Genomic DNA, 57001 nt, shown 5'->3' on the forward strand with positions numbered 1-57001 from the left:
GGGCTGCCTCAAGGCCTGCCCGGCGCCCGGCGCCATCGTGCAATATTCCAACGGCATCGTGGATTTCATCCACGAGAACTGCATCGGCTGCGGCTATTGCGTGAAGGGGTGCCCGTTCAACATCCCGCGCATTTCGAAGGTCGATAACAAGGCCTACAAATGCACCTTGTGCTCCGACCGCGTGGCGGTGGGACAGTGGCCGGCCTGCGCCAAGGCCTGCCCCACCCAGGCCATCGCGTTCGGCACCAAGGACGAGATGAAGAAGTGGGCGGACGGGCGCATCAAGGACCTGAAGTCCCGCGGCTATGCCAATGCAGGGCTTTATGATCCCCCCGGCGTGGGCGGCACCCACGTCATGTATGTGCTCCAGCATGCCGACCAGCCGCAAATCTATGCGGGCCTGCCCAAGGACCCGCATATCAGCCCGCTGGTGGAAGCCTGGAAGGGTGTCACCAAATATGTGGGCCTCGCCGCCATCGGCCTCGCCGCGGCGGTGGGCTTCGTCCACCACGTGGTGGCCGGTCCCAACAGGGTCTCCGAGGAGGACGAGGCGAATGCCGAGAAGCTCACGGGGAGTGACCGCACATGAGCGCCTATGACCTGGAAAAGGGCGACGGCGTCCACAAGGGCCATCCGGTCACCGTGGACCGCTACACGCTGGGCGCCCGGATCAATCATTGGGTGACAGCCATCAGCCTGATCCTGCTGGCCTTGTCCGGCATGGCCCTGTTCACGCCCAAGCTCTATTTCCTGACCGCCCTCTTCGGGGGCGGTCAGTGGACCCGCGCCATCCATCCCTGGATCGGCGTGGTGCTGTTCTTCTCCTTCGCCGGTCTCTTCCTGCGCTTCTGGAAGGCGAACCTGTGGAAGCGGGAGGACGGCACCTGGCTCGCGCGCATCCGCGACGTGATCGCCGGCCATGAGGAGCGCCTCCCGGAAGTCGGCAAGTATAATGCCGGCCAGAAGGGCGTCTTCTGGGGCATGTCGCTGCTCATCATCGTGCTGATTACCAGCGGCTTCGTGGTATGGGACCAGTATTTCTACGCCTTCACCACCATCGAGCAGAAGCGCATCGCCATCCTCGTCCATGCGCTGGCGGCGGTGGCCATCATCTGCGTGTGGATCGTGCACGTTTATGCGGCCATCTGGGTGCGCGGCACCATCTCCGCCATGACCAAGGGACAGGTCACCGGCGGCTGGGCCTGGCGCCACCACCGCAAATGGCTGCGCGAGCTGGTCTCCACCCGCCGCGCCGGCAAGCCGCCCTCGCCGGCGGAATGAGCCTTCACGGACGAGGGGCATCGCGTCGCCTCGTCCGTGCACTCACCAAGAGTCCCTGACCAAGCGTCATAGAATTGCCGGCCCACGGACCGAATGTGGCGCATGGCCCGTTCGCTCTTGGCGATCGTCCCGTTTCCAGCCACGTGACCCGTGAGGTTCGTGAGGTCCCCATGTCCGATTTTCCGAGCGCCGTCCTGCCTGATCCGACCGTCATCGGCGGCGTGCCGCAACCACCCTTCGCGCGGCTGCCCGCCCCCCTCTCGCTGTTCGAGATCCGCGCCCGCCGCCTCGCGGCCTTGACGGAAGACAACGCGCTCGCCGCCTATCTGAACTTCCTGGCCGGCATCGCCAGCGCCCAGCACGCCATCCAGCACGATGAGAGCGCGCCCCTCCCCGCCCCCGAAGGGCCGGACGCGGAAACCCTGGAGCGCGCGCGCGCCTATGGCATGCCGCCCCTCGACCGCACCCGCTTCACCCAGGACCCCGCCTTCGAGGCGACGCTGGACCGCCTGCTGGCGAAGCTGGAAGGCCTCGACAAGCCCGCCGCCGCCGCCGCCGCGCTCGCCCGCGTGCAGGCGGCCGACCCCGCTGGCCGCGACGCTTTGGTGCGCAATGTGCTGGCCGATTCCATCCCCATGGAGGCGCTGGCCGAGCATGTCTATGTGGCCGCCGCCCTCCAGGTGCATTTCGCCCGCCTCGCCGCGCGGCTCGACGAGGCCGGCCTTGTGGACGTGGGTCAGGGCGTGTGCCCCACCTGCGGCGGCCCGCCGGCCGCCAGCGTGGTGGTGGACTGGCCGCAACTGGCCGGCGCCCGCTATTGCGCCTGTTCGCTCTGCGGCACCTGGTGGAACCATGTGCGCGTGCGCTGCGTGCTGTGCGGCTCCACCAAGGGCATCGGCCTCCAGGAAGTGGAGGGCGGGTCCGGCGCCGTCAAGGCCGAGACGTGCGATAGCTGCCATGGCTATGTGAAGGTGCTCTACCAATCCAAGGACCCGTTGGTGGAGCCCCTGGCGGATGATGTGGCGAGCCTCGCCCTCGATTTGTTGATGAAGAACGGCCCCTATCGGCGCGGCGCTTTCAATCCGTTCCTGCTCGGCTATTGAGGCGGCCATGACCGAGCAGAAACCCGCTCTCGCGGGCGCCTTGCGCGCCTTGCCCTCCGTGGACCAATTGCTCTCCGCCGCGCCCGAGGCGGTCAACCGCCATGGCCGCGCGCCCGTGGTGGCCGCCGCCCGCGCGGCCCTGGACGCGGCCCGCGCGGCCCTGCGCGCCGGCACCCTCCCCTTCCCCGAAGGCGAGGCCCTCGCCGCCCTCACCAAGGCCATTGAGGCGCAGCTTGCCGCACAGGCGCAACCCAGCCTGCGGCCTGTCTTCAACCTCACCGGCACGGTGCTGCACACCAATCTCGGCCGCGCCTTGCTGGCGGAGGAGGCGGTGGAAGCCGCCACCCGCGCCATGCGGCACGCGGTGACGCTGGAATTCGCCCTCGATGGCGGCAAGCGCGGCGAGCGGGACGACCATGTGCGCGGCCTGTTGTGCGACCTCGCGGGCGCCGAGGATGCCACCGTCGTCAACAACAATGCCGCCGCCGTGCTGCTGGTGCTGAACACCCTCGCGCACGGCAAGGACAGCATCGTCTCCCGCGGCGAGCTGATCGAGATCGGCGGCGCCTTCCGCATGCCGGACATCATGGCCCGCGCCGGCACGCGCCTTGTGGAAGTGGGCACCACCAACCGCACCCATGCCCGCGACTATGAGGGCGCGCTTGGCGCCGAAACCGGCTTGGTGGTGAAGGTGCACACCTCCAACTACCGCATCCAGGGCTTCACCAAGGAAGTCCCCGCCCGGGAACTCTCCGCCATCGCCCACAAAGCGGGCGTGCCGCTGTTCAATGACCTCGGTTCCGGCACGCTCATTGATTTGGCCGACCACGGCTTGCTGCACGAGCCCACCGTGCGCGAATGCGTGGCGGAGGGAGCGGACATCGTCACCTTCTCCGGCGACAAGCTGCTGGGCGGGCCGCAGACCGGCTTCATTGTCGGCCGGCGCGATCTGATCGCGCGCATCAACAAGAATCCCATGAAGCGGGCGCTGCGGGTGGACAAGATTCGCCTCGCCGCCCTGGAGGCGACGCTGAAACTCTATCAGGACCCCGACCGGCTGGCCGCGCGCCTGCCGACGCTCCGTCTTCTGGCCCGCACCCCCGCCGAAATGGCGCCTTTGGCCGAGCGCCTCGTGCCCGCTTTGGCCGAGCGGCTGGGGCCGGCCTTCACCGTCACCATCAAGCCCTGCCGCAGCCAGATCGGCTCGGGCGCGCTGCCGCTGGAAACCCTGGACAGCCTCGCGCTCGCGCTGGCGCCGGCGGATGGCTCCGGCCGCAAGCTCGACGCCCTCGCCACCCGCCTGCGCGCCCTTCCGGTGCCCGTCATCGGCCGCATGGAGGAGGGCGCCCTCCTCCTCGATTTGCGGTGCCTGGAGGACGAGGCCGGCTTCCTTGCCACCTTCGCCGCCTGGGAGGATCGCCATGGGCTGGCTTGATCGCCTCCTCGGTCGCAAATCCGCCGACACCAAGCCGGACGACAAGCCGGTCGACCTCACCGACCAGGACGCGGCCATGGCCCGCGCGCTGGAAGCCGCGCGCACCGGCGACTATGACGCCGCGCTCGACCTGTGGGAAAAGCTCGCCCGCATGGGCAATGCCCGCGCCGCCAACAATATCGGTGCCTGCTTCTCGGAAGGCTATGGCATCGAGAAGGACATGGAGCTGGCCCGCCGCTGGCTCGCCGCCTCCGCCCAGGCGGGCGACCCCGTGGGCCAGCGCAACCTCGCCACCCTCTATTTCAAGGGCGAGGGCGTGCCGCAGGACTATGCCCACGCCGCGGAACTTTATCGCTCCGCCGCCGTGCAGGGCGATGGGCCGGCGCAGGACATGCTGAGCTGGATGCTGCTGGAAGGCGAGGTGATGCCCACCGATCCGCGCGAGGCGCGCCGCTGGGCGCTGGCCGCCGCCGAGCAGGGCATCGCCACCGCCATGACCCGCCTGGGCATGATGGCCCACAATGCGCTCGCCACCACCCGCGACCCGGTGGAAGCCGCCCGCTGGTGGCGCATGGGCGCCGAGCGCGGCGATGCGGATGGGCAGGCCATGCTGGGCGCCGCCTATCATCTGGGGGCCGGCGTGCCGCGCGATCCGGTGGCCGCCTACGAATGGCTCTTGCGGGCGGAAGCCGCCGGCAGCGGCCTCGCCGCCCCCTTCCTGGAGCCGGTGCGCGGCGCGCTCACCACCGAGGGCGCCGCCGAGGCGGTGCGCCGCGCCAAGCAGCCCCTCCCCGTCCCGCAGGTGGAGACCGCCGGCGCATGATCATCGGGACGGCCGGCCATATCGACCACGGTAAGAGCGCGCTGGTGCGCGCGCTCACCGGCGTCGAGACCGACCGCCTGAAGGAGGAGAAGGCCCGGGGCATCTCCATCGACCTCGGCTTTGCCTATCTGCCGGTGGAGGGGGTGGGCACGCTCGGCTTCATCGACGTGCCCGGCCATGAGCGCTTCGTCCACACCATGCTGGCGGGCGCCACCGGCATTGATTTCGTGCTGCTGGTGGTGGCCGCCGATGACGGCCTGATGCCGCAGACTCGCGAGCATCTGGCCATTTTGGACCTGCTCGGCCTCGACCGGGGCCTTGTCGCCCTCACCAAGTCTGACCTGGTGGACGAGGAGCGGCTGGGTCACGTCACAGCCGAGATTGAAGGCGCGCTCGCCGGCACCAGCCTGGAGGGCGCGCCCATTCTCCCCGTCTCGGCGGTGACCGGCGCGGGGGTGGAGGCGGTGCGCGCCCATCTGGTGGAAGCCGCCCGGCACGCGCCGGACCGCGCCGCCGACGGGCGGTTCCGCCTCGCCGTGGACCGCTCCTTCACTTTGGCGGGCGCCGGCACGGTGGTGACCGGCACGGTGCTCTCCGGCACGGTGAAGTTGGGCGACCGAGTGGTGGTGAGCCCGACCGGCCTTGAAGCCCGCGTGCGCTCCATCCGCGCCCAGGACACTCCGGCGCAGGAAGGCCGGGCCGGCGACCGCTGCGGCCTCAACCTTGCCGGCGAAGCCATCGCCAAGGAGGCCATCGCACGCGGCGACGTGATTGTTGATGCCACCCTCCACGCCCCTGCCGACCATCTGGACGCCACGCTGAAAGTGCTGCCCGGCGAGGCAAAGCCCGTGGGCCAGTGGTTTCCCGTGCGCCTCCACACCGCCTCCGTGGACGTGGCCGCCCGCGTGGTGCTCCTGGGCGATCCCATCGCCCCCGGGGCCAGCGGCCTCGTGCAATTGGTCACCGAGCGCCCCATCGCCGCCGCCGCGGGCGACCGCTTCGTGATCCGCGACACCTCGGCCCAGCGCACCTTGGGCGGGGGGCGGTTCCTGGATCTGCGCGGTCCCGCCCGCAAGCGCCGCACGCCCGAGCGCCTCACCCAGCTCGCCGCCCATGCCCTAACCGACCCCTCCGCGGCGGTCAGCGCCCTCCTTGCCCGCCCGCCTTATCTCCTGGACCTTGCCGCCTTCACCCGCGACCGGGCGCTCGCCGCCGGCGCCGCCGATGCCCTCGTCGCGACCCTCGGCCTCGTGCCCCTCACCGCCGACGGCCTGGTGGTGGCCCCCGCCACCTGGACCGCCCTCCGTGAGGCGACGCTGGCCGCCCTCGACGCCTTCCACCTCGCCCATCCCGATTTGCCGGGCCTTGGCCAGGAGAAGCTCCGCCTCCAGATCGAGCCCCGCCTGCCCGCCGCCGCCTTCGGCGCGGCGCTCCGCCGGCTCATGGCCGACCATCTGGTGAGCCTGGACGGCGCCTGGGTGCGCCGCGCCGGCTTCGAGGTGCGCCTCACCCCGAAGGACGAAGCCCTCTGGGCGGCGGTCGCCCCCCTCATCGGCGGCACCGAGCGCTTCCGCCCGCCCCGCGTCCGCGACCTCGCCACCCTGCTCGAGGAGGGCGAGGCGGACATGCGGCGGATGCTGCGTCTGCTCGGCCGGATGGGCCGTGTGGACGAGATCGCGCACGACCATTTCTTCCTCCGCGGAACAACGGCGGAAATGGTCGACATTCTGGCCCGCCTAAGCCGAGATCACACCGAGTTCACCGCCGCCCAGTTTCGCGATGAGGTGGAAAACGGCCGCAAGGTGGCGATCCAGATCCTGGAATTCTTCGACCGCCACGGCGTCACCCTGCGCCGTGGAGATCTGCGCCGAATCAACCGCCACCGGCTGGACCTCTTCCGCGCGCCGGTGGATGATGGGCCGGCGAAGGACCTGTCCGGCGCGCCGGATACCTCGCCCCAAGCCATTGCGGCGGAACATGTTTCGGCCCGTGCCGATGGAAGAGAAGCGTCCCTGGTGGGGCGTCCGGACTTCAAATCCGGGAGGGGCCGCGAGCCGGTCCTTGGTGGGTTCGACTCCCACTCTCTTCCGCCACCCCCTGCCCCCGCGAAGCCTCGCTGATCTCCAGACAAGTCCTTGACCGGAAAGGCCGAAATGACCCGCGCCACAGACTTCCTGGCCGAGCTTGCCGCCCGCGCCGAAGAGGCCGGAGCCGCCGAGAACGCCTTCCGGGCGGAAGCGGAAGCCCGCGCCGCCGCCCTCGGCCGCGCCCGGGCCGAGGCCCACCGCCGGTCCAATTTCCTGCGGCTGGTCGCCACCTCGGCCGCCTCTGCGGAAAGCCCGGAAGCCGCTGAAATCGCAGCCCTTTCCCTCATCCGCAGCCGCTTCGGCTGGGACCAGGAGACCCCCGCCCGCGCCGAGGTCCTCACCCATTTCGCCCCTCTCGCCCGCGCCTTGCACGCGGCCGCCCGGCCGGAGGAGGAAGTGGGCGACGAGTTGGTCGCCGATCCCGCTAACGCTTTGTCCGCGTTTGAGAATTGGTACGCCGAAACGCGCGAGAGCAGCTTCTGGGACCTGTTCGAGCACTATATGCCGGAGACGCCCCGTGTCGATTTCTAAGGGCCGTTCCAGCCGCCGCAAGCGGGCGAGCGACAGCGATTTCGAGGACTGGCTGCAGGCCACCTTCGCCGCGAAAGGCTCCTTTACCGCCTTGATCCTGCTGGTGAAAATTTCCGAGCCGGAGATCACTCCGCTCGCCTCCACCTTCCTCAACGTGCTCGGCGACGACGTCACCTGGCCCCAGATGGCCGCCCTTCTGGCCGGCTCCGGCCACCCCTGGGACGGCGCCGCCTTCATCCCCGTAAATGGGCCCCTCCCCAACCCCGAAGCCCGCAGCCAGCTGCGCGCGCTGGAGGCCCGGGTGCGGGAAGACCGGCTCGTGCTGAACGAGGGCCAGCTGTTCGACCTGTGGGGCCGCCGGCTAAAGGTGGAGGAAGCGCCGATCCATTGACCTCAAGTGTTTGTCGCGAAAGGGTTTTTTAGACGCATGGTCAGCGGATGGGGAAGTCGAAATAGGTGTCCGGGAAGGGCTCGCCGCGCAAGGTGAAGTGCCACCATTCCATATGGAAGGGATCAAACCCGTGCCGCCCCATGATGTCGGCGAGGAAATCGCGATTCGCCTTCTGTTCCGGGGTGACATCGCTGGAACCCGGCCATGATCTGGTGGAGAACAGGTCAAAGGGGGTGCCCATGTCCAGCGGCGTGCCGCTGAGGTCTGCCAGGGTGAGGTCCAAGGTCGATCCGCGGGAATGGCCCGACCGGGCTGCGATATAGCCCAGGGAAAAAAGCTCTGTCTTTTCAAGCTCCGGGTAATATTCCGCCCGCGTCCTCAGGTCCGCCGTATCCGCCGCCCAGCGGGCGAAATGGGCCACTGCCCGCGCCGGCCGATAGCAATCATAGATGAGGAGCGAGAGCCCCTCACGCTCCACCGCCCGCGCCACATCGGCCAGCGCCTCGCAGGCAGGGCGGGTGAGAAAGCAGCGGGCCGCCTCATAGCCATCCACGCGGGTGCCAACAAAATTGTTGGTGCCATGGTAGCGCACATCGAATCGGGCTTTGGCCAGCACTTCGCCCAGGTCGCGGAAATCGGCCGGAGGCGTTTCCAAAACGAGTGCGGGCGCAAGGGCTTGGCTCGCCGCGGTCCCACTGTTCTCGCCCCTCATGCTCATGCCTCCGGCTGGATTGTCCCAGCCTAGGGGGCAAGGGCGACCGCGCGCAATCAGCCCCGGCCGATCCGCAGGTCCGATTGGAAGGCGCGCAGATGGACGCCGCGCAACGGATCGTCGGGGCGCGGCTGGGGATCGTGCAGCGGATGGGGATTGGGAAAAGGCTCGCGCCGGGGCTCGCGCGAGGGATCGCCCTCGGGCAGAGGTGGAAGGCCGGGCGTATTGGGCTCCGGCGGCAGTGGCGGATCTTCCAAGGGTGCGGGCGGCGGGATCGGCACTTCGGGCGGGCGGATGGGGTCGGTGCCCGGCGTGGCGGCGAAGGAGCGAAGGTGCGCGACGGGGATCATGGCGGTCCCTCCAGGCTTATGGGTGGGCCCTTGGGTACGAAACGCCCCCAAGGACCGGGTCTCCACCAACGCCGGACCGTGCCGCGGGTTCCCGCAGCAAGTGTTGCGGCAGCACTCTTCTTTCGGACCGCTAGGATCGGCGCCGAAAATCTTACCCATTTGCAGGAGAAGCGCTTGGGCGCACCGGGCGCCAAAAAGAAAAGTGCCGGACCTCTTGCGAGGCCCGGCAAGTATCGCCGCAGAGCGGCGAACCTTCCAGAGGGGAACAGCTGCTGCACCGCACAAGGTGCAAGCAGCGCATCAACACAATGCCCTCACCTTAGGCATAATGCAATGCGGAATGACCGCATGTCAGGCATGAGCCTGACGCTTAGCTTTTTGCAGGGCAAAAGGGCCACACCGCCCGCCCCTGACACAAATCAGTAATTCCAGCGCTGCGCCTTGGAAATGAGGAAGTCTCGGAAGACCTGGATACGGGCCACCGAGCGCATTTCCTGAGCATAAGTGAAATATGCCTCCAACTTGGGCGTCTCCCGATCGGTGAATAGCTGCACCAGGGAGGAGGCATCGTCAGTGAGGTAGTCCGGCAGCGTACCGATGCCGACGCCGCGCTCCACCGCCCGGCGCAGGCCCAGCACGGAATTCACCTCGAACGCCGGCACGCGCGGCGCCCCGCCGTCGCGCCCGGCATGCTCCAGCCAGTTCAGGCCCTGGAAATAGCTCGGGATCGGGCCACCCAGCAGCAGGATGCGATGTTTGTCCAGCTCGTCCACGCCCCGAGGATGGCCATGGCGCTTGATATAGTCAGCCGAGGCATAGGCATGGAAATGCACCGTGAACAGCTTGCGCTGCACCAGGTCCGGCTGCACCGGCTGGCGCATGCGAATGGCCACATCCGCCTCGCGCATGGCCAGATCCAGCTCCTCGTCGGTCAGGATGAGCTGGATGCGAATGTCGGGATAAAGCTCCACGAATTCGCCCACCCGCGCGGTGAGCCAATGGGTGCCGAGGCCCACCGTGGTGGTTACCCTGAGCTCGCCATTGGGCTTTTCCCGGCTGTCGGTGAGCTGGGCGCGCGCCGACTCGAGCTTGAGGAAGACCTCGTGCGCCGTGCGATAGAGCAGTTCGCCCTGCTCGGTGAGAATGAGGCCGCGGGCATGGCGGTGAAAGAGTGGAACCTTCAGTTCCTGCTCCAAGGCGGACACCTGCCGGCTCACTGCCGATTGGGAGAGCCCCAGCGTCTCACCCGCATGGGTGAAGGAGCCCGCCTCGGCCGCGACATGGAAAACCTTAAGCTTGTCCCAATCCATCCTGGCGTGCCCCCTGGCCCGGGACAGCCCACCAATGTGCGGCGCCCGGATCTGTCTTATCGAATACGGAAATCAGCCCTGCGCCGCCGCTAAGCCGCGGCGCGGACCCACACTCATTCGGCGGCGGCCTGCACCTCGTGCGCGGCGAGGAAGCGCTCGGCCTCCAGTGCCGCCATGCAGCCGCGCCCGGCCGCGGTGACCGCCTGCCGGAACACGTCGTCCGCCACGTCGCCGGCCGCGAACAGGCCAGGCACCGAGGTGGCGGTGGAATCGGGCGCGGTCCACACATAGCCGTTGGGCTTGAGCTTCACCTGACCGTCCACCAGAGCCGTGGCCGGCGCATGTCCTATGGCCACGAAGACGCCGTCCGTGGGCAGCTCGCTGAGCGCCCCGGTCCGCACGTCCCGCAGCCGCACGCCCCGCACGCGGGCCGGCTCGTCGTCGCCCAGGATCTCATCCACCTCGGCGTGCCAGACCACATTCACCTTGGGATTGGCGAACAGCCGATCCTGCAGGATGCGCTCGGACCGCAGCTTGTCGCGGCGATGCACCAGGGTCACGCGGGCGGCAAAATTGGTGAGGAAGAGCGCCTCTTCCACGGCGGTATTGCCGCCGCCCACCACCACCACATGCTTGCCGCGGTAGAAGAAGCCGTCGCACGTGGCGCAGGCCGAAACCCCACCGCCCCGGAAGGTCTCCTCCGAGGGCAGGCCGAGCCAGCGCGCCTGGGCGCCGGTGCACAGGATCACCGTCTCGGCCACATAGACCTGGCCCGAATCGGTGGTCAGGCGGAACGGACGCTGGGTCAGGTCCAGGGCATTCACATGATCGGAGACGATGCGCGTGCCCACATGCTCCGCCTGGGCGCGCATCTGGTCCATGAGCCAGGGACCCTGGATCACATCCGCGAAACCGGGAAAGTTTTCCACATCTGTGGTGATGGTGAGCTGGCCACCGGGCTGGATGCCCTCGATCAGAACCGGCTCGAGCATCGCTCGCGCCGCATAGATGGCAGCCGTATAGCCGGCCGGTCCTGAGCCGATGATGACGACCTTTACATGTTGGGCAGGCATGAAAACCTCGAAACGCCAAGCATCGCGCCGGGGCGGATCCCGTGCGTCGGAATGTCCGACGCCGCCGCGCCAGACCGGCAGCGAGCCATGCATCAATGTAGGGGCTGACACGCACCATCACAAGGCAAGAGGTTCACGCAAGGGCGCGGGGGCGATCACGAAATATTATTTCGTTGCACTGCCACAAGCCTGCACTAAGGTGCCGACGCTTTCCGCGGGAGGAACCCACCTTGACCATTCATCTCGACGCCGTGGACTGGAAGATCCTGTCCGAGCTCCAGCTGGACGGCCGGATGACGAATGTGGAACTGTCGCGCCGGGTGGGCATCTCCGCGCCACCGTGTCTGCGCCGTGTGCGTGCGCTTGAAGAAGAAGGCATCATCCAGGGCTATCGCGCGCTGCTGGACGAGAAGCGGCTGGGCTACGACCTCATGTCGTTCGCCATGGTCCACCTGATCAGCCAGGCGGAAGCCGATCTGACCGCCTTTCAGGCGCGCATCGATGCCTGGCCGCTGGTGCGCAGCGCCTGGATGCTCTCAGGGGATGTGGATTTCCTGATGCTGTGCGTGGCGCCCGACCTGCGCACCTTCCAGAACTTCGTCCTGGAAATCACCGCCGCGCCCAATGTGCGCAACGTCAAGACGGCGCTGTCGCTGGGGCAATCCAAGAACGCGCCCATCGTGCCCCTGGTGCCAGAGACGGCCAAGGCGACGCCCGCCCGCTAAGGTCCTGCCGGCGGGTGCGACCCGCCGGCGGCTCTCAAATGGACCCGGTTCAGATCCAGCGGACCGAAACGATCTCGAACGAGCGCGGCCCCTTGGGCGTGACCACCTCGACACTGGCGCCCTTGCTCTTGCCGATGAGGGCGCGCGCCACGGGCGAGGAAATGGAGATGCGGCCCGCCTTGGCATCGGCCTCGCTATCGCCGACGATCTGCCAGACCTTCTCCTCCTCGGTGTCTTCATCCACCAAGGTCACGGTGGCACCGAACTTCACGGTATCACCGGACAGCTTGCTGACGTCGATCACCTCGGCGCGTGAAAGCTTGTCTTCCAGGTCGGCGATGCGTCCCTCGTTCAGGGATTGCTGCTCTTTCGCCGCATGATATTCCGCGTTCTCGGACAGGTCGCCGTGCGCCCGCGCCTCGGAGATGGCGTTGATGATACGCGGACGCTCCACCTGCTGGCGATGCCGCAATTCGTTCTCCAGGGCGACGTAGCCGTGCCCCGTCATGGGAATCTTCTCCATGGGTCCTGCTCGAGACCTCCTCACACCGCCGCCCACGCGGGGCGGCGTTGAATGATGGCGGCGGGGCGCACAGCGCCCAGATCGCCGACCGCATTTCAAACGGAACAAAGCGGTCCCGCACCTCCCGCCAGATCCGCCACCTTTCGGCGGCAGGTGACGGGCGGCGCGACACCGCTCGATCGTCCCATGCTACCGGCCACGTTCTGCGGCCGCCCTGCGCCGACCTTGTGCCAAACGGACAGCGCCGTTCAGCATGTAGCCGGCAACCTTCATAAAGACATGACACCCGCGCGCATTTCGCCCGGGGGAGTCTCCACCCGAGCGAAACGAACGCCGGCCGGAAACGCATGTTCCCTTGGCCGCCCCCCGGGCGTCAACTCGCCCGGCTTACGCCCGGCGCCTGGCTGCCATCAAAATAGCTCTGCAAGGCGCGAACCTTCATGTCGCCGCCCACATAGGCCTTGATGCCCTGCGTAGCCGCGATGGCGCCTGACAGCGTGGTGTAATACGGCACTTTGTGCAAGAGGGCCGCGCGGCGGAGCGAACGGCTGTCGGACAGCGCCTGCGACCCCTCGGTGGTGTTGAACACCAGTTGCACATCACCATTCTTGATGGCGTCCACAATGTGCGGACGGCCTTCCAGCACCTTGTTGATCTTGCCCGCCTCGACCCCGTTCTCCGCCAGGAAGCGCTGGGTGCCGGAGGTGGCAATCACCTTGAAGCCGAGCTCGATCAGGAGCTTGACGGACGGCAGGATGCGCGCCTTGTCGCTCTCCTTGACGGAGACGAACACCGTTCCAGACTTCGGAACCTTGGTTCCCCCGCCCAGTTGGCTCTTGGCGAAGGCGACTCCATAATCGGTGTCGAGGCCCATCACCTCGCCGGTGGAGCGCATCTCCGGTCCGAGCACGGTGTCGACGCCCGGGAAGCGGGCGAAGGGGAAGACCGCCTCCTTCACCGCGATATGGCTGACACTGGCCCGCTCCAGGTTGAAGCCAGACAGGCGCTCGCCGGCCATGACACGGGCCGCGATCTTCGCGATCGGCGTGCCGATCACCTTGGCGACGAAGGGCACCGTACGCGAGGCGCGCGGATTGACTTCGAGCACGTAAATCTCGTCGTCCTTCAGCGCGTACTGCACGTTCATGAGGCCGACCACGCCGAGCGCCAGCGCCAGCGCGCGGGTTTCCTCGCCCAGGCGGTCGATGGTGTCGCGGGAGAGCGAGTGCGGGGGCAGCGAGCAGGCGCTGTCGCCCGAATGGATGCCCGCCTCCTCAATGTGCTCCATGATGCCGGCGATGAAGACGTCCTTGCCATCGCACAGGGCGTCCACATCCACTTCGATGGCGTCCGACAGATAGCGGTCGAAGAGGAGCGGGTTCTCACCCAGCACCGCGTCGATCTGGCCGGTCTTGTCGTTGGGGAACCGCGCACGGATCTCGTGCGGCACGAGGCCCGGCAAGGTGTCCATGAGATAGTCGCCGAGCTGGTGCTCCTCGCGCAGGATCTGCATGGCCCGGCCGCCCAGCACGTAGGACGGGCGCACCACCAGCGGGAAGCCGAGGGCGGCAGAGGCGTCGCGGGCCTGCTGCACCGAATAGGCGATACCGTTGGCCGGCTGGCGCAGCTTCAGCTCCTCCAGGAGCGTCTTGAAGCGGTCGCGGTCCTCGGCGAGGTCGATGGCGTCCGGCGAGGTGCCGAGAATCGGCACGTTTGCGGCCTCAAGGGCCCGCGCCAGCTTCAGCGGCGTCTGGCCGCCGAACTGCACGATCACGCCATGCAGCGTGCCGGCGGTGCGCTCGCGATCGATCAGCTCAAGGACGTCCTCGGCGGTCAGCGGCTCGAAATAGAGCCGGTCCGACGTGTCATAGTCGGTAGAGACCGTCTCCGGATTGCAATTGACCATGATGGCTTCATAGCCCGCATCCTTGAGGGCGAAGGCCGCATGGCAGCAGCAATAGTCGAACTCGATGCCCTGGCCGATCCGGTTCGGACCGCCGCCGAGAATCACGACCTTCTTGGCGCTGGATGGCTGGGACTCGTCCGCCAAGGCACCGCCGAAGGGCGCCTCATAGGTGGAATACATATAGGCGGTGGGCGAGGCGAACTCGGCCGCGCAGGTGTCGATGCGCTTATAGACCGGGCGCACGTTGAGCGCGTGGCGATGGGCGCGAACTTCCGCCTGGGTGAGGCCGGCCAGGGCGGCAAGCCGAGCATCCGAGAAACCCTGGCTCTTCAGGCCGCGCAGCAGACCGGCGGTCTTGGGCAGGCCGAACTTGCGCACCTTGTCCTCGGCATCGACGATGCCGCGGATCTGGGCCAGGAACCAGGGATCGATCTTGCAGGCCGCGTGGATCTGCTCGTCGCTCATGCCATGGCGCATGGCCTGCGCCACATAGAGCAGGCGGTCCGGCGTGGGGGTGCCCAGGGCGGCGCGGATGGCGTTCTTGTCGTCGCCGGCGCCCAGGCCGCCAATCTCGATCTCGTCGAGGCCGGTGAGCCCGGTCTCCAGCGAGCGCAGCGCCTTCTGGAGGCTTTCCTGGAAGGTCCGGCCGATGGCCATGGCCTCGCCCACGGACTTCATGGACGTGGTCAGGGTCGGCTCGGCGCCCGGGAACTTCTCGAAGGCAAAGCGCGGGATCTTGGTGACCACATAGTCGATGGTCGGCTCGAACGAGGCCGGGGTGGCGCCGCCGGTGATGTCGTTCTCGATCTCGTCCAGCGTGTAGCCGACCGCAAGGCGCGCGGCGACCTTGGCGATGGGGAAGCCGGTGGCCTTGGAGGCCAGCGCGGAAGAACGCGACACGCGCGGGTTCATCTCGATCACGATCATCCGACCGTCCTCGGGATTGATCGCGAACTGCACGTTGGAGCCGCCGGTCTCCACGCCGATCTCGCGCAGCACCGCAAGCGATGCGTCGCGCATGATCTGGTATTCCTTGTCGGTGAGCGTCAGCGCCGGCGCGACCGTGATCGAATCGCCGGTGTGGACGCCCATCGGATCGAGATTCTCGATGGAGCAGATGATGATGCAGTTGTCCGCCTTGTCGCGGACCACTTCCATCTCATACTCCTTCCAGCCGAGGACGCTTTCCTCGATCAGGACCTCATTGGTGGGGGAGGCATCGATGCCCCGCTCCACGATCTCGATGAACTCGGCCTTGTTGTAGGCAATGCCGCCTCCCGTGCCGCCCATGGTGAAGGACGGACGGATGATGGCCGGCAGGCCCACTTCGTCCAGCGCTTCCAGCGCCTGGGCGAGATTCTTGATCTGGCGGGACTTGGGCGTCAGGAGGCCGATCTTGGTCATGGCCTCGCGGAACAGCTCGCGATCCTCGGCCTTGTCGATGGCTTCCGCGGTGGCGCCGATCATCTCCACATCGAAGCGATCGAGCACGCCGTCCTTCTTGAGCGACAGGGCGCAATTCAGCGCCGTCTGGCCACCCATGGTGGGAAGCAGGGCAAACCCCTTGGAGCGGTCACCGCGCTCCTTCTCGATGATCTTGGCGACGATCTCGGAGGTAATGGGCTCAATATAGGTCGCATCCGCCATGTCCGGATCGGTCATGATGGTGGCCGGATTCGAGTTCACCAGGACCACCCGGTAACCCTCCTCCTTCAGCGCCTTGCACGCCTGGGTTCCGGAATAATCGAACTCACAGGCCTGCCCGATCACGATGGGGCCGGCGCCGATGATGAGGATGGTTTCGAGGTCAGTGCGTTTCGGCATGTCTCGCTGGCGCTCGACGGGCGCAAAAAAAGGGCCGCGGGTCACGCGCCCCTGTGGATTGATTTTCCGCCGTTCGACGGTAGAGGTGGCGTCGCAGCGTTGAATTCTCTTCGCCCGGCGCGCTATCTGGCTTCCTTAGACCATAATTCAACGCGACGGAAGACCATCGGTCCCGTTGTGCGGAGCCTCCGGCCTCATGTCCCTGTTGAAGCGCCTCCTTTTGGAGAATCGCCACCTCATCACCCAGTTCGCCATCTTCGTCGCCGTGGGCGCCACCGCCTTCGTGGCGCACTTCCTGGTGCTGGGCGGGCTGGTGGAATGGGAGATTCTCGGGCCCGTGGCCGCCTCCATGGTGGGATTCGTGGTGGGCACGCTGGTGACCTACACCCTGAACAGCACCTTCACCTTCCAGTCGAGCCGCTCCCATGCGGGCGCCCTGCCCCGCTATTTCGCGGTGGCCGGGGTCGCCTTCGTGCTGAACGGAGTGTTCATGGACCTGTTCACGCACCGGCTCGGCATCTTCTACCTGCTGGCCCAGGCGCTCACGAGCGGCCTGGTGCTGTGCTGGACCTTCTCCGGTTACCGCCTGTGGGCCTTCGCCGACAAGAGCGCGCGCGGCCCCGCCCGGTGAGACTCACGCCTTGCGTGTGGCGATGAAGGCCATGCGCTCCTGATTGTGCCCCACATTGGGCTTCACCCGCCGCGCGGCGAAACCCGCCTTGGCCAGGACATCGAGCATCTGCGGTTCGCTATATTGGGAAAGGCCGAGATCCGCCCGCAGCTTGCGATAGGGCGAGAAGACGGTGCGCACCAGCCCCAGCACGGCCGAACCGAGAAAGCCCTCCGCCGCCCCGAAGCGCAGCAGGGCCGCCGCGTCCCGCACGGCGCTGACATGGGGCGGGATGACATCGGCGATGAGCAGCGCTCCGTCCGCCGCCAACAGCCGCCGCCAGACGGCCATCAGCTCGTCACGCACCTGCGCGGAGAGATATTGCAGCAGGGAATTGGCGACGATGAGGTCGAAGCTGCCCTCCGGCAGGGCCGCCACTTCCTCGGGAGAGAGCACCTCGATGCGCGCATTGCCGGCAAAGCGCGCCTTCAGGCCCTGGCGGACGCCAGGGGCCGCATCGCTCAAGGTCAGGCTGCCGCAGGACGGGGCAAGGTCCGCCGCGCCAAGCGCTTCACCGCAGCCATAATCCAGGACGCGCGCCCGGGCGTGAGGCACGAAGCGGGCAATGTCGGCGGCGATGCGGGCGTAATGGACCTGCTTGTGCCGCTCGCTCGTATAAATGGCGTGGCTGCCGTCCCAGAATGAGATCCAGTCCATTGCGTTCCTCGTCCGGCCCCCGCGCGCGGTTCAGGCAAACAGTGATGCGATGGAATGGAATGGGCTGTCCAGAGCGCCGGGGGGCTTCCCCACCGGCGGCCTCCTCCCGCCCCACGCGCGTGGCCTGGCTCAAAAGCTGCCGACCATAAACGACGAAAGCCGAAAGGGGCGTGCCCTTCCGGCTCTCTCCATACCAATAGCACGCCACGCCTGGCGGCATGGGCTTCACCTCAGCGGGCGGCCGCGTAGGCGATGCCTTCCTTCACCTGGACTATGGCCTGATCCACAAGGCCGATGGCGGCATCGCGGTGCCCGCCCTTGTTGGGGATCGCCCGCTCAAGGCTGGCCCGGGCTCCGCGGAGCTGTTCGAGAGCGGCTTCCATGTCACCCTGATAGGCGACCGCCGTGGTGACGACCGCACCGCCGGTCAAGGCGACGCCCATGCCGAGGGCGAAGGCGACCACCGTCGCGCGAGAAAATACTTTGGCCATGGCTTCCCTCCAGTGAGGCCACGAACCCTAAGCCCAATTGTGGCAAACTTGCAGCGAAATTTGGACCTTACAGTAATTTAACACGCCACACTTCATATTTGCACTTGGTTCCGGCTCACCACAATTGAAATGATGGCTGCGACCGCGCGAGCGACGGAACGATAGACGTTGCAGGGAAAGCTTTCGGCGGCGGATTTTTAGCGACTGGCGACGGTACCCAAACGCCAACGGCAGGTACCACGCCGCCCCAAGCGCATCGTCACAGGTAAGCTCCCGGAGCGATTCCCCGGGTGCAGGAACGGACGGGTCACAGGCAAAAAAAGAGCCGGACAGAGGGGATCCCCATGCCGGCTCTCACTTGCAAGATGCTGCCCCCTCAGACCACCGACCTGGTGTCAGCGGGCGAAGGCAATGCCTTCCCGCACCTGGGCGATGGCCTGATCCACGAGGCCGATCGCGGCGTCACGATGGCCGCCCTTATCGGGGGTCGCACGCTCCAGATTGCCGCGCGCGCCACGGAGCTGCTCGAGAGCGGCTTCCATGTCAGGCTGGTTGGCGACCGCCGCCGTCACGGCAACGCCACCCGCAAGGGCGAGGCCCATGCCGACAGCAAACCCGAGAACCGCGCCACGAGAAAAACCCTTAGCCATGCTGTACCTCCAGTGAGGCCACACTTCACGCGCCCAATTGTGGCGGCTTTGCAGCGATTTTCCAACCTTACAGTAATTTAAGGCTCAGCCTTCACCACTTATAGTTGATCCAGAACTGCCCCACAGTGGGGTTGAGGGCACGGATGGCCGGGTCGGTGGATGCATAAACCCTCGGCCCCGACGCCTTGGCCTGAGCGGAATCGGAGGCGGTGGCGGAAATGGCGAACTGCACGCCCACGCGGCATGGCCCGGGAATGCTGGCCAAGCGTCCGCCCTGCCAGTCTGCCACGACGCCGCCATTGTCGCCGCCGAAGCCCACCAAGCGGAACGGACGCCCATTGGCCTTCTGAACGTCGGCAAGGGACGTCCCGATGGAGATGCCCGCCACGCTCCAGGCGGTCTCGTCCGTGAAGGCGACGCGCGTGGGAATGTTGTAGCCGATGGCGTCCGCCCAGGCGACGTCCACCCGCAGCTTGGGATCGTTGGCAAGCAGCACCGAGCCGGGGGCCATGCCGCCGCCGGGCTGCTGCACATCGGCGCGGCTGATGGACTGGGCCCCGAAGTCGGCGATCAGATTGACTTCGGTGGTGGTGGGCGCCCAAGGCCCCGAGCATTGGAAGACCCGAGGGCCGGCGGTGGGAGCGGGGACATTCACCACCGTCTCATAGGCGCCCCACGGGTCGGTTTCCACGACCGTGGCGGTGCCCCAGCTCGGACCCGGGGTGGATGTGCAACCCGCCAGAAGACCGGCCAGGCTCGCGGCCAAAGCCAGATGCCTCCCTGCCCCGCCAACCTGCCAAGCGTGAATGGACATGCCTTCTCTCCCTCCGGCTCCCCGTCAGTCTTAGCCGAACAGAGCAAGGCGGGCCAGACACTTGACCTCATGGACCGACGAAGTGCGGTTCAGATGCCGTCGAACCAGGCATCGATCTCCTCGGGCGCCATTCCCCCGAACCGGGCCAGCGGGCCAGAGAACGCCGCCCAGGCGGCGGCAACGGTGGGGGACACCGAGGTGAGGATGGGCAGATCCGCCAGGACAGCCGCATGGAAGGCGTCGGTCAGGCCGCGCCCCTCGGCCTCTTGCCGCCCGAACTTGCTGAGGACCACCAAGGCTCTCACCGCGCCCCCGTCAAGACGGGCGATGGACGCCTCCACGGCCGCGCAGGCGGCGGCCAGCCCCTCGGGATCGAGGCTGCATCCGGCGGCGCCTGGCCCGAGCTTCTGGTTGAGGGGGTATTGGGCATCACTCGCCAGATCCAGGAGATGCACATCCTCCGGGTCATTGGGGTTCGGCAAGGTCTCCACCGCCCCCAATACAAGAAGCCCACGGGCACGAAAGCGCTGCACCGCTTCGTCCAGGGCCCGGCGAACGCCCACGCGGTCGGCTCCCTGGAGGGCGAGAATGCGCGCTTGGCTCGTCATGGCCGGCCCCTCCGTCACCCCGCCGCCGAGGTCTTCCTGGCCACATCTATACCAGCGTTGGCTTGGCCTGACATCGGCGCAGAGGTGAGACATGGATGCAGGGGCAGCGGGAAACCCTCTGCCCCCCTATTGTCCCGCCTACGGCAGCGCCTCGGCTGTTGCCGGACCAGGGTTAGCCCCCGCCGCCGTGCCAGCCCTCTTGTCGGTCCATTCCGGCGGCAGGCCCACGGCACTGCTGAAAAGCCCACCCACACCCTGCTCGCGCCCGAATGCCTCACATGCCGCATATTTGGGAGCGCCCCCCGCCCAGGCCTGAACGCGCTCCGCGGAGGGAGGGCCCGAGATCTTTTGGAACGGGCTCTCGCCGGTGACCACCAGCTTGCTGAAATCATCTCCGAAGGTTGCGGCGAGGTCATAGGCGTCGCCCACCTGGGAGATGCGCGCCGCCCCGGACAGGGCATTGGCGCCCTGGCCCCACACCATCGCCGCCTCCTGTGTCCCGCGCGATGTCAGAGCCTCTGCCTCGATGGAGAGGCTGCCGAGGCCGATGGGCAGACGGGGCGTGGGAACAGGAACTCCGGGCAGCAGAATCGACTTCGCCACTGATGCCGCCTTGGTCGCAGCGACCGCATTGGGATCGGTGGCCGTCATGTTGGTGACCACAGCATGAACCGTGAGGTCCGCCGGTTCGGAGCCGGACACCACCTTCAGGCGCTCGCTGAGGCCGGCGCACAGAGAGCGATCCACCGCATTGGCCACCAGCTTGCGCTGTTCATCCGAAATGCCCTCCGGCTTCACCGTCGGCGCAAAAACCGTGGGCACCAGCCGGACGGTCTTGGCCGCGAGGACCCCCTCCTTGTCCACACGCAGCTTGGACTTGGCGAGGATGCCATCGGCCTGGGACAGGCCGGAATACGAAGAGAGGGTCCCGGCCTCGTCCAGCGGTGCCGTGGCACAACCGGCAACCAAAAGGGGGGCAATGGCGAAGCGCAAGGCTCCGCGAACCGTCAGGGGCGCCGGCATGCAACCGTCCTATGCATCATCATCAGCCAGAACGCGCGCAAGCCGACCCCAAGCGCGAGCAATGCCATAGGCCTTACGGATTGGGGCGGAAGTACGACCCGATCTCAAGCACCCGAGACGAGGAAAGATCGCGGTGAAATGCCCATCTCCCTCCGCCGGGGGCCATCGGGCGTTTTAATGCTGCCACCCCGCTCGGGACGCCAGACGAGGAAGGACCGGCCCAGCTTAAAGGCTGGCCTTCAGTTCTTTCGCCGCCCGCCCTTCCGGTACCCCTTCGTGCCGGGATCCGGCCGGGGGCCGGGCCGGAAGTCAGACGCCTTGAGCGGTTCCGCCCGATCCGTCCCCGGGCCCATGTCGTCCAGCGACGGCTTGGCGACACGGGAGGATGGCGCGGGGGCGTAAAGGGGCATCTCGCCCATTTCGCGCGGCCCTCCGGCCGGCGTATAGCGCGCCTGCCCCTCCTCCGCGCCGGACTTTGGCGCGCCGGACTTGCCGCGGCCCCTCCCCGCCGGCTTGCCGGCCGCCTTGGGTGGCTCGTTGGCGGCATTGCCGTACTTGCGCGCGCCGCGATAGCCGCCGGTGCGGTCGTCCACCGCCTCCTGCCGCGCCATGGGGTCGTCGGCCACTGCCAGCTCGGTGGCCTGGAGGCGCTTGATCTCGTCGCGCAGGCGCGCCGCCTGCTCGAAGTCGAGATCGGCCGCCGCTGCGCGCATGCGCTTTTCCAGGTCCGCCATCACCGCCTTGAGGTTATGGCCAAAGGCCGCCCCCTCCTCGGAGAAGCCCGCGTCCACCTGGACATGATCGCGCTCATAAACGGAATTGAGGATGTCGCCGATGGCCTTCTTCACGCTCTCGGGCGTGATGCCGTGTTCTTCGTTATAGGCCATCTGCTTTTCGCGGCGGCGTTGGGTCTCGGCCATGGCGCGCTGCATGGAGCCGGTCTCGTGGTCGGCATAGAGGATGACGCGCCCATCCACGTTTCGCGCCGCGCGGCCGATGGTCTGGATGAGGGAGGTTTCCGAGCGCAGGAAGCCTTCCTTGTCGGCGTCGAGGATCGCCACCAGCCCGCACTCGGGAATGTCGAGGCCCTCGCGCAGCAGGTTGATGCCGATGAGGACATCGAAGGCGCCCAGCCTGAGGTCGCGGATGATCTCGATGCGCTCGATGGTGTCAATGTCCGAATGCATGTAGCGCACGCGGATGCCGTTCTCGTGGAGATATTCGGTGAGGTCCTCGGCCATGCGCTTGGTGAGCACGGTGACGAGGGTGCGATAGCCCTTGGCGGCCACCGCGCGCACTTCGCCCAAGAGGTCGTCCACCTGGGTGCGGGCGGGGCGGATGTCCACGGGGGGATCGATGAGGCCGGTGGGGCGGATCACCTGCTCCACGAAGACGCCGCCGGTCTGGTCCATTTCCCAGCCCCCCGGCGTGGCCGAGACGTGGACCGTCTGGGGTCTCATGGCCTCCCATTCCTCGAACCGCAGCGGCCGGTTGTCCATGCAGGAGGGCAGGCGGAAGCCATATTCCGCCAGCGTCGCCTTGCGGCGAAAGTCGCCGCGATACATGGCGCCGATCTGCGGCACGGTCACATGGCTTTCGTCGATGAAGACGAGTGCATTGTCCGGCACATACTCGAACAAAGTGGGCGGCGGCTCGCCCGGCTTCCGGCCGGTGAGCCAGCGGGAATAATTCTCGATGCCGGCGCAGGCGCCGGTGGCTTCCATCATTTCCAGGTCATAACGGGTGCGCTGCTCCAGCCGCTGCGCCTCCAGCAGCCGCCCCATGCGATTGAGCTCGTCGAGCCGCATGCGCAGCTCGTTCTTGATGCCGGAAATGGCTTGGATCAGGGTCGGGCGCGGCGTCACATAGTGGGACGAGGCGTAGACCTTGATCGACTTCATGTCCCCGCTCTTGTGGCCAGTGAGCGGGTCGAACTCGGCAATGCTCTCCACCTCGTCGCCGAACAGTGAGACGCGCCACGCACGATCCTCATAGTGGGCGGGGAAGATCTCGATATTGTCGCCGCGCACCCGGAAGGTGCCGCGGGCGAAATCGGACTGGATGCGCTTGTATTGCAACGCCACCAGGTCCGCGATCAATTGGCGCTGGTCGATGCGCTCCCCCACCTCCAGCTTGAAGGTCATGGAGGAATAGGTTTCCACCGAGCCGATACCATAGATGCAGGACACCGAGGCGACGATGATGACATCGTCCCGCTCCAGCAAGGCGCGGGTCGCCGCATGGCGCATGCGGTCGATCTGCTCGTTGATGGAGGATTCCTTCTCGATATAAGTGTCCGTGCGGGGCACGTAAGCTTCCGGCTGGTAGTAATCGTAATAGGAAACGAAATACTCCACCGCATTGTCGGGAAAGAAACTCTTGAACTCGCCATAAAGCTGCGCCGCCAGCGTCTTGTTGGGCGCGAGCACAATGGCGGGGCGCTGCAAGGTCTCGATTACCTTGGCCATAGTGAAGGTCTTGCCCGAGCCGGTGACACCCAGCAGCACCTGGTCGCGATCCCCATTGCGAGCACCCTGCGAGAGTTCCGCAATGGCATGCGGCTGGTCGCCGGAGGGGGTGAAGTCCGACTTCATGACGAAGCGGACGCCGCCCTCGCTCTTTTCCGGGCGCGGAGGACGGTGGGGCACCCAGGTCTGGCCGTTTACCTCCGGCCGCCCCTTCTCGATGAGCTGGCTCAAGGCCGCGACGGTGGCTGACGCTCCCGCCGACTCGAAGTCGCCGGACAAATCCCCTGGGGCCAACCCCAGGGAGGCGGCAAGCGCAGGGTCGAGGGTCTGGGCGGGCGCTGGCTCGAAATGGCGTTGGGAACGCTCGCCGAGCTTGCCGGGACGGGATGCTTTGGCCATGGCGCCAATATGGGGGCGAAACGGGAACGAGGGAAGGGCCAGGGAAGGCATCGGCCTGGCAAAAAACGAAGAGGCCCTCCCAGGCCGGGCCGTCCCTTACGCCTGCTCCTTGGCGTCCATTTGGATTTCGGCTTCGTTGATTTCTCTGATCACAGTGTGGAGGAGGTCTTTCGTCTCATCCCAGTTTTGAAATCCACACGCGATCTTCGTGATGTCCACAAGGGACAGGACCACGCAGGAGAAGACGTAGACCATCATCTTCTCCGACGTGCTCGCGCCGGATACCGTGCCATCGAACCAGCGCAACTTCGTCTGTCCGGCCGTATAGGAGCGTTTTTTCTCGTCCTCATTCAAAAATTTTGCAGTCGCCGTATACAAATTCAAAAAGCCGAGCTTTCGCAATTCTTGGATCAAGGGCATGGGTATTTGGGTCGCGGAATTGATGGTCACGGTCTTCCAACCCGTGCCTGCCGCCTTGGCCGCTTTGCGCGCGACGTTATCGTTCACGATCATCGCGCAGACCATGTACAATTTGAACGCGTCCTTCAGATCCTTTGGCCGCGTCGGCACCCGGAAGGGAGCGGTAAGGTCATCCACGATCGCGCTTTTCAGGATCCGAACATAGGCCACCGAATTGGCTTTCACGGTGGACCATTTCATCTTTTCGTCGAAATGGACCTGATTGGCGCCCTTCTGAAGGTTCTTGAACGCAATTGCGTTGACGTTGCCTTCCTTCACCAAGGACTTGATCCTCGAGTCACCCGCTTTCTTCGGCGCCGCCGCTTCCTCGCCGGGCGGTCCTTTCTCCATCGGCTTGCCAGCTTCAAGATTCGCCTTGGCAAGGTTCTTGGAAAACCGCAGGGAGAAGTAGGCGACGATCAGCAATGCAACCACCCGCGTGTGATTGCTTTGATCGGAGACCGCTTCGCCAGGCTCCACCAGAAACTTGCTCCGGCCCGTCACAGAGCCGTCGATCTGGTGCATCACCTTGTTGTACTCGCCCAAGTCCCCATTGAATGACCGAACGATATCAACCTTCAGAACGTGTTCGAGCAATTTGCGCAGAGACTTCTGCACTTCGACCATCTTTTTACCGAAGGATTCGAGAGTCTCCGCATTCGTCTGCAATCGGGATTTCAGCTCTTCCACCTTATCGGAGAACCGGGTTTCATCGATGAACTTTCCGACCGATGACACACTGAGTTGATTGCGTGTTTGAGGATTGATGGTGTTATTGGGCGTAATGCTCCACATATTGTTGACGCTGGAACTGGTTTCAAAGACCGCCCCGTCGCTTTGGGCGGCAGACGCAATGGCCTCATTGGTCCAGCGCAGCTTGGTCCGAAGCAATACATACCAGGCCAGACCGAGCACCTGCGTCCGCGGCTGCGCAATCAGCACCTTGTTGGCCTTATCCTTGTCCGCGAACGCTTGTCTCCGCGCCGCGTCGATCGAAGGCGCGCCGGGCGCGCTCTTCATCATGTCTTTGGCCACATCCTTGGCAACGCCCTGCGAGACCTTGTCCTCCGCGCCCGAATTGCTGGGCTGTGCGTAGCCCATCTCGGCCTGCGGCAAGAAAACGTCATGAGCTTCGGTGTTCGAGTTGGCCGCATACACGACGGCGGAGGCCGCCCCCATCTGCACGGCGCCGGTCATGCCACCCATCACATACCCGGCCAGGAAGGGCCCGGCGACGGGCACCTCTGAGAGCCCGACCGCCAGCCCCATGTCCAGAAGATCCACCAACAAGGGCGCGTTGGCGGTATAGGCTGCGGTCAAAGAGGCTTTGATCTCGCCGTCAGCGCCGGACACCGCGCTCATGAAGACGTGAGTGTCAAACGCCGCGAGAACGCTGGCGGGCGCCACCTCCAGCGGGCTTTGCGATAAGGCCGTGGCCACATCCGTGAGCGCGTCCCTGAACGCATTTGCCTGCTGGCGCTCTTCAGGGTCCGAGGACTTCGCGTAGAGATCCGCCTGGTTCAGCAGTTCGACCGCGTGCCGCGCGACCTTGTCGGTGGCCACCTTGCAACTGATGGCGCCATAGGTGTCCCGCAACGCGGCGGCCGGCTTGGGCTGCACCGCCTGTCCGAAGAGTTTTTCCCTGGCGCCTTTGCGGAGGAGCTTGCCGATCAGCTTATTGACGCTCGCCATGACACCACCTCAAGGTCGCAAAGATCAGACATTTCCCAAGCGACGCTTTGAAAAACCAACATATGACGCTGGAGCCACATGGAATGCGCAGAGGTCGGGTCCGACGACGACATTGCAGGAGGAAATACTCCGCCACTTCCTGACATATACGGACACCGAAACCCGAAATGAGCGAATACACTTGGTTGGACCAACTATTGAAACCAGAACAAATGTTATTATTATACCGTATATAAGCCCTGCACCTTGACAGATGTGCGACACGGCCCTCCCCGGGTGAGGGAACACTGCGATAGGTTCAAAGTTTTTTCAGGCTTGGCGGTGACCCGCGCCTCTTCAGAGAAGAAACAGCGCCAGCGCCTGCAGGCGCGCGCGTTTTACCGGGCGCAACCTGGCAATGGAGGACCATCCATCGGCTGAGCTGCACCGTCCGCAGCCGCCATGCGGCTGCATTCGCGCCCCGCCTGGGTGCGGAGGCACCCTTGTCTCACTGAGAAGCGCGGCCCGTTCGCCCGGGCGAGGGCGTTTCTTTCGCCCCGGACACGGCAGGGTCAGCCTTCCCTGCCCCGCAGGCGGGCCACCACGCGGTCGCGCCCCATCAGTGGCAGCAGGGCCGCCAGTTGCGGGCCCTTCTTCTGACCGGTCAAAGCCAGGCGCACGGGCGCGAACAGGGCGTGTCCAGAGCGGCCGGAGGCGGCCTTCATCGCCGCAACCCATTCCCCATAGGTCGCGGCGGTCCAGGGCTCCAGCGGCAGCACATCGGCGGCCGAGGCCAGGAATGCCACGTCGTCCGGTTCGGCGGGCCAATGGGCGGGCGAGGATACCACGCGCCACCACGTCGCGGCCTCGGCCAGCCGGCTCACATTGCTCCGCACCGCCAGCCAGAAGGCCTCGCCGCCCCCGATGCCGTGATCCGCGAGTCGCTCGGCCACCGCCGCATAGGGCATCTGATGCAGGGTGCGCGCGGACAGGGCGGCCAGCTCGGCGGGATCAAAGCGCGCCGGTGCCCGCGAAATGTGCGCCAGGTCGATCTTGGCGGCGAGGGCATCGAGACTGTCCACCGGCATCACCGCGTCGGACGTGCCCACAAGGACCGCGATGGCCGCCACGGCCAGAGCCTCGAAGCCCTCCTCGCGCAGCGACTGGAGAGAGAGATGGCCAAGCCGCTTCGAGAGCCCCTCACCCGAGGGCAAGGTGAGGAGGTTGTGATGGGCAAAGCGCGGGGCCTGCCCGCCTAGCGCCTCGAACAACTGGATCTGCACACCCGTATTGGTGACGTGGTCCTCGCCCCGGACGATGTCGGTGACGCCGAACTCCAGGTCATCCACAACGGAGGTCAGCGTATAGAGGAAAGTCCCGTCGGCGCGCACCAGCACCGGGTCCGACAGGCTGGTCATGTCCACCTGCTGCGGCCCCCGCACTCCGTCGACCCAGGTGGCGGGCGTGGCATCGAGCTTGAAGCGCCAGTGGGGCGTGCGACCTTCCCCCTCAAGGCGTGCGCGATCCTCCTCCGTGAGCGCCAGCGCGGCCCGGTCATAGACCGGCGGCAGTCCGCGCGCGCGCAGAAGGCCGCGCTTGAGATTAAGCTCGTCTTCGCTCTCATAGGCCGGATAAAGCCGCCCCGCCGCCTTCAGGACCTCGGCGGCCACCTCATAGCGATCGAGCCGCGCCGACTGGTGCTCAACCTGATCCGGCACGATGCCGAACCAGTTCAAGTCGCGGGCGATGGCCTCGGCAAAAGCGGCCGTGGAGCGGGCGACGTCGGTGTCGTCATAGCGCAGGATGAACGTTCCGCCCGCGCGCCGCGCGAGCAGCGCGTTTAGAAGGGCGGTGCGCAGGTTGCCCACGTGAAGCAGGCCGGTGGGCGAGGGAGCGAAGCGCAGGACGAGCTTGGACATGGGTGACGGCATAAACCGCGGCGCAGCGGGAGGGAAGCCGCATTCGCCGTGCGCGGTCGGCTGCGACGCGCGCCACGGCAGGACTTGCTCCGATGTGGGCCCACGCTCTCCTGAAGAGATGAGCCGGCGCGCCCCTCACCGCACGCCGCCGGCCCGGAGGTCGGCGGCATAGGGTTCGGCGGACGTCACGGGGCGGGCCCGGAGGCCGCCCCGGCTACGGCCCGCCTATTGTGGCGCCGGGGCACCGCCCGGCTGCCCCTGCTGGGGCTGGCCGCCAGGGCCGGGGCGCTGGGGCTGCCCCCCCTGAGGACCAGGCCCGCCCGGAGGCCGCGCCTGCTGCGGCTGTCCCTGGGGTGAACGCTGGCCCGGCGGCTGGCCCTGCCAGCCGCCAGGAGGCCGCTGCGGCCGCGCCTGCTGGGGCGGTTGGCCGGGAGCGCCCGGTTGCCCGGGATGCTGTTGCCATCCGCCGGGCGGCGGGCGATGCGGTTGCCCCTGCTGAGGCGGCTGCCCCGGCTGACCCGGCATGGTGGCGGGGCCACCCGGTCGTCCGGGGCCACCGTGATAGCCAGGCGCACCGGGGTTACCTGGTCCCCCCGGGTTGCCGGGATAGCCGGGACCGCCCGGATTGCCGGGATAACCGGGATTGCCCGGCCGTCCGGGATAGACGGGCCCACCCGGCTTGCCAGGACCGCCGGCATTGGGCGGCGGCGGGTTGCCGGGATGCCCGGGCCACCCAGGACCGCCGGGATTGCCGGGCCAGCCGGGATTGCCGGGATGTCCCGGCCAGCCCGGTCCGCCGGGATGAGGATTCCCCGGATAGCCGGGATAGCCGGGCGGACGGCCGGGACCACCGGGCGGATAGGGGCGCGCACCGTTCCACCAGCCCGGCGGGCGAGGCCCAGGACCGGGAGGGGGCGGGCCCCAGCCGGGACGCGGGCGCGGGGTGTAATATTGCCAGCGGGGATACTGGTTCCACCACGGATAGCCCCGGTAGTAGGTGCCCCAGTAATTGCTGAAATTGAAGGTGACGATGGGCAGGCCGATCACCGGCGCATATTCGGGAACCAGGACCGTCTGGCCTTGATAGGAGAAGCCGAGATATTCCCCGAACACCCAGCCGCGATAGCGCCCATAGCCCACATCGCACCAGGATTGGTTGGACAGGCAGCCGAAGATCTCCACCGGCACGCCGCGCGGCAGCACGGTGACCTTCGGATAGACGGTATCGGGCCCGGCCCGCATGTTTACATTGCCCGTGGTGAAGCCGGGCGCCGCTTCCGCAGCGGACGCCAGCCCGGCCATGCCGAGCACAAGTCCCACCACCCACACCGACTTGGTCATTTCATCCTCGCCCTTCGGCTGTCCCCGCCGATCATCGAAATCCTTGAGTGTTTCCATGGCATTTGCAGCGCGTTGACGTGGCGGGATTACGTCAAGGTGTCGGTTTCATTATGTAAATGTGAAGGGAACCACAGCGCGCTTGTCCGGGTCTGTGCGAATCTCCCGGTCGAGCGGCGGAAAGGCCCGCAGTTCGCAGTCCGGGCGCGGGCAGATCCGACAGGACACCCCCAGGCGAGCCACCGGCGCCGCCTTCAGATCAAGCCCATCCGCATAAACCATGTCGTCCGCATACGACACCTCGCAGCCAAGGCCCAGGGCATAGATGCGGTGGGGGGCATCGTGGCGTGTCACCGGCGCGCTCACCGTCCGCGCAAGGCACAGATAGCGCACCCCATCGGGCATTTCCCCCAGCTGAACCAGGGTGCGGCCGGGACTCTCAAAGGCCTGATGGACATTCCAGACCGCACAGGCGCCGCCCAGCCGGGCGAACTGGAAGCGCGTCGCGCTGTGCCGCTTGGTGATGTTTCCGGCGCGATCCACCTTGGCGAAATAGAAGGGCACGCCTTTCAGCCCCGCCCGCTGGAGCGTGGAGAGGCGATGGCAGACCTGTTCCAGGCTCGCTCCCGTCTCATAGGCCAGCCGATCCAGATCATGCCGAAGCGTGCGGGCGAGGCGCAGGAAGCGGCCATACGGCAGCACCAGCGCGCCAGCGAAATAATTGTGCAGCGCCAGCCGGCAGATTTCACCGGCTGTGGAGCTTCGGAAGCCGCCATTGGCGACGAGGCCGTCCACCATGCCTTTATGCTCCAGGCGGGCGATGGTCGCGCCCAGCTGGAAGGCGGCGGCCGCCGGAGGCAGGAGCGGCGACAGGCGCAGGCGCCGGGCGCGCGGATCGAACAGGGACAAGGCCTCATCCCCGCCCAAACCGGCCCCGCCCAAAGGCAGCGGCTCCACCTCGACCCTCAGCCGCTCCCGCAGATAGGCGATCAGGGCCGCGCGGGGATCGGCGCCGGCAAGAATCCCCAACGTCTCGGCGCAGGCCTCCGCCGCCCGGTCGAGGGGGTCCACGTAATTGTCGATGTAGTGGAAATAGTCGCGCACCTCCTCATAGGGCACGAGCTTGGCGTCCGCGGTACCGAGGCCGGAGGTGAGCATGTCATCCAGCGAAGCCCGCCATTCTGCGGTGCGGCCCAAAGCCACATGCATGCGCAGGAAGGCGTGGGCAAACGCGGGGGAGAGATTGGTCACCGCCTTGAGGTCCTGGAGGCTCAGCTCCAGGTCGCGGAACAGGGGGTCCGCTGTGGCCTCGCGCAGGTCTGCCACCAGGCGGTCGAGATCCTCCGCGCCGAAAGAGGTGATGTCGACCCCGAAGGTGCGGCTGATGGCGATGAGAACCGAGGCGGTGAGCGGCCTCTGATTGCTCTCCATCTGGTTCACATAAGACGGTGACACGCCCAGCCGGTGCGCCAGCTCGCCCTGTTTCAGGCCGAGTTTTTCCCGCAGGCGCCGCAGGGCATGGCCGGCGAAAACCTTCTGCCGCATGGTTCGCTCCTCCCTGTCCGGCCGGCACAACCGATGCGGCTGCGCAAGTGGGAATTTTTTACAAGTTACATGTTTATATTTTTACATATTCAATTGTCACCTGGCATTTGCTAGCGCACGCCTCCAGTGCCGCTTTTCGTCCGCCAAAGCCCTAGCCGGGCCTTTTCCTCGGGCGTTCGGCACCGTTAGACTGATTTCACATTGGTGCAGCGCGGGACGCCCGGGGGACGGAATGAAAGAAATCCTGGAAGAGCTCGAGAACCGGCGCGGCGTTGCCCGCCTGGGTGGTGGCGAGAAGCGCATCGAGGCCCAGCATGCGCGCGGCAAGCTCACCGCCCGCGAGCGCATCGAGCTGCTCCTGGACCGGGGCTCCTTCGAGGAGTTCGACACCTTCGTGCAGCATCGCTGCATCGATTTTGGCATGGAGAAGCAGAAGATCCCGGGCGATGGCGTCGTCACCGGCTGGGGCACGGTCAATGGCCGCCAGGTCTTCGTCTTCGCCAAGGACTTCACGGTGTTCGGCGGCTCGCTCTCCGAAGAGCACGCCCGCAAGATCACCAAGATCCAGGACATGGCCCTGAAGACCCGCGCCCCCATCATCGGCCTGTTCGATGCCGGCGGCGCGCGCATCCAGGAGGGTGTCGCGGCGCTCGGCGGCTATGGCGAGGTGTTCAAGCGCAACGTCATCGCGTCAGGCGTCATCCCGCAGATCTCTCTCATCATGGGCCCGTGCGCCGGCGGCGACGTCTATTCGCCGGCCATGACCGACTTCATCTTCATGGTCCGCGACACGTCCTACATGTTCGTGACCGGCCCGGACGTGGTGAAGACGGTGACGAACGAGACCGTCACCTCGGAAGAGTTGGGCGGCGCCAAGGTGCACACCACCAAGTCCTCGGTGGCGGATGGCGCCTATGAGAACGACGTGGAGATGCTGCTGCAGACCCGTCGCCTCATCGACTTCCTGCCGCTCAACAACCAGGCCGGCGTGCCCGAATGGCCCTCCTTCGACGATCCCGCGAAGCTGGACGAGAGCCTGGATACGCTGATCCCGGACAATCCCAATAAGCCCTATGACATCAAGGAGCTGATCCTGAAGGTGGTCGACGAGGGCGACTTCTTCGAGATCCAGGCCGCCTTCGCCAAGAACATCGTCACGGGCTTTGGTCGCATCGAGGGGCGCACGGTGGGCTTCGTGGCCAACCAGCCCATGGTGCTCGCTGGCGTCCTCGACGCGGATGCGTCGAGAAAAGCCGCCCGCTTCGTGCGCTTCTGCGATGCCTTCGAGATCCCGATCGTCACCTTCGTGGACGTGCCTGGCTTCCTGCCCGGCACCGCGCAGGAATATGGCGGCCTCATCAAGCATGGCGCCAAGCTGCTGTTCGCCTATTCGCAGGCGACCGTCCCGCTGGTCACGGTCATCACCCGCAAGGCCTTCGGCGGCGCCTATGACGTGATGGCCTCCAAGCATGTGGGCGGCGACGTCAATTATGCCTGGCCCACCGCCCAGATCGCGGTGATGGGCGCCAAGGGCGCGGTAGAGATCATCTTCCGCGCCGACATGGGCGATCCCGACAAGATCGCTGCCCAGACCAAGAATTACGAACAGCGCTTCCTCTCGCCCTTCGTGGCGGCGGAGCGGGGCTATATCGACGAAGTCATCATGCCCCATTCCACCCGGCGCCGGCTCGCCCGCGCCCTCGCCATGCTGCGCTCCAAGAAGCAGGAGCTGCCGCAGAAGAAGCACGACAACCTCCCCCTGTAGTTGGGCGTCAAGCCCGGGCGTGTCCCGGGCATCCACGCGGCGCCGGACCGGCGACGCCTGGGGGTTGGCCGTGGATGGCCGGGACGAGCCCGGCCATGACGGTGGCAAAGGACAATGGGCGCCACGCGCCGAGGGGACGGACGAAGATGTTCTCGAAAATCCTGATCGCAAACCGGGGCGAGATCGCCTGCCGCGTCATCAAGACCGCGCGCAAGATGGGCATCAAGACGGTGGCCGTCTATTCGGACGCCGACAAGGACGCGCTCCATGTGGAGATGGCGGACGAGGCCGTGCATATCGGACCGCCGCAGGCCGCCCAGTCCTATCTCATCATCGACAAGATCATCGATGCCTGTAAGCAAACGGGCGCCGAGGCGGTGCATCCCGGCTACGGCTTCCTGTCCGAGCGCGCCGCCTTCCCCCGCGCGCTGGCGGAAGCGGGCATCGTCTTCATCGGCCCCAATCCCCATGCCATCGACGCCATGGGCGACAAGATCGAATCCAAGAAGGCGGCGGCGGCGGCCAAGGTGTCCACCGTTCCCGGCTATCTCGGCGTGATCGAGGATGGCGCCAAGGCAGCCGAGATCGCCGACGAGATCGGCTACCCCGTCATGATCAAGGCCTCCGCCGGCGGCGGCGGCAAGGGCATGCGCATCGCCTATTCCCGCGCCGAGGTGCAGGACGGCTTCGACCGTGCCAAGTCCGAGGCCAAGTCCTCCTTCGGCGATGACCGGGTGTTCGTCGAGAAATTCATCGTCGACCCCCGCCACATCGAGATCCAGGTGCTGGGCGACAAGCACGGCAACGTGGTCTATCTGGGCGAGCGCGAATGCTCCATCCAGCGCCGCAACCAGAAGGTGGTGGAAGAAGCCCCCTCCCCGCTGCTGGACGAAGAGACCCGCAAGAAGATGGGCGAGCAGGCCGTCGCCTTGGCCAAGGCCGTGGGATATGACAGCGCCGGCACCGTGGAGTTCGTGGCCGGCCAGGACAAGAGCTTCTACTTCCTGGAGATGAACACCCGCCTCCAGGTGGAGCACCCGGTCACCGAGCTCATCACCGGCATCGACCTCGTGGAGCAGATGATCCGCGTCGCCGCCGGCGAGCCGCTCACCTTCTCGCAAGCCGACGTGAAGCTGAACGGCTGGGCGGTGGAAAGCCGCGTCTATGCGGAAGACCCCTACCGCTCCTTCCTGCCCTCCACCGGGCGCCTGGTGCGCTACCGCCCGCCGGCGGAAGGCAAGACTGGCGACATCACCGTGCGCAACGACACGGGCGTCTATGAAGGCGGCGAGATTTCGCTCTTCTACGATCCCATGATCGCCAAGCTGGTGACGCACGCGCCCACCCGCGCCGAGGCCATCGAAGCCCAGGCGGACGCGCTCGACGCCTTCGCCATCGACGGCATCGGCCACAACATTCCCTTCCTCTCCGCGCTGATGGCCCATCCGCGCTGGAAGTCGGGCAAGCTCTCCACCGGCTTCATCGCCGAGGAATATCCCGAGGGCTTCCATGCCCGCGCGGCGGAAGGCGAGACGGCGCAGGTGATGGCGGCGGTCGCCGCCGTGATCGACCATGTGCAGAATGCCCGCAAGCGCCACATCTCCGGCCAGATGATGGGCAAGCCCGTCACCTTCGAGACCCGCCGCGTGGTGCGCCTCGATGGCGAGGGCGGCACGCAGCTCATTCCCTGCGAGATCGAGACCGAGGGCACGGGCTTCCTGGTCCATCTGAAGGACTGGCACAACGCCACCACGGCCACGCTGCACCTGTCCTCCGGCTGGAAGCCGGGCGAGGTGGTGTGGGCCGGCACCGTCGGCGACGACACGGTGGCCGTCCAGGTGCGCCCCATCCTCAATGGCGTCGCCCTCGCCCATAAGGGCGTGGCGGTGCAGGCGCGGGTCTATACGGAGCGGGAGGCGCAGCTTGCCGCCCTCATGCCGGAGAAGACCACGGCCGGCGGCGGCAAGGAATTGCTGTGCCCCATGCCGGGGCTGGTCGTCTCCATCGCCGTGCAGCCCGGCCAGGACGTGAAGGCCGGCGAGGCCCTCGCGGTGGTCGAGGCCATGAAGATGGAAAACGTGCTGCGCGCCGAGCGCGACGGCATCATCAAGGCCATCCACGCCAAGCCCGGCGACAGCCTGGCGGTGGACGCGGTGATCCTGGAATTCGCATGATGGCACGCGGGCCGGCAGATCAAGGCCCCGGTCGGCCCGCGTCCGATGAGCGTGGCCGCCATATCTGGCTGTCGCCCACCACTCGGCGCGTCGCCCCCGCTGCGCGCGCCGTCATGCCTGGGCTTGTCCCGGGCATCCACGCCTTTCCGCTCGCTTCAACGTGCGTCACCTGTTCCCGGCCCATCCCCGTGGATGGCCGGGACAAGCCCGGCCATGACGGTGCGTGGGTCGATGGATGGAGGCAGGGGGATGGAGACGAAGCCCTATGTCTACATCCTCGCGAACCGTTCGAATGTCACGCTCTACGTCGGCGTGACCTCCAATCTCGTGCGACGTGTCTGAGAACACCGAGAGGGGTTCGCGGACGGCGTCACCAAACGATACGGCGTGAAGATGCTCGTCTATTTCGAGCCGCACGACACCATCCGCTCCGCCCTGCAGCGCGAGCACAATATGAAGCACTGGCCGCGCGCCTGGAAAGTCCGGTTGATCCTCGCCGCCAATCCGCAGTGGCGCGATCTCTACACAGATGTGGTCTAACCTCGAGCCTGAAGCGCTGGGACACCCCCGGCCGCGATGACCTGAAGAAGGCGGCTTGAGCATGCGTCTCCTCTCACACCTCCTGAAACGCTTCGTCCGCAACGGGCAGCTCACCGTGGTGAATGCGGCGGGGCAGAGATTCGTGTTCGGGTCGGGTGAGAACGGGCCGCGCGTCACCGCGCGCCTCCATGACGAGAAGCTGGAGCGGGAGCTCTTCCTCAACCCGGAGCTGGCCTCCGCCGAGGCCTATATGGACGGGCGCCTAACGTTCGAGGACGGGGGCACCGTCTTCGACCTGCTCCTCCTGTTCTCGGTCAATCGCAGCGGGCTCGGCAGCCATCCGGTGCAGCAGGCGCTGCGCAAGGGCTGGCGGGCGCTGCGGCGCTTTCACCAGGCCAATCCGGTGGCCCGCGCCAAGACCAATGCGGCCAGTCATTACGATCACCCGGCCGAATTCTACCGGCTGTGGCTCGACGAGACCATGGCCTATAGCTGCGCCTATTTCGACGAGCCGGACCAGCCTCTGGCCGACGCCCAGCGCAACAAGTTCCGCCATGTGGCGGCCAAGCTTGGCCTCTCCCCCGGCATGCGGGTGGCGGAGATCGGCTCGGGCTGGGGCGGGCTGTCCATTTATCTGGCCAAGCAGTGCGGCGTGCATGTCACCGCCATCAATGTCTCGCCGGAGCAACTGGCCGAATCCCGGCGCCTTGCTGAAATCGCGGGCGTCGCCGGCCAGATCGACTTCCGCGAAGTGGATTATCGCGACCTCACCGGCACCTATGACCGGGTGGTCTCCATCGGCATGATGGAGCATGTGGGGGTCGCCCATTTCGACGCCTATTTCACCCGCATCCGCGAGCTTCTCGCCCCCGGCGGCTTCGCGCTGGTGCATGCCATCGGCCGCATGTCGCCGCCCGGCACCACCGCCCCCTTCATCCGCAAATACATCTTCCCCGGCGGCTATGTGCCGGCCTTGTCGGAAGTCTTCGCCTCCACCGAGCGCACCCATCTGTGGGTGGCGGACATGGAGGTGCTGCGGCTCCATTACTACTGGACCATTCGGGCGTGGCGCCGCAGATTCGAGGCGCGCCGGAGCGAAGTGGAGGGCATGATGGGCGCCCGCTTCACCCGCATGTGGGACTTCTACCTTTCCGCGGTGGAGCTGGGCTTCCTGCACGGCTCCAACATGGTGTTCCAGCTCCTGCTGAGCGAGCGGCGCGACGACGTGCCGGTGCGGCGGGACTTCATGTTCACGAACGAGCAGGCCCTGCTTGCGCGCGACAGCCTCAAGGACGAACCGGCATGACCGACCTGCCCTTCCTCACGACGCTCAAGCCCGTGACCCGCGAGGACTGGCTGAAGCTCGTCGATGGCGTGCTGAAGGGCGCGCCCTATGACAAGAAGCTGGTGTCGCGCACCTATGACGGGCTGGTGCTGGATCCCCTGCCGCCCCGCAAGGCGGACGCCGCTCCGGTGTTCGGGCGGACGCCCGGGGCGCCCTGGACCATCAGCGCGCGGGTGGACCAGGCCGACCCGGTCGCCGCCAATACACAGGCGCTCGATGACCTCACTGGCGGCGCCTCCGGGCTGACGCTGGTCTTCGCCTCCTCGCCCCACGCCCACGGCTTCGGCCTGCCGGACGGCGAGGTGCTGACCCGCGTGCTGGATTCCGTGATGCTCGACCTGATCGAGACGCGGGTGGAGAGCGGCCGCTTCCAGGGCCGCGAGGATGCGCTGGCGGTGGCCAAGCTCGTGGAGGATCTCGGCCAGAGCCCGGCAAGCCTTGCCATCTCCTTCGGCCTCGATCCCCTCGCCGACATGGCGGCGGCAGGCTCCGCGCCCATGCCGTGGGCGAACCTCTCCCATCGCTTCGCCGAGACCTTCCAGATCCTGTCGGGGCGCGGCTTCACCTCGCCCATCGCGCGGGCGGACGGCGCCGTCCATCACGCGGCCGGCGCCTCCGATGCGCAGGAACTGGCGGCGGTCATCGCCACCGGCGTTGCCTATCTCAAGGCGCTGGAGGCGGCGGGGGTGGACCTTGCCACCGCAGCGGCCGGCATCGAGCTGGCGCTGACCGCCGACGTGAACCAGTTCGCCACCATCGCCAAGTTCCGCGCCGTGCGCCTGCTCTGGGGCGCGGTGCTGCGGGAGGCAGGCATCGCGGCGGGGCCCGCCAAGGTGCATGCCACCACCGCCTGGCGCTCGCTCACCCGGCGCGACCCTTATGTGAACCTGCTGCGCACCACCATCGCGGCGTTTGCGGCCGGCGTTGGCGGGGCGGACAGCATCACCGTCCTGCCCTTCACCCAGGCGCTGGGCCTGCCCGATCCGTTCGCGCGCCGGCTCGCCCGCAACACGCAATTGGTGCTGCTGGAAGAATCCAACCTGCACAAGGTCAGCGATCCCGGCGCCGGCTCCGGCGCGGTGGAAACGCAGACGGACGGGCTCGCAGCCGCCGCCTGGGACATTTTCCGCGCCATCGAGCGCAAAGGCGGCATGGCCGAGGCCCTCACGCTGGGCTGGTGGCAAGGCGAGGTGGCGGCGGTCGCCGCCAAGCGCGCCAAGGATGTGGCGAGCCGCAAGGAGCCGGTGACCGGCACCTCGGAATATCCCATCCTCATCCAGGCCGTGCCCGAGGTGCTGGAGGCCGCCCCCCTGGTGGTGGCGCCGACATCCGACGCCGCGCTCGTGCCCCATCGCCTCGCCGAGCCGTTCGAGCTTCTGCGCGACGCGGCCGAGGCGGCCGGCAGCCCCAAGGTGTTCCTGGCGACGCTTGGCCCCATCGCGGCCTTCACGGCGCGGGCCACCTACGCCAAGAACTTCTTTGAGGCCGGCGGCCTGCCCGCCGCCGTGCCGGACGGCTATGGGGATCTCGCCGCACTGGTGGCGGCCTTCACGGCCTCGGGCGCCAAGCTCGCCTGCCTGGCCTCGTCCGACGAACTCTATGCCTCGGATGCGGCCACCGCTGCCGCCGCGCTGAAGGCCGCTGGCGCCACCGTGTGGCTGGCAGGCCGGCCGGGCGATCTGGAAGGGCCGCTGAAGGCGGCGGGCGTCGAGGGCTTCATCTTCGCCGGCGGCGACGTGCTGGAGACGCTCACCCGCGCCCACACGGCGATCGGGATCTGAGGGTTAGGAGCCAGCGCCTTTCCCCCTCCCCGGCCTTCCCCCGCAAACGGGAGAGGGAGCCGGGTCCGCCAGAGGGAAAAGCCCTCTCCCGCCTGCGGGGGAGGGTTGGGAGGGGGAAGGCCCAGGATTGAGAGCCGCCGCGCCATGCGGGGCGGTTCAAAGGGAACGATCGGGAAAACAGGCGCCGCGCCGCGCAACTTGAGGTAGGATGTCAGCCATGAGCCGCTTGCCCGCATTCGCCGAGATCGACTGGCGCGCACCGGACCTTGCGACGCCGTCGGACACCACCGCGCCCTGGGCCACCCCGGAAGGCATTGCGGTGAAGGCCCTGCACGGCCCCGCCGATGTGGAGGGGCTCTCCTTCATCGACACCTATCCCGGCGCCGCGCCTTTCCTGCGCGGCCCCTACCCCACCATGTACGTGAACCAGCCCTGGACCATCCGGCAATATGCCGGCTTCTCCACGGCGGAGGATTCCAACGCCTTCTACCGGCGCAACCTCGCCGCCGGCCAGAAGGGCCTGTCGGTGGCCTTCGATCTGGCCACCCATCGCGGCTATGACTCCGATCACCCCCGCGTCGCCGGCGACGTGGGCATGGCGGGCGTCGCCATCGATTCCATCTATGACATGCGCACCCTCTTCTCCGGCATCCCGCTGGACCAGATGAGCGTGTCCATGACCATGAACGGCGCGGTGCTGCCGATCCTAGCTTTGTTCATCGTGGCGGGCGAGGAGCAGGGCGTGCCCCACGCCAAGCTCTCGGGCACGATCCAGAACGACATTCTCAAAGAATTCATGGTGCGGAACACCTATATCTATCCGCCCGCACCGAGCATGCGCATCATTTCCGACATCTTCGGATATACGTCGAAGGAGATGCCGCGCTTCAACTCCATTTCCATTTCCGGCTACCACATGCAGGAAGCCGGGGCGACGCAGGATCTGGAACTGGCCTATACGCTGGCTGATGGCGTCGAATATGTGCGGGCCGGCGCCAAGGCCGGGCTCGACATCGACGTGTTCGCGCCGCGCCTCTCTTTCTTCTGGGCCATCGGCATGAATTTCTACATGGAGGTGGCCAAGCTCCGCGCCGCCCGCCTCCTGTGGACCAAGCTCATGAGCGACCTTGGCGCCAAGAGCCCGAAGTCCCTGCCCCTGCGGACCCATTCGCAGACCTCCGGCTGGAGCCTGACCGCGCAGGACGTGTTCAACAACGTCATGCGCACCGCCATCGAGGCCATGGCGGCGACCCAGGGCCACACCCAGTCGCTGCACACCAATGCGCTGGACGAGGCGCTGGCGCTGCCCACGGACTTCTCCGCCCGCATCGCCCGCAACACCCAGATCCTGCTCCAGCAGGAAAGCGGCACCACCCGGCAGATCGACCCCTGGGGCGGCTCCTTCTTCATCGAGCGCCTCACGACGGACCTCGCCGCCAAGGCCTGGGCGCACATTGAGGAAGTGGAAGCGCTGGGCGGCATGGCCAAGGCCATCGAGGCGGGCATCCCGAAGCTGCGCATCGAGGAAGCCGCCGCCACCACCCAAGCCCGCATCGATGGCGGCGCCCAGACGGTGGTGGGCGTCAACAAGTACAAGCCGGAGAGCGAGAAGCCCATCGACGTGCTGAAGGTGGACAATTCCGCCGTGCGCGCCGCCCAGATCGAGAAGCTCAACCGCCTGCGCGCCGAGCGCAATCCGGCCGAGGTGGAAGCCGCCCTCACCGCGCTGACCAATGGCGCCAGCCAGGGCGCCAACCTCCTGGAGCTGGCCGTCAACGCCGCCCGCGTGAAGGCGACGGTGGGCGAGATTTCCGATGCGCTGGAAAAGGTGTTCGGCCGCCATCGGGCCGAGATCCGCGCCATTTCCGGCGTCTATAAGCGGGAGGCGGGCGCCATGACCGATAAGGTGGCCAAGGTGCAGGCGCAGGTGGAAGCCTTCGAGCATGCGGAAGGCCGCCGGCCGCGCATTCTGGTCGCCAAGGTCGGCCAGGACGGTCACGACCGGGGCCAGAAGGTCATTGCCTCCGCCTTCGCGGATCTGGGGTTCGACGTGGATATCGGCCCGCTCTTCGCCACCCCCGAGGAAGCCGCCCGCCAGGCGGTGGAAAATGACGTGCACGTGGTGGGCATCTCCTCCCTCGCCGCCGGCCACCTCACCCTCGTTCCCGCGCTGAAGCAGGCGCTGGAGGCGGAGGGGCGCGGCGACATCATGGTGGTGGTGGGCGGCGTGGTGCCGCCGCAGGATTATGACGCCCTCAAAGCCGCCGGCGCCGAGGCCATCTTCCCGCCCGGCACCGTGATCGCAGATGCCGCGCGGGACCTGCTGGTCACCCTCTCCCAGCGGCTCGGCCATTCCCGCGAGGCGGCCGAATAGGCCGGCCATGCTCCGCCCCCTCGGCTCGACCCTGCGGGTGATCGCGCCCGCCCCGAACGTGCTCGCCTTCTATGACGGGCGCGTGCCGGGGGCGCGGTTGCATGCCGAGACGGAGAACTGGCTGGACGATGGCGCCTATGCGCTGGGCATCGCCTCCTATGCGGTGGTGGAGGACGGGGAAGCGATCGTCTACGACACCCACGTCTCGCTCACCCACGCCCGCCTCGTCCGGGACGAGTTGGAGCGGCGGGGCGTGCGCCACATCCGGGTGGTGCTGAGCCATTGGCATGATGACCATGTGGCGGGGAATGCGGTGTTCGCCGATTGCGAGATCATCGCCAATGCCGACACCGCCGCTCTCCTGAAGACCCACCAGGCCGCCATGGAGGCCGCCGATCCGCCCATCCGCCCGCTGGTGCATCCCACCACTCTGTTCGAGGGGACGCTGGACCTGACGGTGGGCGCGGTGCCGGTGCGGCTTCTGGCCTTTGACATTCACAGCCGGGACGGAACGGTGGCCCTGCTGCCGGGCGGGGTGCTGCTGGCCGGCGACACGCTGGAAGACCCAGTCACCTATGTGGACGAGCCGGCCCGCCTCGCCGTCCACCTTCGTGAGTTTGAGCGCCTTGCCGGCCTCGGCGTCCGCCGCATCCTGCCCAATCACGGATCATTCGCGCGCATCGCGGCCGGCGGCTATCCGCCGGATCTGATCGAGGCCACCCGCCTCTATGTGGAGGCGCTGGCCGCCCTCGCTCCGGGCGCGCCGGGCACGGAGTCGCAGAAAGCAGCGCGCGCTGCCTTGCCGCTTCAGGATTTCGCGGCGGAGGCCTTCGCCACCGGCGCCATCGATCCCTTCGCCCCCTATGAGGCGGTGCACCGGCGCAATGTGGAGCGGGTGCGGGTGGAGGGATAAAGCCTCAGCCCGGCGCGCCTTCCTTCAGCAGCTTCCAGGTGATGGAATCGATCAGCGCCTCGAAGGAGGCGTCGATGATGTTGGGGGAGACGCCCACCGTGGTCCAGCGGTCGCCGGTCTCGTCCGTGCTCTCGATCAGCACGCGGGTGATGGCTTCCGTGCCGCCATTGAGGATGCGCACCCGATAATCGGTGAGGCGCAGGCCGGCGATGAAGGGCTGGTACTTGCCCAGATCCTTGCGCAGCGCCACGTCCAGCGCATTCACCGGGCCGTTGCCCTCGGCGGCGGAGATGAGGACGTCGCCATCCACCTCCACCTTCACGATGGCCTCGGCCACGGTCACCATCTCGCCGCGCGCATTGTAGCGGCGCTCCACGTTCACGCTGAAGCGCTCCACCGCGAAGAAGTCCGGCACCGTGCCCAGCATGCGCCGCGCGAGCAATGCGAAGGAGGCGTCCGCCGCCTCATAGGCATAGCCGAGCGACTCGCGCTGCTTCACCTCGTCGAGCAGCCGCCCGAGGCGCGGGTCGGCCTTGTCCACGTCGACACCGAGCCGCTCCAGCTCGGAGACCACATTGGACTTGCCCGCCTGGTCGGACACCAGGACCTTGCGGCGATTGCCCACGAGGTCGGGCGCCACATGCTCGTAGGTGGCGGGGTCTTTCAGAATGGCGGAGGCGTGGATGCCCGCCTTGGTGGCAAAGGCGCTGTCGCCCACATAAGGCGCGTGGCGGTTGGGCGCCCGGTTGAGCATCTCGTCCAGCACATGGGAGACGCTGGAGAGATCCTGCAGACCCTCCTGCGTGACGCCGATCTCGAAGCGGTCGGCGAAGTCGGGCTTCAGCATCAAGGTGGGGATGAGGGAGCACAGATTGGCATTGCCGCAACGTTCGCCCAGGCCGTTCAGCGTGCCCTGGATCTGCCGGGCGCCGGCGCGCACGGCGGCGAGCGAATTGGCCACCGCCTGCTCGGTGTCGTTATGGGCGTGGATGCCCACATGGTCGCCCGGCACCACCTCGATCACGGCGCGGACGATCGCGTCCACCTCATGGGGCAAGGTGCCGCCATTGGTGTCGCACAGCACCACCCAGCGCGCCCCGGCCTCATAGGCGGTGCGGGCGCAGGCCAGCGCGAAGTCGCGCTTCTCCTTGAAACCATCGAAGAAATGCTCGCAATCCACCAGCACCTCGCGGCCGGCGGCGCGGGCGGCGGCGACGCTCTCGCGGATGGAGGCGAGGTTCTCTTCCTCGGTGGTCTCCAGCGCCACCCGCACCTGATAGGCGGAAGCCTTGGCGACGAAGCAGATGGCATCGGCCTGAGCCGCCAGCAGCGCGGCGACGCCCGGATCATTGGCGGCCGAGCGGCCGGCCCGCTTGGTCATGCCGAAAGCGGTGACCTTCGCCCGCGCGGGGCGCTTCTCGGAGAACAGGCTGGTGTCGAGCGGATTGGCGCCGGGATAGCCGGCCTCCACATAGTCGATGCCCAGCCGGTCCAGGAGGCTCATCACCTTGAGCTTGTCCGCGAGGGTGAAGTCGACCCCATTGGTCTGCGCGCCGTCGCGCAGCGTGGTGTCGAACAGATAGAGGCGTTCCTTGGTGGGCATTTTCTATCTCTTGTGCTCAGTGCCCATTCTCGGGGCGGGCGCCCGTTTTCTTTCCGCCCGAGGGCGTGCAGCGGCCACCCGTTTCCGGTGTGTTCACCCTTGCGTCCTGGCGGGCGGCAGGTCCTTGCTGAGCGTGGTATTGGCCAGCCACACATCGCCCAGCGGCACGGAATTGCGGCGCAGGGCCACATAGCCGCGATGCTGGAAGAAGCCGAGGGCCGTGTCGCTGGCGTCAACGGTCAGAGCTTTCGCGCCGCGGGCTTGCGCCAGGCGTTCCAGCGCGTCGCACAGAAGGCGCGCGAGGCCGGTCTCCACCATTTCCGGGTCCACATAGAGCATGTCGATATGGGTGTTGTCCTTGAGCGTGGCAAAGCCCATGGGGTCGCCGTCCACCACGGCCACCAGGGTCAGGCCGGCGGCGAGGCGGGCGGCGAAGGCCTCTTCGTCATCGGCCTTTGCGGCCCAGGCCTCCTGCTGATCGTCGTCATAATCTTCCTCGGTCAGTTCCATGATGGCCGAGCGGAAGATGATGGCGAGGCGCGGCGCGTCCTCCGGCAGATAGGGCCGAAGACCGGCGGCGGTGTTGGAATTGGCATCCTTCATGGCGCAACCTCCCAGCTGGTGGTGCCGTCCTTATTGTCCATCAGGACCACGCCCTGTACCGCGAGCAGTTCGCGGATCTGGTCAGCGCGGGCGAAGTCGCGGGCCTTGCGGGCGGCCAGGCGTTCCGCGATGAGGCGGCCCACCGCCTCCGCATCCACAGTCACCTTGTCGCGCTTGCGGGCGAGCCATTCGGTCTGCGTCTCCTGGAGCAGGCCCAGCAGGTTGGCGGCGCCCTTGAAGCGGCGCTTCAAGGCGGTGGAGGTTTCCACATCCTCGGCGATGTCGGCGAGGTGGTGGAGATGGGCGATGGCGGACGGCGTGTTGAGGTCGTCACCCATCCGGTCCGCGATCTCGCTCTCGAACGGATTGCCCTCCCCCACTTCCGCCGGCTCGTCGCCGACGATGCGGTACCACTTGTCCAGCGTCTTGGCGGCAAAGCCGATGCCCTGGCGGGTCCAGTTGATGGGCTGGCGATAATGGGTGGACAGCATGGCAAAGCGCAGAGCCTCGCCCGGCCAGTCCGCCAGCAATTCGCGAATGGTGACGAAGTTGCCGAGCGACTTCGACATCTTCTCGCCTTCCAGCATCAGGAAGCCGTTATGCATCCACACCCGGGCCATGACGCCGGTGTCGAAGGCGCAGCGCGACTGGGCGATCTCATTCTCATGGTGCGGGAAGACGAGGTCGATGCCGCCGCCATGGATGTCGAAGGTCTCGCCCAGGTGCTTCCAGGACATGGCCGAGCATTCGATGTGCCAGCCGGGACGGCCGGGGGTGGCGATGCCGGAGGGCGAGGGCCAGCCGGGCACGCCCTCATCGGAGGGCTTCCAGAGCACGAAGTCCATGGGGTCGTGCTTGTAGGGCGCCACATCCACCCGCGCGCCGGCGATCATCTCGTCCAGGGGCCGGCGGGAGAGGCGGCCATAATCGGGCATGGAGGGCACGTTGAAGAGAACGTGGTCCTGCTCCACATAGGCATGGCCCGCCGCCACCAAGCGTTCGATGAGCACCCGCATCTCGGCGATATGTTCGGTGGCGCGCGGCTCGACCGTTGGCCGCAGGCAGCCCAGTTCCGCCGTATCCTCGCGAAACCAGCGATAGGTCTCCTCGGTCAGATCGCGGATGGTGATGCCGCGCTCGGCCGCGCGGGCGTTGATCTTGTCGTCCACGTCCGTGATGTTGCGCACATAGATCACCCGCGCCTCGCCATAGAGGCGGCGCAGCAGACGAAACAGCACGTCGAACACGATCACCGGCCGGGCATTGCCGATGTGGGCGTGGTCGTAGACGGTGGGGCCGCAGACATACATGCGCACCCGCTCGGGATCGAGCGGACGGAAGGGATCCTTGGACCGGCTGAGCGTATTGTAGAGCCGCAGCTCCATGTCACCTTCACTCCCTCAGAGGCATGCGCCCCGGCCCGTGTGCGGCCGTGGATCATGGATGCCCGACCTGCCGGCCGTGGCGTCCGTTTCTCCTCGAGGGGGTCAGCAAGGGACGGCCGCGGCCAGCGTGTTTGGCTAACCGCAAATAATCGACAGCACAGCGCGCAGGCGCACGAATGCCGGTATGTTGGACGTCCCGTTCATGGCCGCGGACAATGGGATCGGAACGATCAGGCGTCAAGCCATTTCCAACGGCAAAGCCCGCGTCCCCGGTGATCCCCCGCATGCCAGCGGAACCTTGGGTCCGCTTGACCTTCTTATGGTCACAAGTCTATCCCATGACGGTCGCCATGGTTAACCCGCGCGAATCGGCACCCGCCTGACGGCGCCCCTCGGGGCGCGAACGGGCCTAAAGAGGTCGCAACGCAAATACATGACGAAAACCAGCCTCATCCTCGCTGCCCTTGTCACGCTGGCCAGCGGAGCGGCACACGCGGAAACGCGCATCTTCCTGATCGAAAATTCCGATGCCTATGGCATCGACCGCTGCCTCGCCGATGGCGAGCCGTGCGGGGAGCGCCTCGCCACCGCGTGGTGCCGCACCCATGATTACAATCGCGCGCTCGATTACGGGCGGGTGGCCTCGGCGAGCCCCATCACCCCCGTGGCCAATCCCCACACCTCCCACGCCACTTGCACCGGGCCGCTCTGTCCGGGTGTCGTGACCATCACCTGCACCCGCTAACATCTGCACCCGCTGACATCTGCACCCGCTGACATCTGCGCGGCTGCCGGCACGAAGGACCGGGGCGCGCCAGGCGTTCGCCCGGCGCGCTCAGGCCTTGGCCTATTTGAGGAAGTCGGCGCAGCGCGGCACATCGCCGGAGACGCCCCACGGCATGATGGGGACGGTGGAGGTGGAGTTTTTCGGGCTGCCGTCCACCAGCTTGTCCGAATAGACGAGATAGACGAGCACATTGCGCTTGGCATCGCAGCCCCGCACAATCTGCATGCGCTTGAAGAAAAGCGACCGGCTCTGGCGGAACACCACGTCGCCCTGCTCGAACTTCTCCTTGATGACGATGGGACCCGTCTGGCGGCAGGCCAGCGAAATGTCCGAGACCTGCTCGGCCACCCCCACCATGCCGGAAAGGCCGCCCTTCTCGGGCACCGTATAGTGGCAGGAGACACCCGAAACCACCGGGTCATCAATGCCATAGACCGCCAGCTTGTCGTCGGGGGTCAGGAATTTCCAGACCGTCGACTTGCGGAAGATCAGGTCCGGCTCCTCGGCGGCGGCCGCTCCCGTCAGGTGTCCACCGGCCAAGAGGCAGATCGTCGCCGCGGCAAGGCCGCGCAGCCACAGTTTCATAAGGCTCCACCCATTCCCGCACCCGAGGCTCGTGCCCGGCCGTGCCCATCACATATGGGTGCACCACCGCCCGGACGGAAGGCGGGAATTGACGCGCCGTGCGCCGCGTGACACCTGTGCCGGCAACAAGATCAAGACGCCCGGAGACCTCAATGAGCACCACCCGCCGCCGCTTCCTCGGCGCTTCCGCCACCGCCTTGGCTTCCAGTGCCGTCGCCATGCCCGCCCTGGCCCAGAGCCAGCCGGAAATCAAATGGCGCCTGACCTCGTCCTTCCCGCGCGTGCTCGACACCATCTACGGCACCGCGCAGATGCTCTCCAAATATGTGGCGGACGCGACCGACGGGAAGTTCCAGATCCAGACCTTCCCGGCTGGCGAGCTGGTGCCCGGCCTGCAGGCGCTGGATGCGGTGTCGTCGGGCACCGTGGAATGTGCCCAGACCGCCACCTATTTCTATATCGGCAAGGACCCGACGCTGGCGTTCGGCACCGGCGTGCCCTTCGGCTTCAATTCGCGCCAGCAGCATTCCTGGTGGTTCTTCGGCGGTGGCGAGCAGATCATCAACGGCGTGCTCGCCAAGATGAATGCCTATTCCATCCCCATGGGCAATTCCGGCACCCAGATGGGCGGCTTCTTCCGCAAGGAGCTGAACTCGGTGGAAGATCTGAAGGGCCTGAAATTCCGCATCGGCGGCATTGGCGGGCAGGTGCTGGCCAAGCTCGGCGTGGTGCCGCAGCAGATCGCCCCCGGCGACGTCTATCCCGCGCTGGAGCGCGGCACGCTGGATGCCGCCGAGTTCGTCGGCCCCTATGACGACGAGAAGCTCGGCCTCGTGAAGGTGGCGAAGTACTACTACTATCCCGGCTGGTGGGAAGGCGGCGCCATGCTGCACCTGGCCATCAACCAGGAGCAGTGGAACAAGCTGCCCAAGCACTACCAGGCCATCCTCTCCAATGCCTGCGAGGCTGCCAACAACTGGATGCTGGCCAAGTACGACATGGTGAATCCGCCGGCCCTGCGCCGTCTGGTGCAGCAGGGGTGCGAACTGCGGGCCTTCCCCCAGTCCATCATGGAAGCCGGCTACAAGGCCTCGTTCGAGCTCTATAACGAGATCGCGGCCACCAATCCGAACTTCAAGAAGGCGCTGGACAGCATGAATGCCATCCGGGCCGAGCAGCTCGTGTGGTGGCAGATCGGCGAGTATTCCTACGACAGCTTCAACATCCGCATGCGCGGCAAGAGCTGACGGACGGCGGTGACCAAAGGGCGCCGCGGGACATTGAAAACCACACTTTGGTCACCATTGGCCCCCGCCAATGAGGCTATAAGTGCACGACCATGAGGCCGACCGCCTCCGCGCGCCGCAAGGCCCCTCCGGGACCTGCGGCGCAGGGGCGGTCGTCCTGTTCCGGGGGGGGGCGACGCCGTCCGCTTCGGAGGATGAGGCACAGTGATCGGGCAGTCCGGATTGAGAATGACATCGCTTCGCTTGTTGGGCCTTGGTGCCGCGCTCCTGGCGCTTCCCGCTTTGCTTCCCTCCCCGGCGGCCGCCCAGACGGCCCAGGGGCCGGCGACGCCGGTTCAGTTGGCGCAGGGCTATCCGGCCGGCTACCAGGGTCAATCCGGGGCCACCGCCCAGGCCGCCGGTCCCAACTGCATGCAGCTTGAAGGCGCCCTCGCCTCGCTCGACCGGCCCGATCCCGCCACTGACGCGCGCCTCCAGCAGGCGGCGAAGATGCGGGCGGACCTCGCCCAGCTCAATGCCGACGCCAAGGCCATGAATTGCGACGCGCCGCGCGGCTTCTTCATCTTCCAGGGCCCGCCCCGCCCCGCCCAGTGCGACGCCATCGACGACCAGATCTCGCGCCTGCGCGCCAATCTGGCCAGCATCGAGCGCAGCGCGGGCGGCGGGGATCGCGAGGGGCAGCGCCGTCAGATCATCATGGCGCTGGCGCAGAACAATTGCGGCCCGCAATACCGCGCCGCGGCCCAAGCCATGGCGCAGCCGCAGCGCCAGCAGCAGCGGCCCCGCAACTTCTTCGAGGCCCTGTTCGGCGGCGGCCAGGGGCAGGAAGATTCGGAAACCGCGCCCGGCCTGGACGTGGCGCCCATGGACCTGCCGAAGTCCTCCACCTATCGCACGGTCTGCGTGCGCACCTGCGACGGCTTCTACTTCCCCATCTCCTACGCCACCGTGCCGGCGCGCTTTGCCACCGATGACGCCCTGTGCCGCCGCCTCTGCCCGGCCACCGAGGCGCAGCTCTTCACCTATCGCAATCCCGGCGAGGACATCCAGCAGGCGACCTCCATCACCGGCAAACCCTATATGTCGCTGCCGACCGCCCTGCTCTACCGCAAGCAGTTCAACCCCTCCTGCTCCTGCCGCGCCGCCGGCCAGTCGTGGGCGCAGGCGCTGGCAGGGCTGGAGGATTCCACCACCTTGCAGAAGGGCGACATCCTCGTGACCGAGGAGCAGGCCAAGGAAATGTCCCAGCCCCGGCCGGTGGGCGACCCGAACGCCAAGGGCAAGACTGCCACCTCGCGCACGGCCTCTCCCGCACCCGCGGCCGCGCCAGCCAGCGCTGCGGCCACCGCGCCGCTGGATCCGGCCCCCTCCACGGCCTCCGCTCCCCTCGCGCCCGCCTCCGAACAGCCGGGCCAGCGCCCGGTGCGCGTCATCGGCACCCCGCGTTCCACCAATGCCACCGGAACAAACTAACGAGCCCTCGGGCACGGTTCGGTGGGCTTTGCTGCATTCCATATGTCGTTGTAATGGAAGACTGATTTCAAGATCCGGCCGGTCCGGCCTCCTCTTGAGCATTTCCGAGCGAAGTGGGAACCGGTTCGCGTGAAGGAAATGCGTGAAAACAAAGAGATAGAGCGTCTCAGTGTTTCCATGAAACCCTGAGACGCTCTCGGGCGAGGTTCGGTCTTCGTCCGGCTGCTGACGCGGCGCTTGGGCGAGAACGGGAGTTTGGCCGGGACAGCTCGTGCGGCCAAACTCACAAGGAAGCGCGTCGAGGCTGCTATGTCCTTCGAGACAAACCACGTCATCGGGAGTGACGCGGGACCCTCGTCACTCCGCCTCGTCGAAGGCGGAACGTGCGCGCTTGATGGCCTCGTGGCTGCGATTGGCCCATTGGACAAGCGCGCCCAGCGGCTCAAGGATCGTGGCGCCGAGGGGCGTCAGGCGATACTCGACGCTCGGTGGCTTGGTGGGGAACACCGCGCGGGAGATTAGGCCATCGCGCTCCAGATCGCGCAGGGTTTGCGTCAGCATCCGCTTGGAAATGTCCGGAATGGCGCGCTGTATGGCGCTGAAGCGGTGCGGATCGGTCGCAAGCGTGCGCAGGACCAGGGTCGACCATTTATCCCCAATGCGATCAAGCACATCCCTCACCGGGCATTGTGTCGCTGAAGGCCGGTAGGGTCCTCTTGCGGTGAAGAAGCGCGTCGTTGCGTCGTCCAATGCCGGGGTGGTTACTTCCACATCACCTTGTCCCAAAATCCTGCCTCCTTCACGGCACCGACGGTCTCATTTAGTTACCTTGTGAGAGTGTTGATCTGCAAGGAAGGATATGACCGTGAGCGACGCGCCCAAACTCTTCGTCACAGGCGCCACTGGCCAACTGGGAAGGCTGGTCATTGATGCGCTCCTGGAGACGGTGCCCGCCCAGGCCATTGTGGCCGGGGTGCGCCAACCGGCCAGCGAGGCCGCGGCGGCGCTCCGCGAAAAGGGCGTGGAGACGCGGGTCGCCGACTATGCGCGGCCCGAGACGCTGGCCAGCGCGCTTGCGGGCATAGACCGGCTTCTCCTCATTTCCGGAAACGAGATCGGGCAGCGCCCACAGCAGCACCGCAACGTCATCGCCGCGGCGAAGGCGGCGGGCGTCGGCTTGATCGCCTACACCAGCATCCTCCACGCGGACACCTCCCCACTGTTCCTCGCCAAAGAGCATCGGGACACCGAGGCCGACCTGGCTCAGTCCGGCGTGCCCTTCGTGCTGCTGCGGAACGGCTGGTATACGGAGGTCTACACGCTGCGGATACCGCCGGCCCTTAAGTCTGGGACATTGCTGGGCGCGTCTGAAGAAGGACGCATTTCATCTGCAGCGCGCGCCGATTATGCCAGGGCGGCTGCGACGGTCCTGGCGGGTGATGGCCATGCGGGCCGCATCTACGAACTGGCGGGCGATCAATCTTTCACGCTGGCGGAGTTCGCCCTCGCTGTCGCGGAAGCCTCCGGGGTGCCGATCGTCTACAAGAACGTTTCCCAAGACGATCTTCGCGTGGCAGCCGCAGCGGCCGGGGTGCCGGAAGTGTTCGCCATGGCGATGGCGGACACTGATGCGGGTGTGGCGAAGGGGGCTCTGTTTGAGAACGGTCGCCATCTGAGCCGGTTGATCGGACGGCCGACCACCCCCTTCCGTGACACCGTCAGGGAACAGGTCCAATCCTTGTCTAAACCCCGCATCTAGTCTGGCTTCGTGCCCCGTAAGCGTCCGCTCCGGCGACGTTTGGCGGAGCCACTTCGGGGCCCACTCCTGCCTGCTCTCCACGCCATCGCCGTGACCTTCAGAGAGAGGAAGTCATCGAGGCAGTGACGCTGGTCTCCACGTCAGGCCAAATGAAAGGGCCGCATCCGTTCCCGGATGCGGCCCTTTTGATTCGCGGCGCGCCGCGCCAACGTCACTTCAGCACGTCGATGAACACCGGCGGGCGATCGATGCTGAAGGACTTCACCGCCTTGGCGTCCAGGTCCGCCTTGGTCAGGTCCAGCACCTGGGTCTGGCTGTTGCCATAGGTGCGCAGGTAATAGCGCTTGGCTTTGAGGTCCGCGACCGAGGTCCATTCCGTGGTCTCGATCGCCGAGATGCCACCGCCCGCCGCGGCGCTCGCGGAGGTGCGGATAATGCCCGGCGGAATGTCGAAATTGTTGAGGATGTGGAAGGCGGTGTCCACCGCTTCCGCGCTGGTCTTCTGCTCCGGCGCCGCGCGCCAGTACAGAAAGGCGCGGATGAAGCGGGACGGCGAGGACATGTCTCCCGGCAGTCCCGCCGCGCCCGCGCCGGTGCTGACGGGGGCTATGGTGAGCGCGCCGAGCTTCAGCGGATCAGGATTGAAGGGGGACAGGCCCAGGTAATTGCCGAGGCTGGTGACGTGCCAGTCGAAGGTCGGCGCATTGGTGAGGATGGTGGTGGGGTTGTCGTGCATGTGCAGGACCCCTCCCGTGTATTCGATCACCAGACTGGCGCCGCCAGCATCATGCAAGGTGATGTGCATGGGGGTTGCCATCTTCAGCTGGGCCAGGATGGCCCGGTTGACCTTGATCTTGGGCAGCCCCTCCTTCACTTCGGCCACCGTCGCGAAGCTGGTGAGGAGATAGGTGAGCAGTTCGTGGGCGGCGATGGAGGTGCGCGCCTCGGCCGCCGGAACATCCTGGTAAAGGGCAAGGCCCGGCAGGTAGAGCATGCCGCCCACAAGGCCCGCCTCGTTCATGCCATCCGCCAGCACCGGCAGGCCGAAGGCATTGGCGCCCACGGTGCCGTATTTCACCGTCCAGGGCAGGCCGGTTCCCACCTGCCCGTCGGGGCCGGTGCCGGTAAAGGCGAACTGGCGGGGCACCACGATCAGCTGCGATTGCAGGGGGAGGCCGAACTCAAGGGTGCGGCCGTAGGTGTAGCCGCCGTCGGCGGACTTCAGGAGAAAGGACGTGCAGGCCTGTGCCTGCTGGAGAGGCAGCAAAGTGGCAGCGACGACCGCAATCGTGGCAGCCATTCGTCCCGCAAACCGCGTCATCATCGAGGCACCTCCCATGCGCGCTCTGTCGGCGCGAAGCGCCACCTTAGCGAAATCCAGCGCCGGGCACAGGCAGGCCGCGCGCAGAGAAGACGGACGTCGGCGCCTCCGGCATGCGCGCCATCCCGGCCGGCGAAGTTGAGCGCATGGAGGAATGCTTCTTGCTTGACCAAAGGTGAGCGGGGCGCGGAAAGACGGCGCATTGCACGCCCGTCCGGCCGGTGAGAGGGTCGGGCGTGGAGACATCGCAAAGGGAAGGGGCACGGTCTTGGTGCGCGCCGGACGGCGGACGGCACACCGGGCCAGGGGGATAGATGGACCTGAACACGGTCAAGGACATCAGCCGGCCCACGCGCCGGGTGGATCTGGACGATTTCCGGCTGGGGGATGCCTGGCTCGCGGGGGGGACGTGGCTTTTCTCCGAGCCGCAGCCCATGGTGACGCGGCTGGTGGATCTCTCCGGCCTCGGCTGGGGCGGCCCGCGCCTCACCGAGGACGGCCTCGACATTCCCGCCACCGCGACGATCTCAGCCCTCGGCAGCTTTGCCGCCGGCGCGCCCTGGCCGGCCGCGCCCCTGTTCGGCCAGTGTTGCGCCGCCCTGCTCGCCTCCTTCAAGATCTGGACCATGGCGACCGTGGGCGGCAATCTGTGCATGGCGCTGCCCGCGGGCGCCATGATCTCGCTCACCGCCGCTCTTGATGCCCGCTGCCTCATCTGGAGCCCGGGCGGCGGCGAGCGCGAGGTGGCGGTGATGGATTTCGTGCGCGGTCCGCTCCAGACGGCGCTCATGCCCGGCGAAATCTTGCGCGCCATCCGCGTGCCCCGCGCCATGCTGGCCCGCCGCACCGCCATGCGGAAGATCTCGCTCAGTCGCCTGGGCCGCTCAGCCGCCCTGGTGGTGGGCACGCAGGCCCCGCTTTCGCAGGCCCTGGAATTGACCATCAGCGCCTCCACGCCCCGGCCCGTGCGGCTCTCCTTCGCGGATTTTCCCGATGCCGAGACGCTGCGCACCCGTCTGGACGGGCTCCTGCCGCCCGGGGCTTTCTTCGATGATATTCACGGCCGGCCCGACTGGCGGCGGCACGTGACCGGCCTTCTGGCCGAAGAGGTGCGGGCCGAGCTGGCGGAGGGAATGCGGCCATGAGCCCCCCTCCCCTTCACCTGACCGTCAACGGCCAGCCGATTGAGGCCACGCCCCGGCCCGGCCAATGCCTGCGCACCCTTCTTCGCGATCTCGGCTGCTTCGGTGTGAAGAAGGGCTGCGATGCCGGAGATTGCGGCGCCTGCACCGTGCATGTGGATGGCGCCCCCGTGCACAGCTGCCTCTTCCCCGCCTTTCGGGCAGAGGCGCGCGAGATCACCACCATCGAGGGCTTGGCAGGGCCCGAGGGCCTCCATCCCATGCAGCGCCGCTTCCTGGAGGCTCCGGGCTTCCAGTGCGGCTTCTGCACCGCTGGCATGGTGATGACCGCCGCCAGCCTCGACCAGGCCCAGCTCCAGGACCTGCCTGCTGCGCTGAAGGGAAATATCTGCCGCTGCACTGGCTATCGGGCCATCGCCGATGCGGTGCGCGGGACCTGCCATGTGGAAGCCGCGCCCGCCGGCGGCGCCGCGGGGATCAGCCTCGGCGCGCCCGCAGGGCTGGACGTGGTGACCGGACGCGCGCCCTTCACCATGGACTTCACCTTGCCGGGTCTGGCGCACCTGAAAATCCTGCGCGCGCCCCACGCCCATGCGCGGATCGTGTCCATCGACACGGCGCAGGCGGCCGAGTTACCCGGCGTGATCGCCATTCTCACCCATCGCGACGCGCCGCCGGTGCACTTCTCCAGCGCCCGGCACGAACTGATGGCGGACGACCCCGCCGACACGCGCATCCTGGACGATGTGGTGCGCTTCGCCGGCCAGCGGGTGGCGGCGGTGGTGGCGGAAAGCGAGGCGGCGGCGGAGGAGGCCTGCCGTCGCATCACGGTCACCTATGAGGTGCTGCCCGCCGTGTTCGACCCGGAGGAGGCCATGCAGCCAGGCGCCCCCCAGGTGCATGACAAGACGACCGCCTCCAGCGGCGCCCGGGACCCCCGGCGGAACCTGGTGGCGGAGATCCAGGGCGAGGTGGGCTGCGTGGAAGACGGCTTCGCCCAAGCCGACGTGGTCCACGAGGGCACCTATTCCAGCCAGCGCATCCAGCATGTGCATCTGGAAACCCATGGCGCCATCGGCTTCCTGGACGAGGGCGGCCGGCTCGTGGTGCGCTCGAGCACCCAGACCCCCTTCCTCACCCGCGATGCCCTATGCGCCGTGTTCGACCTGCCGAAGGAAAAGGTGCGCGTGCTCAGCGCGCGCGTGGGCGGCGGGTTCGGCGGCAAGCAGGAAATGCTCACCGAGGACATCGTCGCGCTCGCCGTGCTCAAGACCGGGCGGCCGGTGAAATATGAGGTCACCCGGCCGGAGCAGTTCGCCGCCACCACCACGCGCCACCCCATGACCATCCGCGCCAAGGTGGGCGCCACGGCGGATGGGCGCCTCACCGCCATTTCGCTGCGGGTGGTGTCCAATACGGGGGCCTATGGCAATCACGGGCCCGGCGTCCTCTTCCACGGCTGCAATGAGAGCCTGATCCTCTATCGCTGCCCCAACAAGAAGGTGGAGGGCTATGCGGTCTACACCCACACCCCGCCAAGCGGCGCCTTCCGGGGCTATGGGCTGAGCCAGACCCTGTTTGCCGTCGAATGCGCCATGGACGAACTGGCGCGGGCGCTGGGGATGGACCCCTTCGCCTTCCGCCGGCTCAATGCCATTCGTCCGGGCGACCCCATGGTGACGCATACCGACCATCCCCACGATGTGGAATATGGCAGCTACGGTCTCGACCAATGCCTCGATCTGGTGGAGGGGCGCCTTGCGGAGGCCCGTGCCCTGCCCACGCCGGGACCGGACTGGCTGGTGGGGGAAGGCATGGCGGCCGCCCTCATCGACACCATTCCCCCCCGGGGCCATTATTCCCACGTGCGCGTCACGCTTACGCCGGACGGCACGTATGAGCTGAAGGTGGGCACGGCGGAGTTCGGCAACGGCACCTCCACGGTCCATGTGCAGATCGCCGCCACCGTGCTCGCCGCGCCCGCCCACGCCGTGCGCCTGGTCCAGTCCGACACGGATCTTGTCCCCCACGATACCGGGGCCTTTGGAAGCACGGGCATCGTGGTGGCGGGCCTCGCCACGGAGCGGGCGGCGCGCGCCTTGGCCGAGCGCATCCGCGCCTTCGCCGCCGGGGCCTGGGCCACGCCCATCGACCAGTGCCGCCTGGAGGGGGAAGGCATTGCCGCTGGGTCGACCCGCCTGTCCTTGCGCGAGGTGGCCGAGGCAGCCCTGGCTGCGGGCCTGGTCCTGGAGGCTGAGGGGCGCGCCGATGGGTCCCCCCGGTCGGTGGCCTTCAATGTGCAGGGCTTCCGCATCGCCGTGCATCGGGAGACGGGCGAGATCCGCATCCTGAAAAGCGTCCAGGCCGCCGATGCGGGCGTGGTGCTCAATCCAGCCCAATGTCGCGGGCAAGTGGAAGGTGGCATCGCCCAGGCGCTGGGCGCCGCCTTGTTCGAGGAGGTGGTCCTCGACCCCGAGACCGGGGCCGTGAGCAATCCCACCTTGCGCACCTATCGCGTGCCGGCGTTCGCCGACGTGCCACCCACCGAAGTGCTGTTCGCCGAGACGTTCGACCGATTGGGTCCCCTCGGCGCGAAATCCATGAGTGAGAGCCCCTTCAACCCAGTGGCCCCCGCCCTCGCAAACGCCTTGCGCGATGCCACCGGCATCCGGTTCCCGGCGACGCCATTCGCGCCGGATCGGATTTACGGCGCCATCGCAGAACGCCACAGCTGCCGCCCCACCCTTCACCTGCCGCCCGTGCGCTGAGGCCGGCGGCAGGGGGGCGGGAATCAGCCGCGCGTTGCCCGTTGCCGCACCGCACCGGGCTTTCGCGCCAAGTCGCGGCATCGGACGCCAATCGGGAAAGCGCAGGTTCTGCGCGGCTTTGCGCTGCTCTGCCCTTCCGGTAGGCGGCAACCGCAAAAAGCCAGCACATGACAAGGAACCGCCGCATCGGTACCGTAACGCTCGGATGCTGCCGAGCGAGGACGGAATGCTGGACAGCATTGTGCCTCGGGTTCCGCACGGAGAGATGACGATGGTTGAGACGACCACGCCGAAGACCAAGGCGAAGCCGAAGGCGCAAGCCCCGCTCGCCCCCGCGGTCCACTGCACGGACCAGGCACCCACCACCTTCTTCGAGACGGTGGGCGCCTTCTCGCACAGCCACGGTGTCTACACGCTGATGCTCACCACAGGCTTTCCCGTCCCCATGGCGGACGGCACGGTGCAGCATCAGAACAAGGTGGTCTCCTACGTGAAGGGCAATCGCGCCGCCCTCCTGTCCATGCGCGAGGCCATCGACAAGGCGCTGCTGGCCGGCGTCCCCACGGCGGGCCAGGCTCCCTCCTGAGCCCGCGGCCGACCTGCCCCAGCCGGGACAGGGCGTTCAGGCCGGGCTGGGCGCACCACCTTCG

At 67.1% G+C, this 57001-nt stretch carries 47 protein-coding genes, 1 tRNA gene and 2 pseudogenes (2 of these 50 cut by a window edge); 25 read left to right on the forward strand and 25 right to left on the reverse strand.

The genetic code is table 11. The annotated features are described in order from the left end of the window. The 6 genes and pseudogenes from fdxH to selB form a co-directional block, all read left to right on the forward strand. On the forward strand, window positions 1–589 hold the 3' portion of the coding sequence (gene fdxH, locus ACT54L_RS06345) for a formate dehydrogenase subunit beta (protein WP_476084703.1). Its footprint begins 353 nt before the window's first position; only the last 589 of its 942 coding nucleotides appear in the window; the start codon falls outside the window, past its left edge; the stop codon is at window positions 587–589. Next, a complete protein-coding gene (locus tag ACT54L_RS06350) occupies window positions 586–1281 on the forward strand; it encodes a formate dehydrogenase subunit gamma (RefSeq protein WP_476084704.1) in 696 nt (231 codons plus the stop codon). Before fdxH ends, ACT54L_RS06350 begins: the two co-directional genes overlap by 4 nt. Before the next feature lie 170 nt (window positions 1282–1451). Continuing rightward, entirely contained in the window at window positions 1452–2384 is a 933-nt protein-coding gene (gene fdhE, locus ACT54L_RS06355; RefSeq protein WP_476084705.1) for a formate dehydrogenase accessory protein FdhE, read from the forward strand. A 7-nt stretch (window positions 2385–2391) separates the two neighbouring features. Then, entirely contained in the window at window positions 2392–3819 is a 1428-nt protein-coding gene (selA, locus tag ACT54L_RS06360; protein WP_476084706.1) for an L-seryl-tRNA(Sec) selenium transferase, read from the forward strand. Further along, window positions 3806–4642, forward strand: a complete 837-nt coding sequence (locus ACT54L_RS06365; RefSeq protein ID WP_476084707.1) for a tetratricopeptide repeat protein — start codon at window positions 3806–3808, stop codon at window positions 4640–4642. The genes selA and ACT54L_RS06365 overlap by 14 nt, the downstream gene beginning before the upstream one ends. Further along, a pseudogene (gene selB, locus ACT54L_RS06370) lies at window positions 4639–6456 on the forward strand (selenocysteine-specific translation elongation factor); the annotation flags it as partial. The gene ACT54L_RS06365 and the pseudogene selB, both read left to right, overlap by 4 nt. On the opposite strand, the gene ACT54L_RS06375 reads toward selB, so the two are convergent. Continuing rightward, window positions 6379–6621 carry a hypothetical protein gene (locus ACT54L_RS06375; protein ID WP_476084708.1) on the reverse strand — a complete coding sequence of 81 codons (243 nt, stop codon included), beginning with the start codon at window positions 6619–6621 and terminating at the stop codon, window positions 6379–6381. The pseudogene selB and the gene ACT54L_RS06375 overlap by 78 nt on opposite strands. 18 nt (window positions 6622–6639) lie before the next feature. Here ACT54L_RS06375 and ACT54L_RS06380 point away from each other — a divergent pair. From ACT54L_RS06380 to ACT54L_RS06390, 3 genes are all read left to right on the forward strand, one after another. Continuing rightward, window positions 6640–6735: transfer RNA gene (locus ACT54L_RS06380), tRNA-Sec, on the forward strand. 60 nt (window positions 6736–6795) lie between these two features. Beyond that, window positions 6796–7260 carry a hypothetical protein gene (locus ACT54L_RS06385; protein WP_476084709.1) on the forward strand — a complete coding sequence of 155 codons (465 nt, stop codon included), beginning with the start codon at window positions 6796–6798 and terminating at the stop codon, window positions 7258–7260. Next, window positions 7247–7651, forward strand: coding sequence for a hypothetical protein (locus ACT54L_RS06390; RefSeq protein ID WP_476084710.1), 405 nt, complete (start codon window positions 7247–7249; stop codon window positions 7649–7651). Before ACT54L_RS06385 ends, ACT54L_RS06390 begins: the two co-directional genes overlap by 14 nt. 40 nt (window positions 7652–7691) lie before the next feature. Here the strand turns inward: ACT54L_RS06390 and ACT54L_RS06395 are convergent, their stop codons facing one another. From ACT54L_RS06395 to trxB, 4 genes are all read right to left on the reverse strand, one after another. Then, window positions 7692–8363 (reverse strand): M15 family metallopeptidase, encoded by a 672-nt coding sequence (locus ACT54L_RS06395; protein ID WP_476084711.1) that lies wholly within the window; start codon window positions 8361–8363, stop codon window positions 7692–7694. Between the two features lie 56 nt (window positions 8364–8419). After that, complete coding sequence (locus ACT54L_RS06400; RefSeq protein ID WP_476084712.1) at window positions 8420–8713, reverse strand: hypothetical protein; 294 nt, start codon at window positions 8711–8713, stop codon at window positions 8420–8422. Between the two features lie 419 nt (window positions 8714–9132). Further along, window positions 9133–10023, reverse strand: a complete 891-nt coding sequence (locus tag ACT54L_RS06405) for a LysR family transcriptional regulator (RefSeq protein WP_209104617.1) — start codon at window positions 10021–10023, stop codon at window positions 9133–9135. A 113-nt stretch (window positions 10024–10136) separates the two neighbouring features. Next, the gene (trxB, locus tag ACT54L_RS06410) at window positions 10137–11096 is read right to left on the reverse strand and encodes a thioredoxin-disulfide reductase (RefSeq protein WP_476084713.1); all 960 of its coding nucleotides are present in this window, start codon (window positions 11094–11096) and stop codon (window positions 10137–10139) included. 230 nt (window positions 11097–11326) lie between these two features. Here trxB and ACT54L_RS06415 point away from each other — a divergent pair, with 230 nt between their 5' ends. Next, the gene (locus tag ACT54L_RS06415; protein WP_476084714.1) at window positions 11327–11821 is read left to right on the forward strand and encodes an Lrp/AsnC family transcriptional regulator; all 495 of its coding nucleotides are present in this window, start codon (window positions 11327–11329) and stop codon (window positions 11819–11821) included. Between the two features lie 49 nt (window positions 11822–11870). On the opposite strand, the gene greA is transcribed toward ACT54L_RS06415, so the two are convergent. After that, complete coding sequence (greA, locus tag ACT54L_RS06420) at window positions 11871–12344, reverse strand: transcription elongation factor GreA (RefSeq protein WP_476084715.1); 474 nt, start codon at window positions 12342–12344, stop codon at window positions 11871–11873. Between the two features lie 373 nt (window positions 12345–12717). Beyond that, on the reverse strand, window positions 12718–16074 hold the full coding sequence (carB, locus tag ACT54L_RS06425; protein WP_476084716.1) for a carbamoyl-phosphate synthase large subunit: 3357 nt from the start codon (window positions 16072–16074) through the stop codon (window positions 12718–12720). Between the two features lie 196 nt (window positions 16075–16270). On the opposite strand from carB, the gene ACT54L_RS06430 reads away from it, so the two are divergent. Further along, window positions 16271–16705: a GtrA family protein gene (locus ACT54L_RS06430; protein ID WP_476084717.1), complete on the forward strand. Its 435-nt coding sequence runs from the start codon at window positions 16271–16273 to the stop codon at window positions 16703–16705. A gap of 3 nt (window positions 16706–16708) precedes the next feature. Here the strand turns inward: ACT54L_RS06430 and ACT54L_RS06435 are convergent, their stop codons facing one another. The 11 genes from ACT54L_RS06435 to ACT54L_RS06485 all read right to left on the reverse strand — a co-directional run bounded on the left by ACT54L_RS06435 (window position 16709) and on the right by ACT54L_RS06485 (window position 30786). Next, window positions 16709–17401, reverse strand: a complete 693-nt coding sequence (locus tag ACT54L_RS06435) for a class I SAM-dependent methyltransferase (protein ID WP_476084718.1) — start codon at window positions 17399–17401, stop codon at window positions 16709–16711. A gap of 230 nt (window positions 17402–17631) precedes the next feature. Beyond that, window positions 17632–17892, reverse strand: a complete 261-nt coding sequence (locus tag ACT54L_RS06440; protein WP_476084719.1) for a hypothetical protein — start codon at window positions 17890–17892, stop codon at window positions 17632–17634. 395 nt (window positions 17893–18287) lie between these two features. Continuing rightward, complete coding sequence (locus tag ACT54L_RS06445; RefSeq protein WP_476084720.1) at window positions 18288–18542, reverse strand: hypothetical protein; 255 nt, start codon at window positions 18540–18542, stop codon at window positions 18288–18290. 91 nt (window positions 18543–18633) lie between these two features. Further along, complete coding sequence (locus tag ACT54L_RS06450; RefSeq protein WP_476084721.1) at window positions 18634–19356, reverse strand: hypothetical protein; 723 nt, start codon at window positions 19354–19356, stop codon at window positions 18634–18636. Between the two features lie 89 nt (window positions 19357–19445). Next, window positions 19446–19964 carry a DUF2478 domain-containing protein gene (locus tag ACT54L_RS06455; protein ID WP_476084722.1) on the reverse strand — a complete coding sequence of 173 codons (519 nt, stop codon included), beginning with the start codon at window positions 19962–19964 and terminating at the stop codon, window positions 19446–19448. A gap of 138 nt (window positions 19965–20102) precedes the next feature. Next, window positions 20103–20987 (reverse strand): DUF3313 domain-containing protein, encoded by an 885-nt coding sequence (locus tag ACT54L_RS06460; RefSeq protein ID WP_476084723.1) that lies wholly within the window; start codon window positions 20985–20987, stop codon window positions 20103–20105. Between the two features lie 239 nt (window positions 20988–21226). Beyond that, on the reverse strand, window positions 21227–23854 hold the full coding sequence (uvrB, locus tag ACT54L_RS06465) for an excinuclease ABC subunit UvrB (RefSeq protein WP_476084724.1): 2628 nt from the start codon (window positions 23852–23854) through the stop codon (window positions 21227–21229). Window positions 23855–23950: 96 nt separating this feature from the next. Continuing rightward, on the reverse strand, window positions 23951–26005 hold the full coding sequence (locus tag ACT54L_RS06470; RefSeq protein WP_476084725.1) for a hypothetical protein: 2055 nt from the start codon (window positions 26003–26005) through the stop codon (window positions 23951–23953). Between the two features lie 551 nt (window positions 26006–26556). Further along, window positions 26557–27903, reverse strand: a complete 1347-nt coding sequence (locus ACT54L_RS06475; RefSeq protein ID WP_476084726.1) for a glutamate--tRNA ligase — start codon at window positions 27901–27903, stop codon at window positions 26557–26559. A 225-nt stretch (window positions 27904–28128) separates the two neighbouring features. Beyond that, window positions 28129–29301, reverse strand: a complete 1173-nt coding sequence (locus tag ACT54L_RS06480) for an SH3 domain-containing protein (RefSeq protein WP_476084727.1) — start codon at window positions 29299–29301, stop codon at window positions 28129–28131. Between the two features lie 51 nt (window positions 29302–29352). Then, window positions 29353–30786, reverse strand: a complete 1434-nt coding sequence (locus ACT54L_RS06485) for a helix-turn-helix domain-containing protein (RefSeq protein ID WP_476084728.1) — start codon at window positions 30784–30786, stop codon at window positions 29353–29355. A gap of 232 nt (window positions 30787–31018) precedes the next feature. Between ACT54L_RS06485 and ACT54L_RS06490 the strand changes: the two genes are divergently transcribed. The 7 genes and pseudogenes from ACT54L_RS06490 (at window position 31019) to ACT54L_RS06520 (ending at window position 41678) form a co-directional block, all read left to right on the forward strand. Further along, window positions 31019–32551, forward strand: coding sequence for an acyl-CoA carboxylase subunit beta (locus ACT54L_RS06490; protein WP_476084729.1), 1533 nt, complete (start codon window positions 31019–31021; stop codon window positions 32549–32551). 146 nt (window positions 32552–32697) lie between these two features. Next, on the forward strand, window positions 32698–34725 hold the full coding sequence (locus ACT54L_RS06495) for an acetyl-CoA carboxylase biotin carboxylase subunit (protein WP_476084730.1): 2028 nt from the start codon (window positions 32698–32700) through the stop codon (window positions 34723–34725). Window positions 34726–34974: 249 nt separating this feature from the next. Then, window positions 34975–35265 (forward strand): annotated as a pseudogene (locus ACT54L_RS06500) (GIY-YIG nuclease family protein). A 61-nt stretch (window positions 35266–35326) separates the two neighbouring features. Next, on the forward strand, window positions 35327–36571 hold the full coding sequence (locus tag ACT54L_RS06505) for a class I SAM-dependent methyltransferase (protein WP_476085172.1): 1245 nt from the start codon (window positions 35327–35329) through the stop codon (window positions 36569–36571). Further along, entirely contained in the window at window positions 36568–38391 is a 1824-nt protein-coding gene (locus tag ACT54L_RS06510; RefSeq protein WP_476084731.1) for a methylmalonyl-CoA mutase family protein, read from the forward strand. Before ACT54L_RS06505 ends, ACT54L_RS06510 begins: the two co-directional genes overlap by 4 nt. A gap of 217 nt (window positions 38392–38608) precedes the next feature. Then, the gene (gene scpA / locus ACT54L_RS06515; RefSeq protein ID WP_476084732.1) at window positions 38609–40765 is read left to right on the forward strand and encodes a methylmalonyl-CoA mutase; all 2157 of its coding nucleotides are present in this window, start codon (window positions 38609–38611) and stop codon (window positions 40763–40765) included. A gap of 7 nt (window positions 40766–40772) precedes the next feature. Beyond that, on the forward strand, window positions 40773–41678 hold the full coding sequence (locus ACT54L_RS06520; RefSeq protein WP_476084733.1) for an MBL fold metallo-hydrolase: 906 nt from the start codon (window positions 40773–40775) through the stop codon (window positions 41676–41678). Window positions 41679–41682: 4 nt separating this feature from the next. Here ACT54L_RS06520 and cimA read toward each other — a convergent pair whose 3' ends face one another. The 3 genes from cimA to cysS all read right to left on the reverse strand — a co-directional run bounded on the left by cimA (window position 41683) and on the right by cysS (window position 45269). After that, on the reverse strand, window positions 41683–43281 hold the full coding sequence (gene cimA, locus ACT54L_RS06525; RefSeq protein WP_476084734.1) for a citramalate synthase: 1599 nt from the start codon (window positions 43279–43281) through the stop codon (window positions 41683–41685). 93 nt (window positions 43282–43374) lie between these two features. Beyond that, the gene (locus ACT54L_RS06530) at window positions 43375–43884 is read right to left on the reverse strand and encodes a GNAT family N-acetyltransferase (protein WP_476084735.1); all 510 of its coding nucleotides are present in this window, start codon (window positions 43882–43884) and stop codon (window positions 43375–43377) included. Then, complete coding sequence (gene cysS, locus ACT54L_RS06535) at window positions 43881–45269, reverse strand: cysteine--tRNA ligase (protein WP_476084736.1); 1389 nt, start codon at window positions 45267–45269, stop codon at window positions 43881–43883. The genes ACT54L_RS06530 and cysS overlap by 4 nt, the downstream gene beginning before the upstream one ends. Window positions 45270–45702: 433 nt before the next feature. Between cysS and ACT54L_RS06540 the strand changes: the two genes are divergently transcribed. Next, entirely contained in the window at window positions 45703–46014 is a 312-nt protein-coding gene (locus ACT54L_RS06540; protein ID WP_476084737.1) for a hypothetical protein, read from the forward strand. Window positions 46015–46116: 102 nt separating this feature from the next. On the opposite strand, the gene ACT54L_RS06545 is transcribed toward ACT54L_RS06540, so the two are convergent. Continuing rightward, window positions 46117–46641, reverse strand: coding sequence for a CreA family protein (locus tag ACT54L_RS06545; RefSeq protein ID WP_476084738.1), 525 nt, complete (start codon window positions 46639–46641; stop codon window positions 46117–46119). A 152-nt stretch (window positions 46642–46793) separates the two neighbouring features. Here ACT54L_RS06545 and ACT54L_RS06550 point away from each other — a divergent pair, with 152 nt between their 5' ends. Both ACT54L_RS06550 and ACT54L_RS06555 read left to right on the forward strand, forming a co-directional pair. After that, entirely contained in the window at window positions 46794–47888 is a 1095-nt protein-coding gene (locus ACT54L_RS06550; RefSeq protein ID WP_476084739.1) for a TRAP transporter substrate-binding protein, read from the forward strand. 228 nt (window positions 47889–48116) lie between these two features. After that, a complete protein-coding gene (locus tag ACT54L_RS06555; RefSeq protein ID WP_476084740.1) occupies window positions 48117–49361 on the forward strand; it encodes a DUF2865 domain-containing protein in 1245 nt (414 codons plus the stop codon). A 357-nt stretch (window positions 49362–49718) separates the two neighbouring features. On the opposite strand, the gene ACT54L_RS06560 is transcribed toward ACT54L_RS06555, so the two are convergent. Next, entirely contained in the window at window positions 49719–50111 is a 393-nt protein-coding gene (locus ACT54L_RS06560) for a winged helix-turn-helix transcriptional regulator (protein ID WP_476084741.1), read from the reverse strand. Window positions 50112–50220: 109 nt separating this feature from the next. On the opposite strand from ACT54L_RS06560, the gene ACT54L_RS06565 reads away from it, so the two are divergent. Then, window positions 50221–51120 (forward strand): SDR family oxidoreductase, encoded by a 900-nt coding sequence (locus tag ACT54L_RS06565; protein ID WP_476084742.1) that lies wholly within the window; start codon window positions 50221–50223, stop codon window positions 51118–51120. A 211-nt stretch (window positions 51121–51331) separates the two neighbouring features. Here the strand turns inward: ACT54L_RS06565 and ACT54L_RS06570 are convergent, their stop codons facing one another. Then, window positions 51332–52420, reverse strand: coding sequence for a linear amide C-N hydrolase (locus ACT54L_RS06570; RefSeq protein ID WP_476084743.1), 1089 nt, complete (start codon window positions 52418–52420; stop codon window positions 51332–51334). A 335-nt stretch (window positions 52421–52755) separates the two neighbouring features. Between ACT54L_RS06570 and ACT54L_RS06575 the strand changes: the two genes are divergently transcribed. The 3 genes from ACT54L_RS06575 (at window position 52756) to ACT54L_RS06585 (ending at window position 56937) form a co-directional block, all read left to right on the forward strand. Beyond that, window positions 52756–53586, forward strand: coding sequence for an FAD binding domain-containing protein (locus tag ACT54L_RS06575; protein WP_476084744.1), 831 nt, complete (start codon window positions 52756–52758; stop codon window positions 53584–53586). Then, window positions 53583–56351: a molybdopterin-dependent oxidoreductase gene (locus ACT54L_RS06580; RefSeq protein WP_476084745.1), complete on the forward strand. Its 2769-nt coding sequence runs from the start codon at window positions 53583–53585 to the stop codon at window positions 56349–56351. Before ACT54L_RS06575 ends, ACT54L_RS06580 begins: the two co-directional genes overlap by 4 nt. 271 nt (window positions 56352–56622) lie before the next feature. Beyond that, complete coding sequence (locus ACT54L_RS06585; protein ID WP_476084746.1) at window positions 56623–56937, forward strand: hypothetical protein; 315 nt, start codon at window positions 56623–56625, stop codon at window positions 56935–56937. 36 nt (window positions 56938–56973) lie between these two features. Here ACT54L_RS06585 and ACT54L_RS06590 read toward each other — a convergent pair whose 3' ends face one another. Further along, window positions 56974–57001 carry the final stretch of a MaoC family dehydratase gene (locus ACT54L_RS06590; RefSeq protein ID WP_476084747.1) on the reverse strand. 428 nt of this gene lie beyond the right edge of the window, so only the last 28 of its 456 coding nucleotides appear in the window; its start codon lies off the right edge, out of view; its stop codon occupies window positions 56974–56976.

The sequence above is a fragment of the Aquabacter sp. DMC10 genome, from assembly GCF_056314145.1.

Coding starts and splice junctions, on each gene's coding strand:
- ACT54L_RS06350 (WP_476084704.1), top strand. CDS start 586: ATGAGCGCCTATGACCTGGAAAAGGGCGACGGCGTCCACAAGGGCCAT.
- fdhE (WP_476084705.1), top strand. CDS start 1,452: ATGTCCGATTTTCCGAGCGCCGTCCTGCCTGATCCGACCGTCATCGGC.
- selA (WP_476084706.1), top strand. CDS start 2,392: ATGACCGAGCAGAAACCCGCTCTCGCGGGCGCCTTGCGCGCCTTGCCC.
- ACT54L_RS06365 (WP_476084707.1), top strand. CDS start 3,806: ATGGGCTGGCTTGATCGCCTCCTCGGTCGCAAATCCGCCGACACCAAG.
- ACT54L_RS06375 (WP_476084708.1), bottom strand. CDS start 6,621: ATGTTCCGCCGCAATGGCTTGGGGCGAGGTATCCGGCGCGCCGGACAG.
- ACT54L_RS06385 (WP_476084709.1), top strand. CDS start 6,796: ATGACCCGCGCCACAGACTTCCTGGCCGAGCTTGCCGCCCGCGCCGAA.
- ACT54L_RS06395 (WP_476084711.1), bottom strand. CDS start 8,363: ATGAGGGGCGAGAACAGTGGGACCGCGGCGAGCCAAGCCCTTGCGCCC.
- ACT54L_RS06400 (WP_476084712.1), bottom strand. CDS start 8,713: ATGATCCCCGTCGCGCACCTTCGCTCCTTCGCCGCCACGCCGGGCACC.
- ACT54L_RS06405 (WP_209104617.1), bottom strand. CDS start 10,023: ATGGATTGGGACAAGCTTAAGGTTTTCCATGTCGCGGCCGAGGCGGGC.
- trxB (WP_476084713.1), bottom strand. CDS start 11,096: ATGCCTGCCCAACATGTAAAGGTCGTCATCATCGGCTCAGGACCGGCC.
- greA (WP_476084715.1), bottom strand. CDS start 12,344: ATGGAGAAGATTCCCATGACGGGGCACGGCTACGTCGCCCTGGAGAAC.
- carB (WP_476084716.1), bottom strand. CDS start 16,074: ATGCCGAAACGCACTGACCTCGAAACCATCCTCATCATCGGCGCCGGC.
- ACT54L_RS06430 (WP_476084717.1), top strand. CDS start 16,271: ATGTCCCTGTTGAAGCGCCTCCTTTTGGAGAATCGCCACCTCATCACC.
- ACT54L_RS06435 (WP_476084718.1), bottom strand. CDS start 17,401: ATGGACTGGATCTCATTCTGGGACGGCAGCCACGCCATTTATACGAGC.
- ACT54L_RS06440 (WP_476084719.1), bottom strand. CDS start 17,892: ATGGCCAAAGTATTTTCTCGCGCGACGGTGGTCGCCTTCGCCCTCGGC.
- ACT54L_RS06445 (WP_476084720.1), bottom strand. CDS start 18,542: ATGGCTAAGGGTTTTTCTCGTGGCGCGGTTCTCGGGTTTGCTGTCGGC.
- ACT54L_RS06450 (WP_476084721.1), bottom strand. CDS start 19,356: ATGTCCATTCACGCTTGGCAGGTTGGCGGGGCAGGGAGGCATCTGGCT.
- ACT54L_RS06455 (WP_476084722.1), bottom strand. CDS start 19,964: ATGACGAGCCAAGCGCGCATTCTCGCCCTCCAGGGAGCCGACCGCGTG.
- ACT54L_RS06460 (WP_476084723.1), bottom strand. CDS start 20,987: ATGCCGGCGCCCCTGACGGTTCGCGGAGCCTTGCGCTTCGCCATTGCC.
- uvrB (WP_476084724.1), bottom strand. CDS start 23,854: ATGGCCAAAGCATCCCGTCCCGGCAAGCTCGGCGAGCGTTCCCAACGC.
- ACT54L_RS06470 (WP_476084725.1), bottom strand. CDS start 26,005: ATGGCGAGCGTCAATAAGCTGATCGGCAAGCTCCTCCGCAAAGGCGCC.
- ACT54L_RS06475 (WP_476084726.1), bottom strand. CDS start 27,903: ATGTCCAAGCTCGTCCTGCGCTTCGCTCCCTCGCCCACCGGCCTGCTT.
- ACT54L_RS06480 (WP_476084727.1), bottom strand. CDS start 29,301: ATGGAAACACTCAAGGATTTCGATGATCGGCGGGGACAGCCGAAGGGC.
- ACT54L_RS06485 (WP_476084728.1), bottom strand. CDS start 30,786: ATGCGGCAGAAGGTTTTCGCCGGCCATGCCCTGCGGCGCCTGCGGGAA.
- ACT54L_RS06490 (WP_476084729.1), top strand. CDS start 31,019: ATGAAAGAAATCCTGGAAGAGCTCGAGAACCGGCGCGGCGTTGCCCGC.
- ACT54L_RS06495 (WP_476084730.1), top strand. CDS start 32,698: ATGTTCTCGAAAATCCTGATCGCAAACCGGGGCGAGATCGCCTGCCGC.
- ACT54L_RS06505 (WP_476085172.1), top strand. CDS start 35,327: ATGCGTCTCCTCTCACACCTCCTGAAACGCTTCGTCCGCAACGGGCAG.
- ACT54L_RS06510 (WP_476084731.1), top strand. CDS start 36,568: ATGACCGACCTGCCCTTCCTCACGACGCTCAAGCCCGTGACCCGCGAG.
- scpA (WP_476084732.1), top strand. CDS start 38,609: ATGAGCCGCTTGCCCGCATTCGCCGAGATCGACTGGCGCGCACCGGAC.
- ACT54L_RS06520 (WP_476084733.1), top strand. CDS start 40,773: ATGCTCCGCCCCCTCGGCTCGACCCTGCGGGTGATCGCGCCCGCCCCG.
- cimA (WP_476084734.1), bottom strand. CDS start 43,281: ATGCCCACCAAGGAACGCCTCTATCTGTTCGACACCACGCTGCGCGAC.
- ACT54L_RS06530 (WP_476084735.1), bottom strand. CDS start 43,884: ATGAAGGATGCCAATTCCAACACCGCCGCCGGTCTTCGGCCCTATCTG.
- cysS (WP_476084736.1), bottom strand. CDS start 45,269: ATGGAGCTGCGGCTCTACAATACGCTCAGCCGGTCCAAGGATCCCTTC.
- ACT54L_RS06540 (WP_476084737.1), top strand. CDS start 45,703: ATGACGAAAACCAGCCTCATCCTCGCTGCCCTTGTCACGCTGGCCAGC.
- ACT54L_RS06545 (WP_476084738.1), bottom strand. CDS start 46,641: ATGAAACTGTGGCTGCGCGGCCTTGCCGCGGCGACGATCTGCCTCTTG.
- ACT54L_RS06550 (WP_476084739.1), top strand. CDS start 46,794: ATGAGCACCACCCGCCGCCGCTTCCTCGGCGCTTCCGCCACCGCCTTG.
- ACT54L_RS06555 (WP_476084740.1), top strand. CDS start 48,117: ATGACATCGCTTCGCTTGTTGGGCCTTGGTGCCGCGCTCCTGGCGCTT.
- ACT54L_RS06565 (WP_476084742.1), top strand. CDS start 50,221: ATGACCGTGAGCGACGCGCCCAAACTCTTCGTCACAGGCGCCACTGGC.
- ACT54L_RS06570 (WP_476084743.1), bottom strand. CDS start 52,420: ATGGCTGCCACGATTGCGGTCGTCGCTGCCACTTTGCTGCCTCTCCAG.
- ACT54L_RS06575 (WP_476084744.1), top strand. CDS start 52,756: ATGGACCTGAACACGGTCAAGGACATCAGCCGGCCCACGCGCCGGGTG.
- ACT54L_RS06580 (WP_476084745.1), top strand. CDS start 53,583: ATGAGCCCCCCTCCCCTTCACCTGACCGTCAACGGCCAGCCGATTGAG.
- ACT54L_RS06585 (WP_476084746.1), top strand. CDS start 56,623: ATGGTTGAGACGACCACGCCGAAGACCAAGGCGAAGCCGAAGGCGCAA.